Origin of the sequence: Phenylobacterium sp. J367 (genome assembly GCF_024699985.1) — a bacterium.
GTDB lineage: Bacteria > Pseudomonadota > Alphaproteobacteria > Caulobacterales > Caulobacteraceae > Phenylobacterium.
This window is the reverse complement of sequence record NZ_JAJONA010000001.1, coordinates 996,047-1,051,046: the sequence shown is the minus strand read 5'-3', so window position 1 is coordinate 1,051,046 and position 55,000 is coordinate 996,047. Positions and strand designations below refer to the sequence as shown.

The 55,000-nt window shown below is 69.7% G+C and carries 54 protein-coding genes, 1 tRNA gene and 9 pseudogenes (2 of these 64 cut by a window edge); 27 read left to right on the top strand and 37 right to left on the bottom strand.

Annotated elements, in window-relative coordinates; genetic code table 11:
• Positions 1-287, bottom strand: the 5' end (the start) of a protein-coding gene (locus tag LRS04_RS05770) for an AMP-binding protein (RefSeq protein WP_257815552.1). 1,030 nt of this gene lie to the left of the window's left edge; the window shows 287 of its 1,317 coding nt (coding positions 1-287); its start codon is at positions 285-287; its stop codon lies off the left edge, out of view.
• A gap of 62 nt (positions 288-349) precedes the next feature.
• On the opposite strand from LRS04_RS05770, the gene LRS04_RS05765 reads away from it, so the two are divergent.
• The 4 genes from LRS04_RS05765 (at position 350) to LRS04_RS05750 (ending at position 2,757) form a co-directional block, all read left to right on the top strand.
• The gene (locus LRS04_RS05765; protein WP_257815551.1) at positions 350-505 is read left to right on the top strand and encodes a hypothetical protein; all 156 of its coding nucleotides are present in this window, start codon (positions 350-352) and stop codon (positions 503-505) included.
• 69 nt (positions 506-574) lie between these two features.
• Positions 575-2,137, top strand: coding sequence for a class I adenylate-forming enzyme family protein (locus LRS04_RS05760; protein ID WP_257815550.1), 1,563 nt, complete (start codon positions 575-577; stop codon positions 2,135-2,137).
• A gap of 1 nt (position 2,138) precedes the next feature.
• A complete protein-coding gene (locus LRS04_RS05755) occupies positions 2,139-2,561 on the top strand; it encodes a PaaI family thioesterase (protein ID WP_257815549.1) in 423 nt (140 codons plus the stop codon).
• Between the two features lie 106 nt (positions 2,562-2,667).
• Positions 2,668-2,757, top strand: a tRNA-Ser gene (locus LRS04_RS05750).
• A gap of 26 nt (positions 2,758-2,783) precedes the next feature.
• Here LRS04_RS05750 and LRS04_RS05745 read toward each other — a convergent pair.
• Together LRS04_RS05745 and LRS04_RS05740 are read right to left on the bottom strand one after the other, a co-directional pair.
• The gene (locus tag LRS04_RS05745) at positions 2,784-3,071 is read right to left on the bottom strand and encodes a hypothetical protein (protein ID WP_257815548.1); all 288 of its coding nucleotides are present in this window, start codon (positions 3,069-3,071) and stop codon (positions 2,784-2,786) included.
• Positions 3,072-3,145: 74 nt separating this feature from the next.
• Positions 3,146-3,571 (bottom strand): hypothetical protein, encoded by a 426-nt coding sequence (locus LRS04_RS05740; protein WP_257815547.1) that lies wholly within the window; start codon positions 3,569-3,571, stop codon positions 3,146-3,148.
• On the opposite strand from LRS04_RS05740, the gene LRS04_RS05735 reads away from it, so the two are divergent.
• Complete coding sequence (locus LRS04_RS05735) at positions 3,570-3,716, top strand: hypothetical protein (protein WP_257815546.1); 147 nt, start codon at positions 3,570-3,572, stop codon at positions 3,714-3,716. The genes LRS04_RS05740 and LRS04_RS05735 overlap by 2 nt on opposite strands.
• A gap of 52 nt (positions 3,717-3,768) precedes the next feature.
• Here LRS04_RS05735 and LRS04_RS05730 read toward each other — a convergent pair whose 3' ends face one another.
• The gene (locus LRS04_RS05730) at positions 3,769-4,341 is read right to left on the bottom strand and encodes an aspartyl/asparaginyl beta-hydroxylase domain-containing protein (RefSeq protein WP_257818978.1); all 573 of its coding nucleotides are present in this window, start codon (positions 4,339-4,341) and stop codon (positions 3,769-3,771) included.
• Positions 4,342-4,393: 52 nt separating this feature from the next.
• On the opposite strand from LRS04_RS05730, the gene LRS04_RS05725 reads away from it, so the two are divergent.
• Positions 4,394-4,888 carry a hypothetical protein gene (locus LRS04_RS05725; RefSeq protein ID WP_257819261.1) on the top strand — a complete coding sequence of 165 codons (495 nt, stop codon included), beginning with the start codon at positions 4,394-4,396 and terminating at the stop codon, positions 4,886-4,888.
• Between the two features lie 41 nt (positions 4,889-4,929).
• Here the strand turns inward: LRS04_RS05725 and LRS04_RS05720 are convergent, their stop codons facing one another.
• Positions 4,930-6,060 (bottom strand): DUF3089 domain-containing protein, encoded by a 1,131-nt coding sequence (locus LRS04_RS05720; RefSeq protein ID WP_257815545.1) that lies wholly within the window; start codon positions 6,058-6,060, stop codon positions 4,930-4,932.
• Between the two features lie 246 nt (positions 6,061-6,306).
• On the opposite strand from LRS04_RS05720, the gene LRS04_RS05715 reads away from it, so the two are divergent.
• Positions 6,307-6,921, top strand: a complete 615-nt coding sequence (locus LRS04_RS05715) for a DUF6644 family protein (RefSeq protein ID WP_257815544.1) — start codon at positions 6,307-6,309, stop codon at positions 6,919-6,921.
• A complete protein-coding gene (locus tag LRS04_RS05710; RefSeq protein WP_257815543.1) occupies positions 6,918-7,829 on the top strand; it encodes a DUF6644 family protein in 912 nt (303 codons plus the stop codon). Before LRS04_RS05715 ends, LRS04_RS05710 begins: the two co-directional genes overlap by 4 nt.
• On the opposite strand, the gene LRS04_RS05705 is transcribed toward LRS04_RS05710, so the two are convergent.
• Positions 7,795-8,049, bottom strand: coding sequence for a GlsB/YeaQ/YmgE family stress response membrane protein (locus LRS04_RS05705; protein ID WP_257815542.1), 255 nt, complete (start codon positions 8,047-8,049; stop codon positions 7,795-7,797). The two genes, LRS04_RS05710 and LRS04_RS05705, sit on opposite strands and share 35 nt — an antisense overlap.
• Before the next feature lie 162 nt (positions 8,050-8,211).
• Here LRS04_RS05705 and LRS04_RS05700 point away from each other — a divergent pair, with 162 nt between their 5' ends.
• A complete protein-coding gene (locus tag LRS04_RS05700) occupies positions 8,212-8,523 on the top strand; it encodes a glycine zipper 2TM domain-containing protein (RefSeq protein WP_257815541.1) in 312 nt (103 codons plus the stop codon).
• 6 nt (positions 8,524-8,529) lie between these two features.
• Here the strand turns inward: LRS04_RS05700 and LRS04_RS05695 are convergent, their stop codons facing one another.
• The 5 genes from LRS04_RS05695 to LRS04_RS05675 all read right to left on the bottom strand — a co-directional run bounded on the left by LRS04_RS05695 (position 8,530) and on the right by LRS04_RS05675 (position 11,221).
• On the bottom strand, positions 8,530-10,134 hold the full coding sequence (locus LRS04_RS05695) for a peptide ABC transporter substrate-binding protein (RefSeq protein ID WP_257815540.1): 1,605 nt from the start codon (positions 10,132-10,134) through the stop codon (positions 8,530-8,532).
• A gap of 66 nt (positions 10,135-10,200) precedes the next feature.
• Positions 10,201-10,269, bottom strand: coding sequence for a hypothetical protein (locus LRS04_RS27640; protein ID WP_257818975.1), 69 nt, complete (start codon positions 10,267-10,269; stop codon positions 10,201-10,203).
• Complete coding sequence (locus tag LRS04_RS05685; RefSeq protein WP_257815539.1) at positions 10,259-10,474, bottom strand: usg protein; 216 nt, start codon at positions 10,472-10,474, stop codon at positions 10,259-10,261. The genes LRS04_RS27640 and LRS04_RS05685 overlap by 11 nt, the downstream gene beginning before the upstream one ends.
• A 142-nt stretch (positions 10,475-10,616) precedes the next feature.
• Complete coding sequence (locus tag LRS04_RS05680; RefSeq protein WP_257815538.1) at positions 10,617-11,003, bottom strand: hypothetical protein; 387 nt, start codon at positions 11,001-11,003, stop codon at positions 10,617-10,619.
• Between the two features lie 17 nt (positions 11,004-11,020).
• Positions 11,021-11,221, bottom strand: coding sequence for a DUF2061 domain-containing protein (locus LRS04_RS05675; RefSeq protein ID WP_257815537.1), 201 nt, complete (start codon positions 11,219-11,221; stop codon positions 11,021-11,023).
• Between the two features lie 110 nt (positions 11,222-11,331).
• On the opposite strand from LRS04_RS05675, the gene LRS04_RS05670 reads away from it, so the two are divergent.
• From LRS04_RS05670 to LRS04_RS05660, 4 genes are read left to right on the top strand one after another with little or no spacing between them, the layout of a single operon-like run.
• A complete protein-coding gene (locus tag LRS04_RS05670) occupies positions 11,332-11,787 on the top strand; it encodes an alpha-ketoglutarate-dependent dioxygenase AlkB (protein ID WP_257815536.1) in 456 nt (151 codons plus the stop codon).
• The gene (locus tag LRS04_RS27635) at positions 11,706-11,924 is read left to right on the top strand and encodes an alpha-ketoglutarate-dependent dioxygenase AlkB (RefSeq protein WP_374574680.1); all 219 of its coding nucleotides are present in this window, start codon (positions 11,706-11,708) and stop codon (positions 11,922-11,924) included. Before LRS04_RS05670 ends, LRS04_RS27635 begins: the two co-directional genes overlap by 82 nt.
• Before the next feature lie 41 nt (positions 11,925-11,965).
• Positions 11,966-13,177, top strand: coding sequence for a parallel beta-helix domain-containing protein (locus tag LRS04_RS05665; RefSeq protein WP_257815535.1), 1,212 nt, complete (start codon positions 11,966-11,968; stop codon positions 13,175-13,177).
• Positions 13,167-14,219 (top strand): SO2930 family diheme c-type cytochrome, encoded by a 1,053-nt coding sequence (locus LRS04_RS05660; RefSeq protein ID WP_257815534.1) that lies wholly within the window; start codon positions 13,167-13,169, stop codon positions 14,217-14,219. Before LRS04_RS05665 ends, LRS04_RS05660 begins: the two co-directional genes overlap by 11 nt.
• Before the next feature lie 225 nt (positions 14,220-14,444).
• On the opposite strand, the pseudogene LRS04_RS27630 reads toward LRS04_RS05660, so the two are convergent.
• The 5 genes and pseudogenes from LRS04_RS27630 to LRS04_RS05640 form a co-directional block, all read right to left on the bottom strand.
• A pseudogene (locus tag LRS04_RS27630) lies at positions 14,445-15,521 on the bottom strand (L,D-transpeptidase family protein); the annotation flags it as partial.
• Positions 15,522-15,760: 239 nt separating this feature from the next.
• A complete protein-coding gene (locus LRS04_RS05655; protein WP_257818972.1) occupies positions 15,761-17,524 on the bottom strand; it encodes a PQQ-dependent dehydrogenase, methanol/ethanol family in 1,764 nt (587 codons plus the stop codon).
• 295 nt (positions 17,525-17,819) lie between these two features.
• Complete coding sequence (locus tag LRS04_RS05650) at positions 17,820-18,566, bottom strand: hypothetical protein (RefSeq protein ID WP_257815533.1); 747 nt, start codon at positions 18,564-18,566, stop codon at positions 17,820-17,822.
• 234 nt (positions 18,567-18,800) lie between these two features.
• Positions 18,801-20,007: pseudogene (locus LRS04_RS05645) on the bottom strand (acetyl-CoA C-acyltransferase).
• A gap of 88 nt (positions 20,008-20,095) precedes the next feature.
• Complete coding sequence (locus tag LRS04_RS05640; protein ID WP_257815532.1) at positions 20,096-22,174, bottom strand: 3-hydroxyacyl-CoA dehydrogenase NAD-binding domain-containing protein; 2,079 nt, start codon at positions 22,172-22,174, stop codon at positions 20,096-20,098.
• Positions 22,175-22,305: 131 nt separating this feature from the next.
• Between LRS04_RS05640 and LRS04_RS05635 the strand changes: the two genes are divergently transcribed.
• From LRS04_RS05635 to LRS04_RS05620, 4 genes are all read left to right on the top strand, one after another.
• Complete coding sequence (locus LRS04_RS05635) at positions 22,306-23,082, top strand: SDR family oxidoreductase (protein ID WP_257815531.1); 777 nt, start codon at positions 22,306-22,308, stop codon at positions 23,080-23,082.
• A gap of 64 nt (positions 23,083-23,146) precedes the next feature.
• Positions 23,147-26,125 carry a YdbH domain-containing protein gene (locus LRS04_RS05630; protein ID WP_257815530.1) on the top strand — a complete coding sequence of 993 codons (2,979 nt, stop codon included), beginning with the start codon at positions 23,147-23,149 and terminating at the stop codon, positions 26,123-26,125.
• A 37-nt stretch (positions 26,126-26,162) separates the two neighbouring features.
• Entirely contained in the window at positions 26,163-26,360 is a 198-nt protein-coding gene (locus LRS04_RS05625) for a YnbE family lipoprotein (protein WP_257815529.1), read from the top strand.
• 11 nt (positions 26,361-26,371) lie between these two features.
• Positions 26,372-26,734, top strand: coding sequence for a YdbL family protein (locus LRS04_RS05620; protein WP_257815528.1), 363 nt, complete (start codon positions 26,372-26,374; stop codon positions 26,732-26,734).
• Between the two features lie 157 nt (positions 26,735-26,891).
• On the opposite strand, the gene LRS04_RS05615 is transcribed toward LRS04_RS05620, so the two are convergent.
• The 4 genes and pseudogenes from LRS04_RS05615 to LRS04_RS05600 form a co-directional block, all read right to left on the bottom strand.
• Positions 26,892-27,158, bottom strand: coding sequence for a hypothetical protein (locus LRS04_RS05615; protein ID WP_257818971.1), 267 nt, complete (start codon positions 27,156-27,158; stop codon positions 26,892-26,894).
• Between the two features lie 58 nt (positions 27,159-27,216).
• A pseudogene (aceB, locus tag LRS04_RS05610) lies at positions 27,217-28,491 on the bottom strand (malate synthase A); the annotation flags it as partial.
• 221 nt (positions 28,492-28,712) lie between these two features.
• Positions 28,713-28,919 carry a hypothetical protein gene (locus LRS04_RS05605; protein ID WP_257815527.1) on the bottom strand — a complete coding sequence of 69 codons (207 nt, stop codon included), beginning with the start codon at positions 28,917-28,919 and terminating at the stop codon, positions 28,713-28,715.
• A 17-nt stretch (positions 28,920-28,936) separates the two neighbouring features.
• Positions 28,937-30,535 carry an isocitrate lyase gene (locus LRS04_RS05600; protein ID WP_257815526.1) on the bottom strand — a complete coding sequence of 533 codons (1,599 nt, stop codon included), beginning with the start codon at positions 30,533-30,535 and terminating at the stop codon, positions 28,937-28,939.
• A 155-nt stretch (positions 30,536-30,690) separates the two neighbouring features.
• Here LRS04_RS05600 and LRS04_RS05595 point away from each other — a divergent pair, with 155 nt between their 5' ends.
• The 3 genes and pseudogenes from LRS04_RS05595 to LRS04_RS26610 all read left to right on the top strand — a co-directional run bounded on the left by LRS04_RS05595 (position 30,691) and on the right by LRS04_RS26610 (position 33,442).
• Positions 30,691-32,130 carry a short-chain fatty acyl-CoA regulator family protein gene (locus LRS04_RS05595; protein WP_257815525.1) on the top strand — a complete coding sequence of 480 codons (1,440 nt, stop codon included), beginning with the start codon at positions 30,691-30,693 and terminating at the stop codon, positions 32,128-32,130.
• An 81-nt stretch (positions 32,131-32,211) separates the two neighbouring features.
• Positions 32,212-32,349, top strand: a pseudogene (locus LRS04_RS26615) (TetR/AcrR family transcriptional regulator); the annotation flags it as partial.
• Positions 32,350-33,025: 676 nt separating this feature from the next.
• Positions 33,026-33,442, top strand: coding sequence for a hypothetical protein (locus LRS04_RS26610; protein ID WP_308238078.1), 417 nt, complete (start codon positions 33,026-33,028; stop codon positions 33,440-33,442).
• Between the two features lie 15 nt (positions 33,443-33,457).
• Here the strand turns inward: LRS04_RS26610 and LRS04_RS05585 are convergent, their stop codons facing one another.
• The 5 genes and pseudogenes from LRS04_RS05585 to LRS04_RS05565 form a co-directional block, all read right to left on the bottom strand.
• Positions 33,458-34,156: an MFS transporter gene (locus tag LRS04_RS05585; RefSeq protein WP_257818970.1), complete on the bottom strand. Its 699-nt coding sequence runs from the start codon at positions 34,154-34,156 to the stop codon at positions 33,458-33,460.
• A 34-nt stretch (positions 34,157-34,190) separates the two neighbouring features.
• A pseudogene (locus LRS04_RS05580) lies at positions 34,191-34,970 on the bottom strand (MFS transporter); the annotation flags it as partial.
• A 223-nt stretch (positions 34,971-35,193) separates the two neighbouring features.
• Entirely contained in the window at positions 35,194-36,927 is a 1,734-nt protein-coding gene (locus LRS04_RS05575; protein ID WP_257815524.1) for a TonB-dependent receptor, read from the bottom strand.
• 70 nt (positions 36,928-36,997) lie between these two features.
• A complete protein-coding gene (locus LRS04_RS05570; RefSeq protein WP_257815523.1) occupies positions 36,998-37,726 on the bottom strand; it encodes a TonB-dependent receptor plug domain-containing protein in 729 nt (242 codons plus the stop codon).
• A gap of 183 nt (positions 37,727-37,909) precedes the next feature.
• A pseudogene (locus LRS04_RS05565) lies at positions 37,910-38,875 on the bottom strand (NAD(P)H-quinone oxidoreductase).
• 110 nt (positions 38,876-38,985) lie between these two features.
• Between LRS04_RS05565 and LRS04_RS05560 the strand changes: the two are divergent.
• Positions 38,986-39,192 carry a DUF1192 domain-containing protein gene (locus tag LRS04_RS05560; protein ID WP_257815522.1) on the top strand — a complete coding sequence of 69 codons (207 nt, stop codon included), beginning with the start codon at positions 38,986-38,988 and terminating at the stop codon, positions 39,190-39,192.
• Between the two features lie 99 nt (positions 39,193-39,291).
• Entirely contained in the window at positions 39,292-39,801 is a 510-nt protein-coding gene (locus tag LRS04_RS05555) for a DUF1465 family protein (protein WP_257815521.1), read from the top strand.
• A gap of 111 nt (positions 39,802-39,912) precedes the next feature.
• On the opposite strand, the gene rpmE is transcribed toward LRS04_RS05555, so the two are convergent.
• A complete protein-coding gene (gene rpmE / locus LRS04_RS05550) occupies positions 39,913-40,137 on the bottom strand; it encodes a 50S ribosomal protein L31 (RefSeq protein ID WP_257815520.1) in 225 nt (74 codons plus the stop codon).
• A gap of 107 nt (positions 40,138-40,244) precedes the next feature.
• On the opposite strand from rpmE, the pseudogene LRS04_RS05545 reads away from it, so the two are divergent.
• Positions 40,245-42,090 (top strand): annotated as a pseudogene (locus LRS04_RS05545) (ABC transporter transmembrane domain-containing protein).
• Between the two features lie 4 nt (positions 42,091-42,094).
• On the opposite strand, the gene LRS04_RS05540 reads toward LRS04_RS05545, so the two are convergent.
• From LRS04_RS05540 to LRS04_RS05515, 6 genes and pseudogenes are all read right to left on the bottom strand, one after another.
• Positions 42,095-43,147, bottom strand: a complete 1,053-nt coding sequence (locus LRS04_RS05540) for a glycerophosphodiester phosphodiesterase (protein WP_257815518.1) — start codon at positions 43,145-43,147, stop codon at positions 42,095-42,097.
• Positions 43,148-43,180: 33 nt separating this feature from the next.
• Positions 43,181-43,975 (bottom strand): inositol monophosphatase family protein, encoded by a 795-nt coding sequence (locus LRS04_RS05535; RefSeq protein WP_257815517.1) that lies wholly within the window; start codon positions 43,973-43,975, stop codon positions 43,181-43,183.
• 55 nt (positions 43,976-44,030) lie between these two features.
• A pseudogene (thiE, locus tag LRS04_RS05530) lies at positions 44,031-44,688 on the bottom strand (thiamine phosphate synthase).
• 144 nt (positions 44,689-44,832) lie between these two features.
• On the bottom strand, positions 44,833-45,129 hold the full coding sequence (locus LRS04_RS05525) for a cytochrome d ubiquinol oxidase subunit II (protein WP_257815516.1): 297 nt from the start codon (positions 45,127-45,129) through the stop codon (positions 44,833-44,835).
• Positions 45,130-45,140: 11 nt separating this feature from the next.
• A complete protein-coding gene (gene cydB, locus LRS04_RS05520) occupies positions 45,141-45,857 on the bottom strand; it encodes a cytochrome d ubiquinol oxidase subunit II (RefSeq protein ID WP_257815515.1) in 717 nt (238 codons plus the stop codon).
• Positions 45,854-47,269: a cytochrome ubiquinol oxidase subunit I gene (locus LRS04_RS05515; protein ID WP_257815514.1), complete on the bottom strand. Its 1,416-nt coding sequence runs from the start codon at positions 47,267-47,269 to the stop codon at positions 45,854-45,856. Before LRS04_RS05515 ends, cydB begins: the two co-directional genes overlap by 4 nt.
• Before the next feature lie 186 nt (positions 47,270-47,455).
• On the opposite strand from LRS04_RS05515, the gene LRS04_RS05510 reads away from it, so the two are divergent.
• From LRS04_RS05510 to LRS04_RS05495, 4 genes are all read left to right on the top strand, one after another.
• Positions 47,456-47,641 carry a bacterioferritin-associated ferredoxin gene (locus tag LRS04_RS05510; RefSeq protein WP_257815513.1) on the top strand — a complete coding sequence of 62 codons (186 nt, stop codon included), beginning with the start codon at positions 47,456-47,458 and terminating at the stop codon, positions 47,639-47,641.
• A gap of 113 nt (positions 47,642-47,754) precedes the next feature.
• Entirely contained in the window at positions 47,755-48,237 is a 483-nt protein-coding gene (bfr, locus tag LRS04_RS05505) for a bacterioferritin (RefSeq protein WP_257815512.1), read from the top strand.
• Positions 48,238-48,298: 61 nt separating this feature from the next.
• Complete coding sequence (locus LRS04_RS05500; RefSeq protein WP_257815511.1) at positions 48,299-48,805, top strand: tryptophan-rich sensory protein; 507 nt, start codon at positions 48,299-48,301, stop codon at positions 48,803-48,805.
• Positions 48,806-48,898: 93 nt separating this feature from the next.
• Positions 48,899-50,506, top strand: coding sequence for an MFS transporter (locus tag LRS04_RS05495; RefSeq protein ID WP_374577108.1), 1,608 nt, complete (start codon positions 48,899-48,901; stop codon positions 50,504-50,506).
• Here LRS04_RS05495 and LRS04_RS05490 read toward each other — a convergent pair.
• From LRS04_RS05490 to LRS04_RS05470, 5 genes and pseudogenes are all read right to left on the bottom strand, one after another.
• Positions 50,503-50,724 (bottom strand): hypothetical protein, encoded by a 222-nt coding sequence (locus LRS04_RS05490; protein ID WP_257815509.1) that lies wholly within the window; start codon positions 50,722-50,724, stop codon positions 50,503-50,505. The genes LRS04_RS05495 and LRS04_RS05490 overlap by 4 nt on opposite strands.
• Positions 50,725-50,775: 51 nt before the next feature.
• Positions 50,776-51,861, bottom strand: a complete 1,086-nt coding sequence (gene fba, locus LRS04_RS05485) for a class II fructose-bisphosphate aldolase (RefSeq protein ID WP_257815508.1) — start codon at positions 51,859-51,861, stop codon at positions 50,776-50,778.
• A 19-nt stretch (positions 51,862-51,880) separates the two neighbouring features.
• Positions 51,881-53,087, bottom strand: a pseudogene (gene pgk / locus LRS04_RS05480) (phosphoglycerate kinase).
• Between the two features lie 145 nt (positions 53,088-53,232).
• A complete protein-coding gene (gene gap / locus LRS04_RS05475; RefSeq protein ID WP_257815507.1) occupies positions 53,233-54,243 on the bottom strand; it encodes a type I glyceraldehyde-3-phosphate dehydrogenase in 1,011 nt (336 codons plus the stop codon).
• Between the two features lie 196 nt (positions 54,244-54,439).
• On the bottom strand, positions 54,440-55,000 hold the 3' end of the coding sequence (locus tag LRS04_RS05470) for a S9 family peptidase (RefSeq protein WP_257815506.1). Its footprint extends 1,473 nt past the window's final position; the window shows 561 of its 2,034 coding nt (coding positions 1,474-2,034); the start codon falls outside the window, past its right edge; it ends in the stop codon at positions 54,440-54,442.

The following is a 55,000-nucleotide window of genomic DNA, read 5'->3' as shown; positions in this document are numbered from 1 at the left end:
CTGGTCGGGGCCTTGGAGATCGGCGGGATCGCGTCGGGCAGGTCGCTGTCGTCGTCGCTGGAAGCCAGCAGGGCGTCGGCGCTGACGATCGGGCGTCCGATCTGGTGGGTGAATTCGGCGATCACCAGAGGGGTCTCGGCGAGGTCGGCGATGGCCGCGAGTTCGCCCTGCGGCAGTCGGAACGAGATCGGCTGCGGCGTGGCCCCCAGCTTCCAGATGGCGTGCGCCGCCGCCACGAAGCCGACGCCGTTCTGCATGCCGAGGGTCACCAGGTCCCCCGGCTTCACCCCCGTATCCCTTGAGCGCGTGGGCGATGCGGTTGGAGCGGCGGTTCAGCTCGGCGTAGGTGATGGTCACGTCGCCACAGCTCACCGCCGGCTTGTCGCCCTGGGTGCGGGCGTGGCGGCGCAGCTTCTCCCCGAAGGAGATCATCTCCGGCGTCGCGTCCATCTTTCCTGCTCCTCCCACCGGCGGGTATTCCCGCTCGTGCTTCTCCTTCTACTGAACGCCCCTGACGTAGCGTCCGCAAGGCGCTATGAGGTGAATTGAAACGATTGTTTGAGGAGGCGCGCCCATGTCCGCACAACCGTCCGCCGAGGCGCTGCTGGCCGAGGACTTCGGGACCATCGCCGACGTGATCCGCGCCCAGGCGGCCGAGCTGAAGGCCAAGCCGGCCCTCGTGGACGCCAAGCGGACGATCTCCTACGCCGAGCTCGACGCCCTGATGGACCGGATTGCTGCCGCCCTCCAGCGGGACGGCGTCGGCAAGGCTGACGTTGCGGCGATCTGCGCCTCGTCGAGCGTGGAGTACGGCGCGACCTTCCTGGGCATCCTGCGCGCGGCGGCGACCGTCGCGCCGCTCGCGCCCTCGTCGACGCCCGAGAGCCTGATCGTCCAGCTCAACGACTCGGGCGCGAAGGTCTTCTTCCTGGATGCGCAGCTCGCCGAGCACATGGCCGGCGTCCTGGATCAGGTGACGGCCAAGCGCGTGAGCCTCGATGGTTCCGACGTGGGCGTCCCCTTCGAGCAGTGGCTCGCGCCCGAAGGCGCGAAGCCCGTGCTGCACGAGGTCGATCCCGACCAGGGCTTCAACATCATCTATTCGTCCGGGACGACCGGCGCGCCCAAGGGCATCGTCCAGCCGCACCGGATGCGCTGGGGCCAGATCCGCCGGGGTGTCTATCCGCCCGAGGCGGTGACCATGGTCTCCACCCCGCTCTATTCGAACACCACGCTCGTTTCCTTCCTGCCGACGCTGTCGAACGGCGGGACGGCGGTGCTGATGCCGAAGTTCGACGTGAAGGGCTTCCTGGACCTCGCGGAGAAGTATCGCGCCACCCACGCCATGCTGGTGCCGGTGCAGTACCGCCGGCTGATGGAATATCCGGACTTCGACCGCTACGACCTGTCGTCGTTCCAGATGAAGTTCTCCACCTCGGCGCCGTTCTCGGCGGAGCTGAAGCGCCAGGTGCTCGACCGCTGGCCCGGCGGGCTCGTGGAGTACTACGGCATGACCGAGGGCGGCGGCTCCTGCGGGCTGCAGGCCCACGAGTTCCCGGACAAGCTGCACACCGTCGGCCGGCCGCTGCCGGGGCACGACATCCGGCTGATCGACGAGGACGGCAAGGAGGTCCCGCAGGGCGAGATCGGCGAGGTCGTCGGCCGCTCGGGCGCGATGATGGTCGGCTACCACAACCAGCCGGGGAAGACCTCGGAGGCCGAATGGTGGAGCCCGGAGGGCCTGCGCTACATCCGGACCGGCGACGTGGGCCGGTTCGACGAGGACGGCTTCCTCACGCTCATGGACCGCAAGAAGGACATGATCATCTCGGGCGGCTTCAACATCTACCCGAGCGACCTGGAGGCCGAGCTCGTGCAGCATCCGGCGGTGCTGGAGGCCGCGGTGGTCGGCGTGCCGTCGAAGGCCTGGGGCGAGACGCCGGTGGGCTATGTGGCCCTGAAGCCGGGCCAGACGGCATCCGCCGACGAGCTCAGGACCTGGATGAACGGCCGGGTCGGCAAGACCCAGCGGCTGGCCGACCTGCAGTTCGTCGACGCCCTGCCCCGCAGCCACATCGGCAAGATCCTGAAGCGCGAGCTGCGCGACGCCTACGACGGCCCGGCGAAGGACGCCTGACATGACGGAAGGCAACCTGGCCGAGGCGTTCAACGCGCGGCAGAAGGGCACGCTGCCGGGCAATCTCGGCATCGACTGGGATGTGGTCGCCACGGGCGAAGCCAAGGCGCGCTTCACGGTCACCCAGGGCCACATGGCGCCCAACGGCTTCGTCCACGCCGCCTCGGTGGTCTGCCTGGTGGACAGCGCCTGCGGCTACGGCTGCATCGCCTCGCTTCCCGAGGGCGCCAGCGGCTTCACGACCGTCGAACTCAAGACCAACTTCCTGGCCACCGCCAAGGTCGGCGAGGTGGTCGCCTGCCGCGCCTGGCTGGTGCACGGCGGCCGCTCGACCCAGGTGTGGGACGCCGAGGCGGTCAATGAGACGACCGGCAAGACCATGGCGGTCTTCCGCTGCACCCAGATGATCCTGTGGCCCCGCTGACAGGGCCGCATGCGCGGCGCCACATCGCAGTTGCGTGACAGCGCCGGGATGAGTAGAACGCCCGCTCGCTCAGCGGGCCCTCTACGGGGCGGCCCGCGCCGGCTCTGGAGAGGTGGCAGAGTGGTTGAATGTACCGCACTCGAAATGCGGCGTACTCGAAAGGGTATCGTGGGTTCGAATCCCACCCTCTCCGCCATAACCCCCGTCTTGTAGAGCCCCCCGTCAGGCGCCGGAGCGCCGGCGGCCGACGTTGCTGAGCAGATCGCCGAAGATCGCGAGCAGCGCGCCGACGATGCCGCCGGAGATGATCGCCCAGCCGACCCCGGCGACGCCCTGCGCCGGCGTGATCATGCCGCCGACCCCGAAGAAGGCGAGCACCGCGCGGGTGGGCGGGGTCCCGGCGACAGCCTCCGTCGCCCAGCACAGCAGGAAGACGACGGCGAGGACCATGGCGCCCAGCAGGCTGGCGTGGGCGACCTTATGCGGCGTCGGCGCGGGGGATGAGATCATGGCGGGGTCTCCCTGACGCCCGCATTCTGCGCGCTTCGGCGAGGGCGGCTTTGACCCGGGTCAAGCGCGAGCGGTCAGCGCCGCCGCCGCCCGTATCCGCCTTCGCTCTTGCTGACGCCGACGGTGACCGAGCCGCATTCGCCGATCGGCTGGGTGACCACGCCGCCGACCGAGCGGTAGCCGCCCGTCCCGACCGAGCCCCACACCTCGCCATGCGGCTTGCCGTCGTTGGGCGGGCAGCGGGACCGCGGAGCGCCCTCGGCGTCGGCGGCCTCGGCCGGCCGGCCGTCGAGAACGCCCTGCGCCCAGGCCCCGATCTCGCGGGGCCGGCGCTCGTCGCCCGGGCTCGACGTGGTGGCCACCGCGATCGGCGCCGTCGCCGGTGCGGCGGCCGGCAGGGGCTGGCTCGCGCCGGCAGTGGTCAGCACTTCCCCATCCTCCGCGTGGGCGGCCAGAGGAAAGCCGGCGAGAACGGCGAGGGCGGCGAGGCGAAGGAACATGGGCGACACTCCGGACCTGCAAAGCCTCGCCGTCAACCGGGGCGACATGATGGTGCAATTTGGCCCGGAGCCGAGCTCGTGCATTGAAGCGCCATGGCGAGCTTCCGAGATCAGCAAGATGGCGGCGCCGGTCTGGGCGATCTAGAGGCCCAGGTTCTCGTAGAGCTGCAGAATCGGGCGCCTGGAAAGCTGAGGCCTCAGATCCCCGCCGCGTGACCCGGGAGGTCGCCATAGTATTCGCCGACGCCGGCGGTGAGCGCCGTGATCATCTCGCGCTCGGCGGGCGTCAGGTCGGGGTTCCAGCAGTCGAGGATCAGCACCGCCCGCGGCTGGTCGCTGTCGTTCCAGGCTTCGTGCTCTATGGTGTCGTCGAAGACGAAGGCGCGGCCGGGCTCCCAGACCCTCGTCTCGGCCCCGACGCGGAAGCCGCAGCCCGGCGGCACGATCAGCGGCAGGTGGCAGATCAGGCGGGCATTGTTGACGCCGACGTGCGGCGGGATCCTGGTCCTGGCGTCGAGGATCGAGAACACGGCCGTGGGCCCGGTCCCCATCAGGTCGCACTGCGGCCAGGCCTTCAGCGCCTCGGCGGTCTTCGGGCACCGGGCGAGGTTCTCGGCCACCGGCTCGCCCGCCTTCCAGAGGTAGAAGACGCCCCAGCGCCGCGAGTTGTTGAGCTCGCGCCAGCGATCCTGCGGTACGCCGTCCACCGAGACGTAGGGTTCGAGCGCGCCCGGACCGTCCGCCAGCACCTGCACCAGCTCCCGGCGGATGTCGGCGGTCGCCGCCTCCAGAGCGTCGAGCCAGGGGGAAGCGGGCCCGGTCGTGGAACTCGAGGGCCGGCAGCTGAGGGAAATACATGAAGGATGGGGCAGGCCGGTAGACGCGGCGCTTGCGCAGCAGGATGTCCCGGCAGGCGTCGAACCGGTCGAGCGGCTGGTTGCCGTGCCGTGCGCGCAGCCCCGCGAGGCGCTCCTCGAGAAACGCCTCCAGTTCGCTGTCGTTGGCCTCGGCCACGGCCTTGGCATGCTCCAGCAGCGGACGCAGGGTGGGCGGCAGGAAGCGTGGAATTATCTGGAGGGCGTTGCGATAGGTCGCCGCGGCGGCGCGCACCTCGCCGGCCGCCGCATGGCCGAGCGCCGCCTCCATCAGGGTCCGGAACGGGCCGGGCTCAAGTCCGGCGGCCAGCCGACGGAGGTGCTCGCCGTCGGCCGAAACTACGCTGTGCACCGTCATGACCGGCAAGGTCCGGCGCCGCCCCGCGCCGCGCATGGCCAATGCGGCGAGCGACCGCGCAGCCGCGACGAATGGCGCAGATAGGCGGTAGGCGGACGATTATCCGCCGCGGGCGGCCGATCTGCTCAGCGCTTCGCCTTCCAGGAGCGGGCCTGGTCGCCGGCCAGTTCGATCAGGCTGCCCATGGCGACGGGCACATCGAGGGAGTGCAGGCCCCAGTCGGGCTGGACGACCCCGTTCGCCAGGTGATCGCCGCTGATCTCGTCGGTGCGCGGGTCGCGCGGGTCGCCGTCCACGCGGATCGCCAGGTAGCCGCCGTTGGCGTCGCTGACGCACTGGCCGCTGATCAGGCCGGGGACCTTCACGAAGGCGGTGTCGATCGGCTGATTCGGCGTGGTCCACGGTTTCGGCGGCGCGGCAGTGGGATGCATGCTGTTCGCGCCGAAGACGGAGGCCATCACCGCCCGGCCGCCGCCCAGGGCGGCGGGGTTGGTGCAGGCGACTTCCATGCCCTCGGCGGTGGTGCGGCCGAACCGGCTGTTGACCGGCGGCGGGGCGGCCTCCCGGAAGGTCACGTAGCTGACGACACAGCCCGTCTGGTCCCGGCTGCGGCAGAGCGGCATGACCTTGAAGTCGCCGCCGACGTCCTTGCCCTTCGGCACGAGGACGTTGGTGCCGATCAGGTAGGCGGCGACCACGCGGGCCTGAGCGGGCTTGCCCTCGACCTCCTCCTGGACCAGCCGCTTCAGCACGCTGGCGCCCTGGCTGTGGCCGAACAGGATTACGCCCCGGCCGCCGTTGTCGCGGGCGAGGTAGTCGCGCCAGGCGTCCCGGACGTCGCCGTAGGCCAGGTCGCGGTCGACGGCGACCTGTTCCCCGGCGGTCATGCGGCGCAGCGCCGGGATGGTGATCTGGCGGTAGATCGGCGCGAAGATCCTGCACACCTGGCCGAACCGGGCGAGCTGGCGGGCCACCACCGCCCGCTCCTCGGGGCCGACGGTCATGTCGCTGTTGGGCGTCGGGTCGGCCGAGGCGGTGGGATAGACGTAGAAGCAGTCGACCTCCGGGGCCGGATTGCGCGTCCAGGCCTCGCGCTTCAGGGTCCCGTTCGCCTCGACGATCGTCGCCGTCAGGTCGATGTCGCAGGCGTCGCCGCTGCGACCCGGCCGGCAGAGCCAGGTCTCGTCCTTCGCGTAGTCGTTGGCGGCCGGGGCCGGCGCCCTGGCCCCCGGCCGGGCCGCCGGTGAGCAGGCCAAGGGCCAGCCCCACGATCAGAACGCCGCGCATCGCCAATCCTCCCCGCCGCTCGCATGGGCCTTCGCCGATCGGAACACCCGCCGGCCCCTGCGCAAGCCGGCGGCTTGCGTAACCGTTCAGTTCGGTTTCAGGTCACGGAATAGTCTGGCGAAACATCTGCGCAATAGGCTAGACATTTTTCGCAAGAACGGTACGGCGGCCGCGCCAAGACGGCCACGATCGGCTCCGGGGGAGGGCTAGAGGCCTTGTTACGCGATTTCCTGGTCTGGCTGCAGACCGAGCTGGGCAAGGGCCCCGGCGAGTACCCGATGTCGTGGAGCGAGGCGCTTCTCGGCTCGCTGAACTTCTGGGGCCTGCTGGAAGGCACTCACCTCCTGGCGCTGATGCTGTTCGCCGGCACCATCTTCGTGGTCGACCTGCGCCTGCTGGGCGTCACCTTCAGGCGCACGCCGGTGTCGGTGCTCAGCCAGAAGGTTCTGCCGCTGACCGTCTTCGGCTTCGCCATCGTGATCATCACCGGCCTGGCGCTCTTCTATGCCAAGCCGTTGGTTTATTACCACAATATCTGGTTTCGGGCGAAGCTGGTGTTCATCGCGATCGCCCTGTTGAACATCCTCCTCTTCCACGGGCGGGTGCAGCGGAACATCGCCGCCTGGGACACGCTGGCGAAGCCGCCGACGGCCGCACGGATCTCGGCGGTCGCCTCGCTGTCGGCCTGGATCATCGTCATCACCCTCGGCCGGTTCATTGCCTACGACTGGTACGAGTGCGGCAAGCCGATCCCGGCCTGGGCCAATGTGCTGCAGGAATGCGCCGCGTCCGAGCATGGCGCAGCCAGCCTGGCGGAGGTCGCCCAATGAAACCGTCGGACATCTTCCCCACCATCCGTCCCTGGGTTGAGGGCCTGGTCGACGTCTGGCCGGCCTACATCATCAAGCCGCAGTTCGCCTCCTGGCAGGTGCTGCACATCCTGTCGTTGGTGGTCCTCGGCGGCGTCAGCATCCTGATCAACCTGCGCCTGATCGGCGTGGGGGTGACGAACGAGAGCCCCTCGGAGGTTCAGCGAAACCTGCGCCCCTGGATGCACGTGGGGGTGATCGGCATCATCGTCTCCGGCGTGCTGATCGGCATGGCCAACGCCGAGCGGCTCTACGACTCGGTGGCCTTCACGGTGAAGATGCTGGCGCTGGTGGCCGGGGTGATCCTGACCTACGGCGCGAGCCTGCCGACCGCCCGGGCCGACGGCCGGGTCAGCGCCGGCGTCCGCGTGTGGTTCCTCGTGGGCCTCGCCGTCTTCGGCCTGGCGCTGTTCGTGTTCGCCGGCGGCGAGCTGGTGAACCCCGGCGTCTGGCACATGATCCTGGCCGCCGCGCTGATCGTCCTGATCGCGGCCCAGGGGGCGGCTCCGGTGGATCTATCTGGCGGGCCTGCTGGCGCTGGTCGCGGTCCAGTTCGTGGCCACCCATTTCATCGTCAAGCCGGACGACTACGAGCGGCTCGACCCGGTAAACATCGCCTTTGCCTGGGTGTTCCTGGCGTGGATCTTCGGCCTGGGGGCCTGGCAGCTGTTCACCGCGCGCGATCCGGAGAGCGGCAAGCTGGCCAAGGCCATCGGCTACGCCACCATCCTCGTCTGGGTCGTGGCCGGCGCCGCCGGGCGATGGATCGCCTTCGCCTGACGCACGAAGAAGGGCCCCGCGGCGTGGGGCCCTCCACCACGCCTGGCCGCGGCGTCAGGTCCGTCGGCCGGCCAGGGCGTGGTAGATGAACAGCACGATCACGGCGCCGATCGTGGCCACCAGGATCGAGTAGATATCGAACCCGGTGACGCCCGCGGCGCCGAAGCGGGTGAACAGGAAGCCGCCGACGAACGCGCCGACGACGCCCAGCACGAGATCGAGCACGAGGCTGCCGCCGGTCCGGTTCACCAGCTTCGAGGCGATGAACCCGGCGATCAGGCCCAGCACGATCCAAGCAAGAATCGACATGGGTGTCTCCTAGCGCCGGCCATGAAGCGCCGCCGGCCGGCGCCGCGAAAAAGCCCGGAAGCACCGCTCAGGTTCCGTCTCGACGGCGGCCGCCGCGCAACCTGGCGCGGGCCCCGGGGGTTTAGCTGTCCGCGTGTCGCCGAACGACCGAAGGAGAAACCGTTGCGCAACAAGCTTTTCGCCGTCGCCGTCATGGGCGCCTCGGCCCTCAGCCTGGCCGCTACGCCGCTGACCGCGGAGGCCCAGAGCACCAAGCGCGTGCTGGTCTGCGACAAGGACGTGAAGAAGAAGGCCAACACCGGCACCGCCATCGGCGCCGTCACCGGCGGCGTGCTCGGCAATGTGGTGGCCGGCAATGGCGCCAAGACCGAAGGGACCCTGCTGGGCGCCGGCGTCGGCGCTGTGGTGGGTCACTCGGTGGCCAAGAAGAAGGCCAAGAAGAAGAACTGCCACTACGAGTACGTGCGCAGGTAGGCCGCCTTACTCTTTCACGCACAGCCACCGGGCGCGGTGGAAGTTCAGCGCGTTGTCGGCCCAGCCGGTGACGCGCGGATTCACCAGCGCCCGGGTCACCTGGTAGAAGAGCGGGGCCGTCCCTTCCTCGCCGAGCATCAGCTGCTCGGCGCGTGAGAGCAGCGCCGCGCGCCTGACGAGGTCCGGCTCCTGGTCGGCCTGCGCCAGCAGGGCGTCGTAGGCGGGGTTCTTGTAGTCCCCGTAGTTCTGGGCGCCCGTCGTCGACTGCATCAGGGCCAGGAAGCTCACCGGGTCATTGAAGTCGGCGTACCAGCTCATCGAGCCCACCTGGAAATCCCGCTCGCGGTAGGCGGCGAAGGCGATCTGGCCCTCGTTCTGCTGCAGGCTGACGTCCACGCCGATCGCCCGCCAGTCGGCCTGCACCGCCTCCATGAGCAGCAGGGAGTCGGTGTTGTTGGCGGTCTTGATCTCGATCTTCAGCGGCCTCTGCGGCGTGTAGCCGGCCTGCGCGAGCAGGGCCCGGGCCTCGGCCTGCCGCTCGGCGAAGGTCTTGCCGGCCCAGACAGTCTTCGGGCCTGGCGCGTAGCCGGCGGTGATCGGCGGCACGAAGCTGTAGGCCGGCTGCTGGCCGGCGCGGAGCAGCTTGCGGGTGATGAAGTCGCGGTCGACGCTCTCGGAAAGCGCGCGCCGCACGCGGACGTCCTTCAGGGCGGCCACGTCGCGGGTGTTGAACGACAGGTAGGACGTGCCCAGGGCCACGTGGGTGCGGGCGTAGCCCGGCAGGGTCCGCTTCAGCCGCTCGTAGCGGTTGGACTGGAACGAGGTGTTGATGTCGAGCTCGTCGCGCTCGATGCGCCGCTCGGCGGCCACCGCGTCGGGCGTCGGATAGTAGTTGATCCGGTCGACGCAGATCTTCTCGGCTTCGAAGAAGTGCGGGTTCTTCACCGCCTGGATGCGGTCGCCGAGCCGCCAGGAGGTGAGCATATAGGGACCGTTGGAGACGTACTTGCCGGCCTGCACCCAGGCGTCGCCGTGGCGCTCCACCACGTGCTTCGGGGCGGGATAGAAACTCTGGTGCATCAGGAGCTGCGGCAGGTAGGGCGCCGGGTGCTCGAGGGTCAGGATCAGGGTCTTCGGATCGACCGCCCTCGCCCCGATGCTGCCGAGCGGCGCCTTGCCCTCGTTGGCCTCCTTCCCCCCTTTGATGATGTAGGCCAGGTAGGCGTAGATCGAGGCGGTCTTCGGATCGAGGATCCGCTGCAGGCCGAACACGAAGTCGTCGGCGGTGACCGGCCGGCCGTCCGACCACTTGGCGTCGCGCAGCCGGAAGGTCCAGGTCAGGCCGTCGGGCGAGGTGGTCCAGCTCTCGGCCATGCCCGGCATGGGCTCCGCCTCGGGCGTCTCCGTGGTCAGCCCCATCATCAGGTCGCCGATCACCCGGCTTTCGGAGACCAGGTTGGCCTTCTGCGGATCGAGCGTCAGGGGCTCGATCTCGATGCCGTACTCGAGGCAGGTCTGCCCCGTCGGACAGGACGGCCGGGTCGCGCCGCCCTGGCAGGCCGTGAGCGCGAGCGCCGTGGCGGCGAGGAGCGGAAGGAACGGCGGCTTCAACGGCGACTCCGGATCATGACCGCCGCATCACGCACGCCGCCCGTGGCCTTGTCGAGGCAGGCCGCCTCAGTGCAGGCGGAACTCGGCGCCGATGGCCTTCAGCTCGGCAGGCCGGATCAGCCGGTCATGGCCGATGGTGACCTTGAACAGCGGGCCGTCGAGCGTGCGCTCCCCAGAAATCCAGGAACTTCTTCAGCACCGGGAATTCCGGGAAGAGGTCATAGTCCTGCCAGATGTAGCTCTGCAGCAGGGCGGGGTGGTCGGGCATGCGGTAGAGGATTTCCGCCGTGGTCAGGCCGTAGCCTTCCAACTGCTTGCGGAACTCGGGTGACGGCAGCACGTGCGCTCTCCAGGCCTGTTGGTCCAGGCGCGGGCCGGCGCACGGCCGACACCGCGCACATGGAGCTTGCGCGCGATTCGTGTGAATGTTCTATGAATACAATAGATTAGCACTCGTGCCGCTGGGTTGCTGCCAAGCTTTCTCAGGACCGCGCGTAGTGCTTGGGCTCCAGGCGTATCGGGATCGGCTCCGGAAACTTCCGCCAGCCTAGTTTCGCGATCACGTCGTTGCTCTCCCGCGCCTGGCGGCCGGGCGCCAGCGACCAGGTGATGTGATAGGTCGAGCCGTCCGGGCGATCGGTGGTCCCGCCGATCCTCACCACCATGGCCTGCACGCCCTCGCCGTCGTCCGCCTCGCCGACGATCTCGCCAGACCGCTCGGTGGGCAGGCGCACCTCGTCGGGCGCGAACTTCAGGGTGACGTGGTCGGCCACGGCCTCGGCATACCGGGCCGGGAAGCGGGCCAGCAGGTGGCGGCGATCCTCGCGGTCGAGCGACCAGCCGGTGAAGCCCGTCTCGGCGTCCGCCATCCAAAGCCTCCTCGACGTCAGGCGGCCTGAGCAGCGCTCCGCCGGCCGATCCGTTCCCAGACCCGCTCATGGACCATGAACGCCAGGGTCTGGAAGACCGGCTCGATCATCCCGATGGCGAGCGCCGCGCGCCAGTCGCGGGTGAGGGCATAGGCCACGGCAATGGCCACGAAGAGGTGCATGATCGAATAGCTGACGGTCTTCTTGGCGGTGCGCATGGCTGACCTCTTGCGAACGATTCTTAATATAGGAAGAGGCGATCCAAATCGCAAGATCGATTGACATCGTCTTTCTGGCGCCGTCGGGTTGGCCGCCCCATCTCCCGGCCATGCCCCTCACCCAACCCGGCCTCTTCGCGGACGTCCCGCCCGGCCTGCCGCCGGGCTTCGCCTATCGTCCGGACTTCCTCTCGGCGGACGAGGAGACGGCGCTCCTGGCCGAGCTGGCCGACCTCCCGTTCGAGCCCTTCCAGTTCCGCGGTTTCGAGGCGCGGCGCCGGGTCTGCTCCTTCGGCTATCGCTACGATCCCGCCCGGGGCGCGGTGGCCGGCGCGAAGCCCATTCCGACCTGGCTGCAGTCCGTCCGCACCCGCGCCGAGGCCTTCGCCGGAGTCGCGCCCGGCGGCCTGTCGCAGTTGCTGATCAACGAATACCTCCCCGGGCGCCGATCGGCTGGCACCGCGACCGCGCGCAGTTCGAGAAGGTGGTTGGCGTCTCCCTGGGCGCGCCGTGCGCCTTCCGCCTGCGCCGCCGCACGGGCGGCGGCTTCGAGCGCCGGACCCTGACGCTCGCGCCCCGTTCGGCCTACCTGATCGCCGGGGAGGCCCGCGACGCCTGGGAACACTCCATCCCGCCGGTCGGGCAGCACCGCTATTCGCTGACCTTCCGCAGCTTCCGCGAGGGACGGTTGCCTCCCGCCTGAACAGCGTTCACCCTGGCTGCAATACGGGGAGGAACAACCAGATGACGAGGCTCGCCCTCATGGCGACCGTGGCGCTCTGCGTCGCCGGCGCCGCCCAGGCCAAGACCCTTGCCGTCGCGCCCGGCGCCGACGCTCAGGAGCGGCTGCAGACTGCCCTGCTCGACGCCAAGCCGGGCGACGTGGTGGAGATCGCCGCCGGCCGCTACGAGCTCACCGACGGCCTGTCGCTGGATGTAGACGACGTCACCGTGAAGGGCGCAGGCCCGGACCGGACGGTGCTCTCCTTCAAGGGCCAGAAGGGCGCGGGCGAGGGCCTGCTGATCACCTCCGACAAGGTCACGGTCCGCGACCTGGCGGTGGAGGACACCCGCGGCGACGGCCTGAAGTCCAAGGGCTCGGACGAGATCAGCTTCATCAACGTTCGCGTCGAGTGGACCGGCGGGCCGAAGGAGACCAACGGCGCCTACGGGGTCTATCCCGTCTCCTCGTCCAACGTGCTGATCGACAAGGTGGTGGTGCGCGGGGCCTCCGACGCCGGCATCTACGTCGGCCAGTCGAAGAACATCGTGGTCAAGCGCAGCCGCGCCGAGTTCAACGTCGCCGGCATCGAGATCGAGAACTCGTACAACGCCGACGTCTTCGACAACGACGCCACCCGCAACACCGGCGGAATCCTGGTTTTCGACCTGCCGAACCTGCCGCAGATGGGCGGCCATTCGCACCGGATCTACAACAACCGGATCGTCCGGAACGACACGCCAAACTTCGCGCCGAAGGGCAACATCGTGGCCAGCGTGCCGGTCGGCACCGGCGTCATGGTGATGGCCAACAAGAACGTCCACGTGTTCGGCAACGAGATCGACGGCAACCAGTCCACGGGCGTGATGCTGGTCAGCTACACCCAGAAGTTCGACGACAAGACCTACAACCCCCTGCCGCGCGACGTGGTCGTGCGCGACAACCGGATCGGCAAGAACGGCTACGACCCGAAGTTCGCCGGGGCCGAGATCCTCGCCAAGGCGGTGGGCGGAACCATCCCGCCGGTGATGTGGGACGGCGTGACCGCGCATCCCCAGAACCCGGACGTGGTGCGGGTGAACCTGAAGGACGGGCCGGTGCTGAACCTGCGGCTGAAGGGGCCGGGCCAGCTGATGACCGCCGACCCCACCGTGACCCCGACCTCGGGCGACGCGGTGATCGCCGAGCCCGAGAAGGTCGTGCTGCCCAAGCGACAGGCCGACCTTGCCGACTAGATGGCTCGCCCGGCTCGCGGTTGCCGCCGCGGGCCTCCTGAACCTGTCGGCGGCGCCGGCGGGGCCGGACCTCGGCGTGATCCTCGCCGCGACGCCGGCGCCGAAGCTCTCGGATTACCGGCTGTTCCACGCCGGCGCGGCCGACCCGGCCCTGACGCCCTATGCGCTGAACACGCCGCTGTTCAGCGACTACGCCGAGAAGCTCCGCTACGTCTGGCTGCCGCCGAAGACGAAGGCGTCGTACCGGGCCGACGGGGTTTTCGACTTCCCGGTCGGCGCGACCCTGGTGAAGACCTTCGCCTTCCCCGCCGACTTCCGGCGGCCGGACCAGGACGTCCGCTGGATCGAGACCCGGCTGCTGATCCGCAAGGCCGATGGCTGGACCGCCTTCGCCTACGTCTGGGACGCGGAGCGCAAGGACGCGGTGCTGAAGCGGGCCGGGGCGCGGGTGGACGTGAGCTTCGTCGACCTCAAGGGGCAGACGCGCCGGGTGGACTACGCCGTCCCCAACCAGAACCAGTGCAAGGAATGCCATCAGCTCGACAAGACGCTGACCCCCATCGGGCCCAAGGCGCGTAACCTGAACGGCGACTTCGCCTACGCCACGGGAGCGCGGAACCAGCTCGCCCACTGGACGAAGGCCGGCCTGCTGGCCGGCGCGCCGGCGCCGTCGGCCGCGCCGCGCACCGCCCGCTGGGACGACGCCAGGGAACCTCTGGAAGCCCGCGCCCGGGCCTATCTCGACGCCAACTGCGCCCACTGCCACCAGCCGCGCGCCATCGCCTCCAACTCGGGCCTGTTCCTGAATTCGGAGGAGCCGCCGGGCCCCAACCTCGGGATCGGCAAGTCGCCGGTGGCGGCCGGCCGCGGCTCGGGCGGGCTGCTGGTCTCCATCGATCCCGGCCATCCCGAGCGGTCGATCCTCGTCCACCGCATGGCCTCGTCGGAGCCGGGCGTCATGATGCCCGAACTCGGCCGCAGCCTGGTGCACGACGAGGGCGTCGAGCTCATCCGGCAGTATGTGGCGAGCCTGAAGCCCTAGGGGGCCGCCACGGCCGCGAGGGTCTGGGCGCCGCCGAGCTCGGCCAGGAGGGGGCGCGTCGCGGCCATAGATGTCCTCGCGGCGGACGAGGCCGGCAGGGCCGGGCATGGCCGTGAAATAGGTGATGTAGACGGGGATCGGCCGGTCGAAGTCGACCTTCTGCTCGATGGCCTCCGGATCGGCGACCACCTCCGCCGGCAGCCCGAACAGCAGGCCCGCCAGCGCCAGCGCGTCGGCCAGCCGCACGCAGCCCGAGCTGACATACCGGGCGTCGTCGTCGAACACCGCCTTGTTCGGCGTGTCGTGCAGGTAGATGCCGAGCGGATTGGGCAGCATCAGCTTGACCTTGCCCATCATGTTCCGCGGGCCCGGCTTCTGCCGGACCCGCACGTCGAGGTCGCCGCGCCGGACGGCCGCCCAGTCGACCGTCGCCGGATCGAGTTCGGCCGCGTCGTCCGCGTAGCCGTCGAAGACGACCATGCCGGCATCCGCGAGGTAGCTCAGGCCCTTGGCCAGAACGTTGCCGGCGACCGAGGTCCGCACCAGGTCCCCCGGCACGTTCCAGTAGGGGTTGAAGATCGCGTGGCGGATCAGGCCGGCCATGATCGGCGTGGGCTGCGCCGGCTTGCCGACGGCGACCCTCATGACCGTCAGCAGTTCCTCGTCGCGGTAGAGCCAGAGCTGGCGCGCGGCCACGTCGACCAGGATGAAGCGGTCGCCGAACCGGGGCGGGAGCGCCCGGGCGCGTTCCAGGTTGGCGCGGATCAGGCCTTCCTCGGCCGGATCGCCGCCGTTCCGGCGGTGCGCCTCCAGCAACCGGCGGAAGTTGAGATAGACCGGGTTCATGCGGGTGAGCCCGGGAAGGTCGAGGCCGGATCCGGCTGCTTCGAGGATGCTCTCGGCGGTGGCCGGGGGCGGGCCGAGCTCAGGGTCGACGAACTCCGGCGCCGCGGCGCCCCGCGCGCCCCTCAGGTCGAGCACGAACCGCACCAGGGCCCGGGAGAGCGCGCGGTCGGCCTCGGCGCGTACGCTGGGGTCGTGAGCGGCGGAGAGCGCGAGGGCCGCCAGCGCGTCGGGATCGTGGGCCGCAGGATCGAGGCCGTCGGCGCCGGCTTCGGCCAGCCGCACCAGCAGGCGGTGGGCCTCGGGACGGAGGTCCGCGCCGTCGAACCAGACCGGAGCCCCTCTGCGCGCGGCGTAGAAGGCGTCGAGCGCGGCCTCGGCGGCGGGGTCGACCTCCGGCGCGGCGGCGGCCGGCGCCGCTTCCGTTCGCGCGTCCGCCTGGGGCGGCGCGGTGGCGATGGGCCCCTGCCGACGGCCCGTCGTTGGCGCCGTCCGGTGGAAGCTGGGCCCGGACGGGCAGGGCCAGCAGCACCGCGCCCAGAAGGGCGGCGAGGACCGTGCGAAGCCCGGCTTGGCTCGGCATGGGCGTCTCCCCGGGTCGCGGAGGCGACGAGGCGCCCGGAGCTTACTGCGCGTGGGCGGCGGCCGTCACCTGAGGCGCCGGGGTTTCCAACCCGGCCCGCCACAGGAGATAGGCCCTAAGGTCCTCGGCGCCCGCCTCGTCGAAATAGCGGCGGAAGCCGGCCATGCCTGTCGCCTTGAGGGCCCCGTCCAGCACGATCGCCTGGAAGCCCTCGGGGGTCGAGGATGGCGGGCGAGCGGGCGAGGTTCGGCAGGAACGGTCCGGCCCGGTGGCAGGCGCCGCAGAACTGGTCGTAGATCACCCCGCCCCGGTCCGCGTCGCCGGCGGACGGCGTGGCCGCGGCAAGGTCGAGGACGTCCGGCTGCACCACCTCCGGGAAGGCCGTGGGCTGGACGGTCCCGCCGAGCCGGAAGACCAGCAGCCGCCCGCGCCGCCTGGGCTCGTTCCCGCCGCCAGCCCCGCCGTTGCCGACCATCAGGGCCACGTACTGCTCGCCCTTCACCGCATAGGTCATGGCCGGCGCGATGGTCCTCGCGCCTGTGTCGTAGCGCCAGAGCGGCTTGCCATCGGCGGCGTCGTAGGCGGCGAAGGTCCGCCCCGCGGCGTGGAACACGAGGCCGCCGTCGGTGGCCAGCACCCCGCTGGTGCCCGGCCGCTCGAAGGGGATCGACCAGCGGGCCTTCTGGGCCACGGGATCCCAGGCCAGCAGGACCCCGCGCGGCGGGTTGGGCTTGCCGGGCGGCGGCGCGGGTTTGGTGTTCGGCCCATCGACGGTGCGCCGCAGGCCGGTGTTCCAGGCGCCGGGCACAAAGGTGAAGCCCTGGGGATCGGCATAGACGCCCTGGTTGGTCTGGGCCGGGATGTAGACGAGGCCGGTCTTCGGCGAGAAGGCCATGGGCTGCCAGTTGTGGGCGCCCAGCGCGCCCACCGTCTGGGTGCTGACGCCGCCGCCCTGGTAGCGGGCGAAGGGCGCCTCCACCGGCCGGCCGGTGGCGAGGTCGACCCGCTCGGCCCAGTCCACGGGCACGAACTTCTCGGCCGAGAGCAGCGCGCCGGTCGCGGCGTCGAGTACATAGAAGAAGCCGTTCTTCGGGGCCTGCATGACGACCCGTCGGGTCGCCCCGCCGATGGGCAGGTCGGCGACCATGATGTGCTGGGTCGCGGTGTAGTCCCAGCTCTCGCCGGGGGTCGTCTGGTAGTGCCAGACGTACTCGCCGGTCTCCGGCCGAAGCGCCACGATGGACGCCAGGAACAGGTTGTCGCCCTTGCCGCCCGAGCGGAGCTTGTGGTTCCAGGGATTGCCGTTGCCGACGCCCACGAACACGAGGCCGGTCTTCGGGTCGTAGGTGATCGCGTCCCACACCGTTCCGCCGCCGCCGCTCTGCTTCCAGATCCCGTCGCTCCAGGTGGCCGCCGCCCTCTCGGCGAACACCTTGTCGGATGCCGCGCCGTCCTTGGCGCCCGTCGGATTGGGGGTGGTGTAGAACCGCCAGGCGAGCTTGCCGCTCTCGGCGTCATAGGCCGAGACGTAGCCGCGCACGCCGTACTCGGCGCCGCCGTTGCCGATCAGGACGAGGCCCTTCACCACCCGGGGCGCGCCGGTGATCGTGTAGGGCTTGGAGGTGTCCGTCGTCTGCACCGACCAGGCGGGCTTGCCGGTCCTGGCGTCGAGCGCCACCAGCCGGCCGTCCAGGGTTCCGACGTAGAGCTTGCCCCGCCAGAGCGCGGCCCCGCGGTTGACCACGTCGCAGCAGGCGTTGAACCCGGCCTCGCCCGGCACCTGCGGATCGTAGCTCCAGAGCGCCTCGCCGGTGGCGGCGTCGAAGGCGCGGACCTTCGACCATGCGGTGGTGGTGTACAGCACGCCGTCGTGGACCAGCGGCGTCGCCTCCTGGCCGCGGTCGGTGTCGAACTCCGCCCACCAGGCGCCCCCAGCCGGCCGACCGTCTCGCGGTTGACCTGCGTCAGCGGGCTGAAGCGCTGCTCGTCATAGGTCCGGCCATAGGTGAGCCAGCTTCCGGCGTCGGCCGCCTCGATGGCCCGGCCGTCTACACCCTTCTGGCACGCCGCCAGCGCCAGCACTGCCGCCAGCGCGGCCGCCAGCTTGCCCAGCCGACCCATGCGTCTTCCCCCGTCGTACTGCGGCGGAGCTTCGCAGAGGATTCGGGGCGGGGCTACTCGCCGTAGGGCGCCTTGGTGGTGATCGGCGCGTCAGGGTCCGAAGGCGGCGGCGTGGCCGGGCGCGGCGGCGGCTCGACGATCACCGGGGCCGGCGCGGCGGCGGCCGGCGGCGGAATGGGCGGGACCTCGAGGGTCGGCGCGACCGGCTCGGCCGGCCGCGTGGGCGGCGCGGCGCGTTGCGGAGAGACCGCCGCGGCGCGGACCGGCGCGCGGTCGACCGTGCCGCGGAGCGCCGGCGCGGCCTCGGCCGGTGCGGCGACGCTCTCCGCGGGCGCGGCCTGCGGGGCGGGCGGGGGCGAGGTCGGCGTGGGGCGGGTCGCCGCCAGCACCTCGGCCGGGACCTGCGGCGGGGGCGGTTCGCGCAGCAGGACCGCGACGGTGACCGCGGCGCCGACCGCGCAGGCGCCCAGGCTGACGATCAGCGGCAGGCGCGAGGGCCGCCTCGTGGCCTCGCGCCGGATCGGCGGCGCGGCCATCGCGACCGCTTCGGGCGCGGGCTCGACGCCTCGCGGCGGCGCGGGCGCCTCGGCGACCGGCTCCGGGGCTGGGGCGGGCTCAGGCGCACGGACCGCCGGCCCGGCTGCGGCCGGGAAGGCCATGGGCACGGCGGAGCCCGAGAAGATCGAGGTCGCCCGGCTCGACGGCGCCCGGGGCGGGGGGCGGCCACGGCCGGTCTGGCCGGAGGGTCCGCCTTCGGCAGCGGGCCCAGGCGGAACGGCTGCTGCGGCATGGAGGGCCACGCGCTCGGCCGGGCGTAGGGGTTGCTCGGGGCGTTCCGTTCCGACATTCGCGGGGACTCCAGCACTGGCTCTGACCTTGCCAAGGAGTTCGGCGCCAATGTGACGCCGATGCGAAAAGGGCCGCCCATCGGGGCGGCCCTCTAGACGGTAGACTGATCCGCCCGATCCCAGAAGCTTCACTGTGACCGGCGGCACAGCCGGAGCCGCCGAAGCGGCCCCGGCTTGCCTTCAGGCCTAGAAGATCTCGAAGAGACCTGCGGCGCCCATGCCGCCGCCGACGCACATGGTGACGACGCCGTACTTCGCGCCGCGGCGCTTGCCCCTCGTACATCAGGTGGGCGGTGCAGCGGGCGCCGGTCATGCCATAGGGGTGGCCGATGGAGATCGAGCCGCCCGAGACGTTGTACTTGGCCGGGTCGATGCCCAGCTTGTCGCGGCAGTAGAGCACCTGCGAGGCGAAGGCCTCGTTGAGCTCCCAGATGTCGATGTCGTCGACGGTCAGGCCGTTGCGCTCGAGCAGCTTCGGGATCGCGAAGACCGGGCCGATGCCCATCTCCTCGGGGCCGCAGCCGGCGACCGCCATGCCGCGGTAGGCGCCCAGCGCCTCGATGCCGCGCTTCTCGGCTTCCTTGCGCTCCATCAGCACGATGGCGGCCGAGCCGTCCGACAGCTGCGAGGCGTTGCCGGCGGTGACGTACTTGCCTTCCTGGATGTAGCGGCCGCCCTTGAACACCGGCTGCAGCTTCTGGAGGTCGGCCAGCGTCGTCTGCGGGCGGTTGCCCTCGTCGGCGCTGATGGTGACTTCCTTGTCCGCGGTCTCGCCGGTCTCCTTGTTGACCAGCGCCTTCATGACGGTGGTGACCGGCACGATCTCGTTGTCGAAGCGGCCTTCGGCCTGGGCCTGGGCGGTGCGCTGCTGCGACTGCAGGGCGTACTCGTCCTGGGCCTCGCGGGAGACGCCGTAGCGCTCGGCGACGATCTCGGCGGTCTCGATCATCGAGGTCCAGATCTCCGGCACATGCTCGGTCAGCCACGGATCGGTGCGGTAGTAGCCGTTCATGTGGCCGTTCTGGACGAGGCTGATGCTCTCGATGCCCGCGCCGATGGCGATCTGGGCGCCGTCGCCGGTGATGTACTTGGCGGCCGCCGCCACGCCCATCAGGCCCGAGGAGCACTGGCGGTCGATGGTCTGGCCGGAGACGGTGTTGGGCAGGCCGGCGCGAAGCGCGGCCTGGCGGGCGATGTTGTTGCCCGTGGTGCCCTGCTGCAGGGCCGAGCCCATGCAGATGTCGTCGATCTCGCCGGGGTCGATCCCGGCCTGGGCGACGGCGGCGCGGATGGATCTGGCGCCGAGCGTCGCGCCGTAGGTGTTGTTGAACGCGCCGCGGTAGGCCTTGCCGATGGGGGTCCGCTTGGCGGCGACGATGACGGCTTCACGCATGAGGTGGGATCCTTGACGTAACGGTAGGTCGGGGGTTGAGAAAAACGGCGGGGGCCGTTCAGCCGCCCGCCGTTCGAGGGGTTGGTGATCAGCCCTGCTTGAAGTCCGAGAACTTCTTGCCGTCGGCTGCGAGCTTCTCCAGCAGGGCGGACGGCTTGAAGTCGTCGCCCATGGCGCCCTGGAATTCCTTCATCTTGGCGAGCACCTTGGCCGTGCCGATCTGGTCGCCGTAATACATGGGGCCGCCGCGGTAGACCGGCCAGCCGTAGCCGTTGACCCAGACCACGTCGATGTCGCTGGAACGGATGGCCTTGCCCTCCTCCAGGATCTTCGCGCCCTCGTTGATCATCGGATAGACGCAGCGCTCCAGGATCTCCTCGTCGGAGATCTTCCGCGGATTGCGGCCGGACTTGGCGATGAAGTCGTTGATGATCTTCTCGGTGACCGGCGACGGCTTGGCGGTCCGGTTCTCGTCGTAGTCGTAGTAGCCCGCGCCGGTCTTCTGGCCGCGGCGGTCCATCTCGCAGAGCACGTCGCGGATGCTCTCGCCCTTGGAGTTCTCCTTCACCCAGCCGATGTCGAGGCCGGCCAGGTCGCTCATGGCGAACGGACCCATGGGGAAGCCGAAGTCGTAGAGCACGCGGTCGATGTCCCAGGGCATGGCCCCTTCCATCACCAGCTTCTGGGCCTCGCGCTGGCGCTGGGAGAGCATGCGGTTGCCGATGAAGCCCGGGCACACGCCGGCCAGGACGGCGATCTTGCCGATCTGCTTGGCGAGCTTCATGGACGTGGCGATCACGTCCTTGGCGGTCTTCTCGCCACGGATCACCTCCAGCAGCTTCATGACGTTGGCCGGCGAGAAGAAGTGCAGGCCGATCACGTCCTGCGGCCGGCTCGTCACCGAGGCGATCTCGTCGACGTTCAGATAGCTGGTGTTGGAGGCCAGGATCGCGCCCGGCTTGGCGATCTTGTCGAGGGCGGCGAAGACCTCCTTCTTGATGTCCATCCGCTCGAACACCGCCTCGATGATCAGGTCGCAGTCGGCGAGGTCGGCGCGGTCGAGGCTGCCGGTCAGCATCGACATGCGCTTTTCGGTCTGGGCGGGATCGGCGCCGCGCGAGCGCTCGTAGTTCTTGCGGATCGTCGAGAGGCCGCGGTCGAGCGCGTCCTGCTTCAGCTCGACGATGGTCACCGGGATGCCGACGTTGGCGAAGTTCATCGCGATGCCGCCGCCCATGGTGCCGGCGCCCAGCACGCCGACCTTCTTGATCGGCCGCGTGGGCGTGTCGTCCGGCACGTCGGGGATCTTCTGCGCCTGCCGCTCGGCGAAGAAGTAGTAGCGCTGGGCCGCCGACTGCGGGCCCATCATCAGCTCCATGAACAGCTTGCGCTCTTCGGCGATGCCCTCGTCGAAGGAGCCGGTGGTCACGGCGGCCTCGACGGCCTTGATGTTGTTCTCAGGCGCCTGGAAGCCGCGGAACTTGCGGGCGTTGGCCTTGCGGAACTCGGCGAAGATCTCGGGCTTGCCCTTGGCTTCCTCGAGCTTGGCGTTGTTCTCGCGGACCTTCACCAGCGGCTTGTTCTCGGCCAGCGCCTTGTTGGCGAAGGCGATGGCGCCCTCGCGCAGCTTGCCCTCTTCCACCACCTCGTCGACCAGGCCCATGGCCAGCGCCTGCTGGGCCGGCACGTGCTGGCCCGAGGTGACCATCTCCAGCGCCTTCTGGACGCCGACGATGCGCGGCAGGCGCTGGGTGCCGCCGGCGCCCGGCAGCAGGCCGATGTTCACTTCCGGCAGGCCCACCTTCGCGGACGGCACGGCCACGCGGTAGTGGGCGCAGAGCGCCACTTCCAGGCCGCCGCCCAGCGCCGTGCCGTGGATCGCGGCGATCACCGGCTTGGGAGAATTCTCCATGGTCGCCTGCACGTCCTGCAGGGACGGGCCGGCCATCTGGCCGCCGAACTCGGTGATGTCGGCGCCGGCGATGAAGGTGCGGCCGTCGCAGATCAGGACGATGGCCTCGGCGTCGCTCTCGATGGCCTGCTTGAAGCCCAGGTCCAGGCCCTCGCGGACCTTGGCGGAGAGGGCGTTCACCGGCGGCGAGTTCAGCGTCAGGACGGCGACGTCGCCTTCCTGAACCAGCGTGGTCACCGAATTGATCTCGGTCATGAAGCGTTCCCTCGGAAATGGCTGACAGGCCGCTCTTGGCAGCGGCGGCCGCGGAATTCAAACGCTTGTTATAGGCCTCGCCCGGCCCTACCAAGTCAACCGGCGCCCTAGGGAGAGCGTGGGAGGAAATGATGGCTTCGGACCTGTTCTCACTGGAGGGCAAGATCGCCCTCGTCACCGGCGGCTCGCGCGGCATCGGCAAGATGATCGCCAAGGGCTTCCTCGAGGCCGGCTGCGCGAAGGTCTACATCACCGCGCGCAAGGCCCTCGCCTGCGACGAGACCGCCAAGGAGCTCGGCGACCGCTGCATCTCGCTGCCGCAGGACCTGTCGACCGTCGAGGGCATCCAGAGCTTCGTCGCCCGCTACCTGACCCACGAGGACCGGCTGGACATCCTGGTGAACAACGCCGGCGCCGCCTGGGGCGCGGAGTTCGAGGAGTTCCCGGAGAGCGGCTGGGACAAGGTGATGAACCTGAACCTCAAGTCGCCCTTCTTCCTGACCCAGGCCCTGCACGAGACCCTCAAGAAGAGCGGTACGCACGAGCGGCCGGCGAAGGTGATCAACATCACCTCCATCGACGGTCTCCGGCTCAATCCGCAGGAGACCTATTCCTACCATGCCTCCAAGGCCGGCCTGATCTACCTGACCCGCCGCATGGCGGCGCGGCTGATCCAGGACAACATCGTCATGAGCTCGATCGCGCCCGGCGCCTTCGCGTCCGAGATGAACCGGGTGGCCCGCGACCACGGCGACGAGATCGCCCGCCGCATCCCGTCGCGCCGGATCGGCGCGGACGAGGACATGCAGGGCGTGGCCATCTACCTGGCCAGCCGGGCCGGCGACTATGTGGTGGGCGAGACCATCGCCGTCGACGGCGGCGTGGCCCTGGCGACCCCCGGGAACTAGGCCGGTTCCCGGCTTGGGTCGGTTTTGCGCTATCAAGCGTTGAGACCGTCAAGCCGAGCCGCCCTTGACCGACCCGCAACCTCCCGTTCCCGTCCGACGCCTGCGTCCGATCCTCGCTGCCGTCGGGGTGGCGCTCGTGGTGCTGCTGGTGCTCCTGTACGCCTCGCGGCGGGTGATCCTGCGGGAGTCGCTCACCGGATGGCTGGAGTCCAAGGGCATTCCGTCCGAGGCCGAGGTCGAGGCCTTCGGCCTGACGAGCGCCACCGCCCGGATCCGCATCGGCGACCCGGCCAACCCGGACTTCACCGCCGAGCGGGCGGTGGTGGGCTACAGCCTCCGCGGCCTGCGGTTCGAGGTGACCTCGGTGCGCCTGACGAAGCCTGTCCTGCGGGCTCGCCTCCATAACGGCAAGCTGAGCGTCGGCTCGCTCGATCCCCTGATCGAGGAGTTTCGCCAGCGCCCGCCCAGGCCCGACGCCGCCAAGCCGCGGATCGAGATCGACGACGGCGTCGTGGCGCTCGCCACCGACTACGGACCGGTCCGCCTGACCGCCGATGCGCGGGTGGAGGACAACAAGCTCCTGCACCTCGTGGCGACGTCCGCGCCGGCCCGCCTGCAGGGCGACGGCTTCGAGGTGGTCTCGGGTCGGGGCGCCGTCGACCTCGTCACCCGCGGGGCGCGCACGGCGCTGAGGCTGGACCTCCCCGTCACCTCGGCGAAGGCCGGCGAGGCGGCGATCGACGCCGGCCGGCTGCGGCTGACCGCCGATGTCCCCTATCCCGACCTGCAGACGCAGCGGAACGACGGCCGGGTGGTGATCCGCGCCGAGCTGGACGGCCGCCGTCTGCAGCTCGCCGACCAGAGCCTGACGGATGCGCAGGCCTCGGCCGCCTTCACGGGCGAGAGCCGCGGCTGGATCAGCGACCTGATCCTGCGCGGGCGGGGAAGCGCCGACGTCCGCGCTGGCGGCGCGACGCTGGCCGGCGGCCGCTCCGGGGTGATCCGCGCCTCCGTCACCGCCCCCGACCTTACCTGGACCCGCAAGGGCGGCGACGCCCTGGCCGCCCGGTTCGAGTCGCGCACCGCCGTGGAGAACCTGTCGGTCGCCGAGCTTCGCCTGGCCACGGCGACGGCCACGGCGCGCGGGACCGTAGGCTGGCAGGCCGGCAAGCTCGATCTTCGGGCCGGCGGCGGCCTGAACGCCCGCGGCGGCTGGATGGGCCTCGGCCTGCCGACCGCGCAGGACTCGCGCGACATGGCGGCGGTGAAGCGCGCGGCGCGCAGCTTCCAGCTTGCCGCCCCGGCCGTGGAGCTGGCCGTGAACGCCGACGGGTTCGACGCGACGCTGGCGGCGCCGGTGCGCCTGATCCCGGCCGCCGGCGGCGAGGTCCGGCTGGCGCCGCAAGGGTCCGGCTGGCGGCTGACCGCGGCCGGCGGCGGCCTGCCGAAGGTCACCGCCGACGTGCGCCGCTTCCAGCTCACCGACGACGGCGCCCGGGCGGATGGGCGCGTGCAGGCGGCTCTTGGCATCGGGCCGGTGGAAGGCGGAGTGTTCGACGCCACGGGCACGCTCAGGATGGGGGCGGGCGGCCTGCGGTTCTCGGCCGATCGCTGCGCGAACGTCCAGCTGGCGAAGCTCGAACTCGGGGAGAACGACGTCGAGGCGCTCGCCGGCCGGTTCTGCCCGGCGGGCGAGCCGCTGCTGACCCTGAACGGCGGCGACTGGCGGCTTGCGGGCCGGGGCGAGGCGATCTCCGCCCGGGTGCCGTTCCTGCAGGTCCGGGCGTCGGACGTGGCCGGCCGGGCGGTGCTGGGCCTGCGCGGCGGCCGGCTCTATGCCGACGCGACGATCGCCGGAGCCACCGTCGCCGACACGGCTGCGGAGACCCGCTTCAACCCCGTGCGGCTGACGGGCAAGGCGGCGCTGGCGCGCGATGTCTGGGACGCCGACCTCGTGATCTCGACGCCCGCCGGCCAGCGCGTGGCGACCGCCGACCTGTTCCACAGCATGGTCACCGGCCAGGGCGGGGTCGACATCGAGACCGGGGAGCTCGCGTTCGCCGACGGCGGGCTGCAGCCCGACCAGCTGTCGCCCCTGGCGGCGAACCTCGCCGCGGCCGACGGGACGGCCCGGTTCACCGGCGGCTTCCGCTGGACCATCGCGGTCGCCACCAGCGGCGGAAGCCTGACGATCCCGCGCCTCGACTTCACCAGCCCGGCGGGCCGGGTGACGGGCCTCTCGGGCAAGATCGACTTCGCCAGCCTCGCCCCGCTCGTCGCCCTGCCGGGGCAGGAGCTGCGGGTGGAGGCGGTGGCCGGGCCGTTCCCGCTGACCGGGGTCACGGCGACCTTCGGCCTGGCCGAGGACGGCATCGAGATCTCGGGCGGCGAGGCGGCGGTCGGCGGCGGCAAGGCGACAATCGAGAGCGTCCACATCCCCCTGCTGCCCGGTCAGGCGACGCGCGGCGTGCTGAACTTCGAAGGTGTCCAGCTCCACGACATCGTCGAGGCCTCGCCGTTCGGCGACAAGGTGGACCTCGACGCCAAGGTCTCCGGCCGCATCCCCTTCGAGATGCAGGCCGAGCGGGTGCGGATCCTCGGCGGCTCGCTCAGGGCCATCCAGCCCGGCCGGCTGTCGATCCAGCGCAGCGCGATCACCGGCGTCTCGGCCTCCACCGCCATCGAGACCCCGGCCGGCGCGCCCGACGTCCCGCCGCCGCCGCCCGACACCTTCACCGACTTCGCCTACCAGGCCATGGAGAACCTGGCCTTCGACACCCTGGAGGCGACCGTCGCCAGCCGGGAGGACGGACGCCTGGGCGTGCTCTTCCACATCGTGGGCCGTCACGACCCGCCGCAGAAGCAGGAGATCCGGCTGGGCCTCATGGACCTGATCCGCCGGAACTTCCTGAACCGCCAGCTTCCCCTGCCGTCCGGCACCGGGGTGAACCTGACGCTGGACACCACCCTGAACCTGGACGATCTGCTGAAGGACTACGCCGACTACCAGCGGCTTCGCAGTTCACCCCCGGTTCAGCCCTGAACCCCAACAAGGAGGCTGTAGCGTTGGAGACGACCACATGATCTCAAAGCCACGGTCACTGGCCGTCGCCGCCGGGGCGATCGTCCTGGGCGGCCTGGGCCTCGCCGCCTGCACGCCGACTGTTCGGGTGCAGGTCGAGCCCATCACCATCTATGCCAAGCTGGACGCCGACGTCCGCTTGCGTCTGGACGAGGAAGTGAAAGCCTTGATCCAGAAGAACCCGAACCTCTTCTAAGGACGGGACACATGCAGGGACGAGAACTCATCGGGATCGGCGCGGCCGTGATGGCGGCGCTGGCCCTTACCCCGGCCGCCGTGGCGCAGACCGCGGAGGCCAAGGCCATCGTCGACCAGGCCAAGGCCGCCGGCATCGTCGGCGAGCAGGCCGACGGCTTCCTCGGCTTCGTCACCGGCGCCGCCGACCCGGCGGTCCGCCAGGCTGTCGAGGAGATCAACGCCGGCCGCGCCCAGGTCTATCGCGAGGCGGCCGCCAGGACCGGCACCACACCGGCCGCGGCCGGCGCGTCGGCCTTTACCCAGGTCGTCCAGGCCAGGATCAAGCCGGGCGAATTCTACAAGCCGGCCGGCGGCGGCTGGATCCGGAAGTGAGCCGGCGCTAGGGCCGGACATTCATTCCCCGCGAAGGCGGGGATCCAGGCCTGGAAAGATGGGGTGGAGTGCGGCGACGGCACTCCACCCCGCTCTGGACCGGTCCGCCCATCCTCCCCTCAGACGGTGGGCGGTGGTCGGCTCAGAGAAACCCGTCCTAGAGGACCCGATACGCCGGCAGGGTCAGGAACTCCTCGAAGGAGTCCGCGAGGCTCATGTCGGCGAAGATGCGGATGGCCTCGGCGAACCGGCCATTGTCGTAGGCGCCGGCCGGCAGGGTCTGGCGCAGCGCCGCCATCTCCTCGTCCAGCACCTGGCGGAATAGCTCCGGCGTCACCTCGCGGCCGTCGTCCAGCGTCGCCTTGTGGCGGATCCACTGCCAGATCTGCGCGCGGCTGATCTCGGCGGTCGCGGCGTCCTCCATCAGGTTGTAGAGCGGCACGGCGCCCCTTACCCCGGAGCCAGGCTTCGATGTACTGGACGCCGACGCGGATGTTCTCGCGCAGGCCGTGCTCGGTGCGCTGGCCCTCGTGGACGCGCAGCAGGTCCTCGCGGGTGACCGCGACGTCCTCGCGCAGCTTGCCGAGCTGGTTCGGCGTCGGCATCAGCCGGTCGAACACCTCCATGGCGACGGGGACCAGGTCCGGGTGCGCCACCCAGGTGCCGTCGTGGCCGTTGCCGGCCTCCCGCTCCTTGTCGGCCCGGACCTTGGCGAAGGCGGCCTCGTTGGCGGCCGGATCGCCCTTCACCGGAATCTGGGCCGCCATCCCGCCCATGGCGAAGGCGCCGCGGCGGTGGCAGGTCTGGATGAGCTTCAGCGAGTAGGCGTTGAGGAACGCCTGGCCCATGGTCATCACCGCCCGGTCGGGCGTCAGTGCGTCGGGCTGGGCCTTCAGGCGCTTGATGAACGAGAAGATGTAGTCCCAGCGGCCGCAGTTCAGGCCGGCCATGTGGTCGCGCAGCTCGTAGAGGATCTCGTCCATCTCGAACGCGGCCGGCAGGGTCTCGATCAGCACGGTGACCTTGATGGTCCCGTTCGGCACGCCCAGCGCCTGCTGCGCATAGACGAAGACCTCGTTCCACAGCCGCGCCTCGAGGTGGCTCTCCATCTTCGGCAGATAGAAGTAGGGGCCCGACCCGGCGGCGATCTGGGCCTTGGCGTTGTGGAAGAAGTAGAGGCCGAAGTCGAACAGCGAGCCCGACATCTCCTCGCCGTCGACCGTGGCGTGGGCCTCGGGCAGGTGCCAGCCGCGCGGGCGGACGATCAGGGTCGCGACCTTGTCCTTCAGCGCATAGCTCTTGCCGGAGGTCGCGTCGGTGAAGCCGAGCTGGCCGGCCCAGCGGTCCTTCAGGTTGACCTGGCCCTCCAGCATGTTGACCCAGGTGGGCGAGGAGGCGTCCTCGAAGTCGGCCATGAACACCCGGGCGCCGGAGTTGAGCGCGTTGATGATCATCTTGCGGTCGACCGGGCCGGTGATCTCCACCCGGCGGTCCAGCAGATCGGCGGGGATCGGCGCGACCTTCCAGTCGCCTTCGCGGACGGCCTTGGTCTCGGCCAGGAAGTCGGGCTTCTCGCCGGCGTCGAAGCGGGTCTGGCGCTCTTCGCGCAGGGCCAGCAGCTCGAGGCGGCGGTCGTTGAAGCGGCGGTGCAGCTCGGCCAGGAAGGCCAGGGCCTCGTCGGTCAGCACCTCGGCGGCGCGACCTTCCACGGGACCCTTCAGCTGGACGGCGGGGCGGGCGGCGACATCGAGGGACATGGGAAAACTCCAGAGCCGGGAGGGCGCTATGCGGTGCGCCCCGAGTGAGATCCGTTGGGATCTCACTCAAGATACTTGGAACCTAGAGCCTTTTCTTCGCCGAACCGGCGTCCACTTCGGCGGAAAAGGCTCCGGCTACGAAAAACAACCCCCCGCCAAGGGTCACGGAGAAAACGCGGCGGGGGGCTCTACAGGTTCTGCTGTCGGCCTGAGGGCCGGGATCAGTTCGGCAGGGTGAGCTGCTCGGACGCGATGGCGTAGCGGGCCGTGGCGCAGGCGCGGTTCTCGTCCGACACCCGCTTCCAGGCGGCCTTGGCCTCGTCGCGGCTCTCGTAGGGACCCAGCACCTGCGGGGCCCCGTTCTTGAGCGACTTGAAGGCGAGGCAGCTGTACTCGCCGCCGACGACCCAGAACCGTTCCATGGTCATGGCAATTCCTCCCAGCGTCAGACGTTGGCGAACTGGTTCATGGTGTTGTGGACGCCGCCGGCCTTCAGGGCGGCTTCGCCCGCGAAGTATTCCTTGTGGTCGTCGCCGATGTCCGAGCCCGACATGTTCTGGTGCTTCACCGCCGGCAGGCCCTTGCGGATCTCCTGCCGCTGGACGCCCAGCACGTAGCCCAGCATGCCCTGCTCGCCGAAGTACTCCTTGGCCAGGTTGTCGGTGGACAGCGCCGCGGTGTGGTAGGTCGGCAGGGTGATCAGGTGGTGGAAGATGCCCGCGCGCCGAGCGCCGTCCGCCTGGAAGCTCTTGATCTTCTGGTCCGCCTCGACGCCCAGCGGCGACTGGTCGTAGTCGGCGCTCATCAGCTTGGCCTTGTCGTAGGCCGAGACGTCCTTGCCTTCCTTCTGCCAGGCCTCGAAGACCTGCTCGCGGAACTTCAGCGTCCAGTTGAAGGACGGGCTGTTGTTGTAGGCGAGCTTGGCGTTCGGCACGACCTCGCGGATGCGGTCGACCATGCCGGCGATCTGCTCGACGTGCGGCTTCTCGGTCTCGATCCACAGCAGGTCGGCGCCGTTCTGCAGCGAGGTGATGCAGTCGAGGACGCAGCGGTCCTCGCCGGTGCCGGCGCGGAACTGGAAGAGGTTCGAGGGCAGGCGCTTCGGGCGCATCAGCTTGCCGTTCCGCGTGATCACCACATCGCCGTTGGTGACGTCGGCCGGGGTGATCTCTTCGCAGTCGAGGAAGCTGTTGTACTGGTCGCCCAGGTCGCCCGGCTCCTTGGAGAAGGCGATCTGCTTGGTGAGGCCCGCGCCGAGCGAGTCGGTGCGCGCGACGATGATGCCGTTGTCGACGCCGAGCTCCAGGAAGGCGTAGCGGACGGCCCGCAGCTTGGCGTTGAAGTCCTCGTGCGGGACGGTGACCTTGCCGTCCTGGTGGCCGCATTGCTTCTCGTCGGAGACCTGGTTCTCGATCTGGATGGCGCAGGCGCCGGCCTCGATCATCTTCTTGGCCAGCAGGTAGGTGGCCTCGGCGTTGCCGAAGCCCGCGTCGATGTCGGCGATGATCGGGACCACGTGGGTCTCGAAGTTGTCGATCCGGTCCTGGATCTGCTGCGCCTTGGCCTCGTCGCCGGCCTCGCGGGCGGCGTCCAGCTCGCGGAACAGGCCGCCCAGCTCGCGGGCATCGGCCTGCTTCAGGAAGGTGTAGATCTCCTCGATCAGCGCCGGCACCGAGGTCTTCTCGTGCATCGATTGGTCGGGCAGCGGGCCGAACTCGGAGCGCAGGGCCGCGATCATCCAGCCGGAGAGGTAGATGTAGCGGCGCTTGGTGGTGCCGAAGTGGCGCTTCACCGCGATCATCTTCTGTTGGGCGACGAAGCCGTGCCAGCAGCCCAGCGACTGGGTGTATTGCGACGGGTCGGCGTCATAGGCCGCCATGTCCTCGCGCATGATGCCGGCGGTGTAGCGGGCGATCTCCAGGCCGGTCTTGAACCGGTTCTGCAGCCGCATCCGGGCCACGCCCTCGGCGTCGATGCCATCCCACGTGCCGTTCTTCGACTGGATGAGCTGGCTCATCTCGATGATGTGGTCCTGGTACGCCATGGGTCTCTTCCGTTCCGACAGATGCGCTGTGACAAGCGTTGGGACCCCTCTAACGCTTGAATTCAAAGGGGTGGAAGAGCCACGGCCAAGGCAAAAGGCGTGGGTGTCACAGTCAATCGTTGTCAATAATGTAAATCTGTGACAATCACACAGGCATGGCGCTCTCGCCCACCGACCGCAAGCTATTCCTCGGCGCCCGGGTCAAGCGGCTGCGCCGGGAGCTGGGCGTCACCCAGACGCGCATGGCCGAGGACCTCGGGGTCTCGCCGAGCTACCTGAACCTCATCGAGCGCAACCAGCGGCCGGTCACCGCCCAGGTGCTGCTGCGCCTGGCGGAAGCCTACGACCTTGACCTCAAGACGCTCGCCTCCGACCCGGAGTCGGCCAGCGCCACGGGTCTCTCCGAGGTTTTCTCGGACCAGATGTTCCGCGACCTGGCGGTCGCCCGCCACGAGATCGCCGAGGTGGCCGACAGCGCGCCGGGCGTCTCCGAGGCGATCGTCCGGCTCTACCGCGCCTATCTCGACCAGCGGCGGATGGCCGACCTGGGCGGCGTCGGCCGACCCGAGGACGGGACGCTGGTCCAGCCGGTGGTGACGCCGTCCGACTGGGTGCGCGACTACATCCAGGCCCAGAAGAACCACTTCGCCGACCTGGAGGACGCCGCCGCGTCGCTGGCCGGCGAGCTGGCCGCCGACGCCGAGGATTTCCCGGGCGCGGCGCGGGCCCGGCTGGCGCAGAAGTTCGGCATCCAGGTCCGCGTGGTGCCGGTAGAGGTGCTGCCCGAGAGCGTCCGGCGCTTCGACCATCACCGGAAGCGGCTGTTCCTGTCCGAGGTCCTCACCGGCGCCGGCCGCAGCTTCAGCCTCGCCTACCAGCTCGCGCTCCTGGAGCACCGCGACCTCCTGGAGGCGCTGGCCGACCGCGCCGGCCCGCCCGACCGGCCGACCCGCAACCTCTTGAAGGTCAGCCTGACCAACTACCTGGCCGCCGCCATCCTCATGCCCTACGGCGCCTTCTACGAGGCGGCGGAGCGGACGGCCTACGACATCGAGCTGGTCCGCGCCCGCTTCGGCGTCTCCTTCGAGCAGGCCTGCCACCGGCTGACCACCCTGGCCCGCCCCGGCCAGCGGGGCGTGCCCTTCTTCATGGTCCGCGTGGACAGCGCCGGGAACATCTCCAAACGCTTCGCGGGCTCGGCCTTCCCGTTCTCGCGGTTCGGCGGCGCCTGTCCGCGCTGGAACATCCACTCGAGCTTCCGCACGCCCGGGCGGATCATCCCGCAGATCATCGAGACGCCGGACGGCCAGCGCTACTTCACCATCGCCCGCACCGTCGCCCGGGTCGCCCGGCCCTTCGCCTCCGACGAGAGCGACCTCGCCATCGGCATGGGCTGCGAGCTGAAGTACGCCGAGCGCCTGGTCTATTCCCGCGGCCTCGACCTGCGCGATCCCGTCGCCACCGGCATAGGCCCGGCCTGCCGGATCTGCGAACGCCCCGCCTGTCCGCAAAGGGCGGCCGAACCGATCAGCCGCACGCTCACCGTCGACGACTTTACGAAGTCCATCACGCCCTATCCCTTCGCCTCGACCTGACCTCGGGTCCGCCGCCTAGGTGTTCCCTCTGGCGCCGGCGTGTTTCACGTGCGCAAACTGTCACGTTGCCGAGGAGGGCGAATGGTTCAGCGCAACGCGGTCCGCGCGACCGACCGTTTCGAGCGCAAGCGCGAGGCGATCCTCGACGCCGCCACGGAGATCCTGAACCGCAAGGGCGTGAAGGGACTGACGCTGGGCGTCGCCGCCGCCGCCGTCGACCTCTCGACCACCAGCGTCACCTACTACTTCAAGCGCAAGGACGACCTCGCCGCCGCCTGCCTGATGCGCGGCATCGAGAGCCTGCAGTGGATGATGGAGCAGGCGCTCTCCGAGCCGACCCGCGAGGGCCGGCTGAAGAAGCTGCTGACCCTGCACCTGGAACGCCTGCACATGACCGCGATGGGCCAGGCGCCGCCGCTGCCGGTGCTGTCGGACGTCCGGGCGCTGAACGAGCCCCGCCGCACCGAGGTCCGCCGGGCCTACGGCCGGATGTGGCGCAAGCTGCGCGAGATCTTCGAGACCCCGGACCTCGAGTGGCTGTCGCGCGGCCGCCGCTCGGCGCGGGCCCACATGCTGCTGGAGCAGCTCCTCTGGGCGCCGGGCTGGATCGGCAAGTACGACCCGGAAGACTATGGCCGCGTGCGCGACCGGATGTACGACATCCTGGTCCACGGCCTGGCCGGGGAGAATTCAGGCTGGGCGCCGGCGGCGATCCCTGTCTCCGAGCTCGCGCCGCGCAGCCGCCAGGAAATGAGCCGCGAGACCTTCCTGCTCGCCGCCACCCGGCTGATCAATTCGCGGGGCTACAAGGGCGCCCTCGGTCGACAAGATCTCGGCCGAGCTGAACGTCACCAAGGGCAGCTTCTACCACCACAACGAGGCCAAGGACGACCTGGTGGTCGCCTGCTTCGAGCGGACGTTCGAGGTGATGACCCGGGTCCAGCGGCTGGCCATGGCCCTGCCCGGCGACCAGTGGACGAGGCTCTCCAGCGCGGCCGCCGCGCTCGCCGAGTACCAGCTCTCCGAGCACGGGCCCCTGCTGCGCATCGCGGCGCTCACCGCCCTGCCGGAGCCGATCCGGCGGCAGATGGTGCAGCACTCGGATCGGGTGTCCGACCGCTTCGCCTCGATGATCTCGGACGGCATCGCCGAAGGCTCGATCCGGCCGGTGGACCCGTTCATCGCCGCCCAGATGCTGAACGCCACCCTGAATGCCGGCGCCGAGCTGGGCTACTGGGTGCCGGGCGTCGGCCAGAAGGCCGCGCCGGCGGTCTTCGCCCGTCCGCTGCTCATGGGCATTTTCGGCAAGTAGGCGTCAGCCGCCGCCTCAGGGCTTCAGCGGCAGCGGCGCGCCCGGCTCGGCGGCCGGCGGGGCGGCGTCGTCCACCGGCAGCGCCTCGGCCCGCCGCAGCGCGTCGAGCTTGGCCAGGTTCTCCTCATGGCGCTTGCGGCCGATGTTGTAGGCCAGCAGGCAGAGGATCGCCGTGCCGTACAGCGCCAGGATGGTCGGGATGTAGGCGAGGCCGAGGCTGCGGAGCACCTCGGGCGCGACGCTCGTCCGCTCGGCCTTCTCCGGGAAGTCGATGAAGGTCAGCACGCCCGTGGCGATGAAGATGCCCAGGCCCGAGATCGCCTTGCGGAACAGGTTCTGCGCCGACATCAGCAGGCCCTCGGACCGCCGGCCGGTCTTCACCTCGGCGTCCTCCACGACGTCAGCCAGGATGGCGAACAGCAGGACGCCGGTGGCGGCGGCCAGGGTCGCGTTGATGATCTCCTCGCCATAGAGCAGGGCCAGCAGCTCCGGCGTGCCGTTCTCGGGCGCGAGGCCGAGCAGGCGCAGGGACACCGGCGTCACATGGACGAGCACGGCGGAGCCGAAGACGGCGATCACGCCCCACTTCTTGCCCATGGTGCGGCCGACGATGGGGGCGAGCGCGACGCCGGCGAATCCGCCGATCACGCTGGTGGTGGCCAGCATGGCGAGCTGGGCCTGGGTGAGCTGCCAGAAATAGAGGCCGAAGTAGATCTCGAGCCCGTTGCGGGCCCCCCACGGCCACGGCGATCAGCAGGGCGGCCAGCGTCGAGACCAGGAAGGCCCGGTTGTTCAGGGTGGCGGCCATCTCCTTGACCATGGTCCACACCGTCACCCGGCGCTGCGGGACCTGGTGGAGGTAGGGCACGGCCTTCAGGGTGCCCAGCGTCGAGATCAGGATCGCGCCCAGGATGATCAGGGCGCCGGTCAGCGAATAGGCGAAGTAGCCGTCGCGGGCGAGCACGCCGCCCGATCCGTCCGGCTGCTCCTTCAGGAAGACCTGGTAGGCCAGCACCGTCATGCCGAGGCCGCCGGCCACCATGAAGAAGTGCCGCATGGAGAGCAGGTTGGTCCGCTCGTCGTAGCCGCGCGCCATTTCCGGCGCCAGCGCCTGGTGCGGCAGCTCGAAGAAGGTGTCGAACACCCGGACCGCGATGACGCAGACCGCCAGATAGACCGCCAGCGCGCTGTCGCTCCAGCCGGTGGGCGGGTTCCACAGCGCGAAGAAGGCGATGGCATAGGGCAGGGCGGACGCCAGCATGAACGGGTGGCGGCGTCCCCAGCGAGAGCGGAAGTTGTCGGAGATCTGGCCGACGATCGGGTCGAGCACCGCATCGACCACCAGGGCGATCATCAGGATGGCGCCGACCGTCTTCGGCGGCAGGCCGATCACCTGGTTGTAGAAGATCACCAGGAAGGTTGAGAGCGCGCGCAGCTTGAGGTTCGTCGCCGTCGCCCCCACGGCGTAGAGCAGCTTGACGCCAAGCCCCAGCCGCCGCCCTTCCGCGGCGCTCGCGGTTGCGGTCATCGGTCTCCTCCCGCCGCGGATGGCGCGGCAAATGTCCTGGTCGGCGGCTTCTGTCGGCCGCTCGGAAATAATGGAAGATACGGTGCGGTGGGGCCCCGCGGGCGTCAAACTGAATCGGTTTTCAGGCCAGACACAAAGAAGCCGGCACAAAGAAGCCGGACACAAAGAAGAAGGGCGCGTCCTTGCGGACGCGCCCCGAGAGAGAGGACCGGTTCTGGACGGTCTAGAAGCGGTACTGCACCTCGACCCCGTAGGTGCGCGGCGGCACGTAGGAGATGGTGCGGTTCACGTAGCCGGTATTCGGGCCGGTGTTGATCCGGCTGCCGTCGGCGCCGGAGACGCCTTCCTGCTCGAAGATGTTCTTCACGTAGCCGATGACCGTGAACCGGTCGTCGGCGTCGTTCCACAGCAGGCGGGCGTCGGTCTGGTTCCAGGCCTTCGCCTGATTGTAGTAGCGGTTGAAGATCGAATAGTAGGTCTCGTCCTTCCAGACGTGGGTCACCGAGCCGACCAGCGAGCCGGCGTCGAACACCCAGGTATAGTTGGCGTTCACCGTGAACCGGTGGGGTGTGGAGGACGGCAGCTTGGCGCCCTTCAGGTCCTGGTTCAGCGCCGTGGCCGGGTTGGCGATCGCCGCCGGCGTGTTGCCGGCCAGCACGACGCCGTCCTGGATGCCGCGCGGATCTTCCGGATCCTGGAAGCAGCAGGCCTCCTTCAGCTCGGCGCTCAGGTAGGAGTAGTTCGCCAGCAGCTGGAGGTTGTCGATCGGCTGCCAGATGGTCTCCAGCTCGAAGCCCAGGACCTCCGCCTTCGGCATGTTGAAGAAGCGGGTGACGTTCAGGTCGGTCACCGGATCGCGGCCGGTGATCGGGATCTGGATGTCCTGGTAGTCGTAGAAGAAGGCCGAGGCGTTGGCCTGCAGGCGGCCGCCGAAGGTCTTCTTCACGCCGACCTCGTAGGCGTCGATGGTCTCTTCCTTGGTGGTGACGTTCGGCGTGAGCGTGGTCGTCCCCGAGTTGAAGCCGCCGGCCTTGTAGCCGCGCGTGTACTTAGCATAGGCCAGCGTGTCCGGGTCGGGCTGCCAGTCGAGGCCCAGCGTGCCGGTCACGCCGCTCCAGCTGTTCTTCAGCCCGCGGTGGCGGAGGCCCGTGGTGGGGTCCGTGTAGGCGGGCAGGTAGATCGACGGATCGGTGCTGGTACCCGGCGACGCCACGGCGGTCACGTCCACCGGCCGGCCGGTGACCCGGCTGATCGGGCAGGTGGCCGTGTAGAGGCAGAACAGCCGCGCGCTCTCGAACGACTTCTTCTCGTCGTGGGTGTAGCGCAGGCCGGCGGTGGCCTTCAGCTCATCGGTGAACTGCCAGTCCACCTGACCGAAGGCCGCGTAGGATTCGCTGACGTTCGAGGAGGAGCCGTAGGCGTAGCGGCGCTCGGGGTTCGGCGCGGCCGCGATCAGCTGGGTCGCCGGGTTCAGCGAGAACAGCGTCGGGTTCTCGAACCGCGGGTCGTCCGGATGGCGCGCGTCGGAGAGCGTGTAGTTCGAGCCTTCGCGGAACTGGTAGAGGCCGATCAGCCACTGCACCGGTCCGTCATAGGTCGAGGCGAAGTTGAGCTCGTTCGAGAACCACCAGACCTCTTCCTGGTACTGGTTGTTCCGCCGCGGATAATAGAGCGGCGTGGAGGTCGCCGAGAGCGGCAGGTTGAACGCCGCCTGGCGCGACGTGCCGTCCAGGTCGGTCTGCAGCCGGTAGTCGTAGTAGGTGTAGCCGCCGAGGTACTTCACATCGATGTTGTCGAGGTGCAGCGTGGCCTGGAAGTTGTAGCCGTTGTTCTCCAGGTTGATGTAGTTGCCGTCGTCGGTGTCGAAGCACATCTGGCACTGCATCGCGGCGGTGCCGAGCGGCAGGCCCAGGGTGGCCGAGTTCGGGGTCAGCGCCGCCTGCAGCGGCGAGGTCACGTCCCGGATGCCGTAGAGGGCGGTGGTCCGCCCGCCCGGGCCGCGGCCCAGATTGTGCCACTCGGCGGTGTCAACCTTCAGCCACCACTCGAGCTTGCCGTCGCCGAGGCTGCCGTCGAGCTGGCCTTCGATCTGGAACTGGTCGCCGATGGCGCCCCTCGTCCTTGCCGTTGGGATTGAGGTTCTTGAAGTAGCCCTCGCCCTGCGAGCTGTAGGATCCCGCGAGCCGGCCGCGGATGTTGCCGAACAGCGGGCCGGAGACGGCCGCTTCGGTCATCCAGGCGTCGTAGTTGGCGAGGCCGGCCCGGGCCTCGGCATAGAAGTCGTCGGTCGGGCGCTTGGAGATGATGTTCATCGCGCCGCCGATCGAGTTGCGGCCGTAAAGCGTGCCCTGCGGGCCGCGCAGCACCTCGGTCCGGTCGATGAACAGGGTGGACCGGGCGAACGCCGTCACCGAGGAGGTGTAGACGCCGTCGTTGTACATCGCCACGCCGCCCTCGGAGGAGCGGTTGTTGGTGAAGCGGCCGATGCCCCGCATGTTGATGCGGTCGTTGTTCGTGGAATAGGTCAGGCCCGGCGTGAAGTTGGTCAGGTCCTGCACCGAGTTGATGCCGATCGTCTCGCGGCGCTCGTCGGTGAAGGCCGAGACCGCGACCGGCACGTCCTGCAGCGACTGCTCGCGCTTTTCGGCCGTGACGACCAGTTCCTCGATAGTGGTGCTTTGCGCAAAGGCGCTGGTGGCCATGAGCGACGCGCCGACAAGCGCGCTCGCCGCCAGAAGCTGGCGTTTCAGTCGCATGGTTTCCTCCCCCGGAGACAAACTGTGGAACAGCGCTATTGCCTGCGCTCAGGGCCGACCGTGGGGTTTAAGCGCCGTAACGTCAACACATTGCGGCCAATTTTTCGTACCCCGTGTTCGAACGGGGAGTCCGAGGGGGATCCGTAGCGCCGCCGATTCATCGAAACGGTATGCCGGCGGCCCCTAGGGCACGGTGAGAACGATCTTGCCCACATGGCCGCCCGTTTCGAGATAGGCGTGCGCGGCGGCAGCCTCGGCCAGGGGGAAGGTGCGGTCGACAGAGGGCCGGATCCGCCCCTCGGCGACCCACGGCCAGACCCCTTTCTCAATCTCGGCGGCGAGCCGCGCCTTCTCGTCGGCGTCGCGGGGGGCGGAGCGTCGAGCCGGTGACCACGGCGCGCTTCTGCATCAGGCGGAAGATCGGCAGGGCGACCTCGCCGCCGCCCTGGGCGGCGATGAATACGATGCGGCCGCCGGTGCGGAGCGCGTCCAGGTCCTTGGCGAAATAGTCGCCGCCGACCATGTCGAGGATCACGTCGGCGCCGCCCTCGAGCTTGGCGATCTGGGCGAAGTCCTCGGCGGTGGCGTCCACGGCGACGTCGGCGCCCAGTTCCAGGGCGGTCTTGGCCTTCTCCGCGCCACGGGCGGTGGCGATCACCTTGGCGCCCGCCGCCTTGCCCATCTGGATGGCGGTGACGCCGATGCCGGAGGTGGCGCCGTGCACCATGAGGGTCTCCCGCGGCTTGAGCGCGCCGTGCTCGAAGACGTTGGCGAACACCGTGAAGACCGTCTCCGGCAGGCTGGCGGCCTGCACGAAGTCCAGGTCGCCCGGGATCGGCAGGGCGTGGCGGGCGTCGACCACGGCGTATTCCGCATAGCCGCCGCCGCCGAGCAGGGCGGTGACCCGGTCGCCGGCCTTCCAGCGCCCCGCGCCCTCGACCACCTCGCCGGCGACCTCGAGGCCCAGCGTCTCCGGCGCGCCGGGCGGCGGGGGTAGGCGCCCAGGCGCTGGACGATGTCGGGCCGGTTCACCCCGGCCGCCCGCACCCGGATCAGGATCTGGCCCGGACCGGCTTCGGGCCTTGGAATCGTGACGGGTTTCAGCGCTTCCGCCGGGCCGCGGCCGCCCTCGATGGCGATGGCGGTCATGGTCTGGCCGGTCGATTGTGACATGGGTGTGTCTCCCGCGAGCTTGCGCATACGCCTGTTGCACGGTTGGATAGCGCCCATGCGGGGGCCGGCATAGGGAGCTCGCGACGATGGACGAACCGGCTGAAGTTCGGGTGGGGCGGGGCCAGCGCCTCGCAGAGGCGGTCCGGGAGGACCTGGATCTGTACGGCTTCGTGGAGCTGGAGGAGCGTATCGAGGTCCTCCAGTCCGAGATCGCTCGCGTGCAGGCCCACCTCGACCGCAAGCGGGCCGGGCGCGAGGCCGCCGATGCGCTCTTTTCGTCGCGGCCCGCATGAGCCTCATTTGCGCTAGGAGGCATGGCACGGCGGTTGCACGCCGGCCGGAAATCCGCCGGGGAGTCCAGCGGCGGGAATGCTGAGGGCGAGAAGGACAAGATGAACGAGATTTCCGCCCCCTGGCGCGCCGACGTGATCCAGGACTTCGCCCGCTCGGAACTCTTCGAGCGGACCTTCCAGGAAGGGATGGACCTGGTGGAGGAGACCGCCGCCTATCTCGACGGGGCCGGTCGCCAGGAATCCAAGCTGCTGTCCCGAAATGCGGCGCTGGCCTATGCCTCGGAGAGCATGCGGCTGACCACACGCCTGATGCAGGTGGCCTCCTGGCTACTGGTCCAGCGAGCCGTGCGCGAAGGCGACATGGCCGCCGACGCGGCCTGCGACGACCGCTATCGCCTGGCGGCGGAAGAGGTCTGCCGGGGCGGGGAAGAAAATGCCGCCGGGGACCTTCCGGCCGGGCTGCAGGCGCTCCTCGAGCGGTCCGAGCGCCTCTACGAGCGCGTCCGCCACCTGGACCGCCGGATGTACGTCGAGGCCGACGTGGAGCAGGCCCCGAACCCGGTGATCTCCCAGCTCGACCGGCTGAAGACGGCGCTCGGCGCGTTCTAGGCGCAAACCGGACGACAGACACAACGAAGCCCGCGGAGAGTCCTCCGCGGGCTTCTTGATTCCTGGCCCTGGATCCCCGCCTGCGCGGGGATGAGTCCGACTAAAGTCGGCTCACTTCCGGGTGAAGGCGCCGAACTTGGCGTTGAAGCGCGAGACGCGGCCGCCGCGGTCGAGCATCTGGTGACCGCCGCCGGTCCACGCCGGGTGGGTCTTCGGGTCGATGTCGAGGTTCAGCGTGGCGCCTTCCTTCCCGTAGGTGGAACGGGTCTGGTAGGTGGTGCCGTCGGTCATCACCACGGTGATGAAGTGATAGTCCGGGTGAGTGTCTTGTTTCATCGCACGGGCGCCTGACGTAAAGGAGCGCGGCCGCTTGGCGGCGGCCGTAAAAATTGAAGCCGGGCCTATACCCGAAAGCCGGCGCCGATTGCAAGGTGTGAACGCGTATGAGCGACCAGACGTCCGAGGCCCCGGCTGAGGGCCGGCCCAGCGTCGGCGCCGAACTGGTCCAGAGCCTCGCGACGGAAGGCCAGAAGCGCGACCGGAGCAAGAACGTGCGCGCGCTCCGCCGGCTGCTGCCTTTCGCTCGGGCCCACATGGGCGATGCGGCGCTGGCAGGCGTCTTCCTGGTCTTCACCGCGGCGACCACGCTGGGCATCTCCGGCGCCCTTCGCCTGCTCATCGACCACCTGACCGCCCACCAGCCGACGCCGGCCTCGGTAACGCCCTGGTTCCTGCTGCTGGGCGCGGTGGCCCTGGCGCTCGCGGTGGGCAGCGCGCTCCGCTATTTCTTCGTCACCAAGCTCGGCGAGCGGATCGTCGCCGACCTTAGGAAGGCGGTCTACGGCCACATCCTGACCCTCGACCCTGCGTTCTTCCTGCAGACCCGGGTGGGCGAGGTGCTGTCCCGCCTGACCACTGACATCCAGATCGTCGAGAGCCTGCTCGGCACCTCGATCTCCTTCGCGCTGCGCAACCTGCTGACCCTGGCCGGCGCCCTCGTCCTGCTGGTCATCGTCAGCCCGCAGCTCACCGGTCTCGTGCTGCTGGTCTTCCCCGTTGTGCTGGCCCCGCTGTTCCTGTTCGGCCGCCGGGTGCGGAAGCTGACCACCTCCACCCAGGACAAGTTCGCCTCCGCCGTCGGCTACGCCGGCGAGAGCCTGGATGCGCTGGAGACCGTGCAGGCCTTCGGACGCGAGGCGACGGCGGCCCGCCGGTTCGGCGACGCGGTGGAGGACAGCTTCGCCACCTCGCTGATCCGCATGAAGGCCCGCGCCCTGATGACCGCCCTGGTCATCGGCCTGATCTTCGGCGGCATCGTCTTCATCTTCTGGCTGGCGGTGCGCGCCGGCCTGCGCGGCGAGATGAGCTGGGGCCAGCTCTTCCAGTTCGCCTTCCTCGCGGTGACGGCGGGCAGCTCGGTGGGCGCGCTGGGCGAGGTCTGGGGCGAGGTGCAGAAGGCCGCCGGGGCCATGGAGCGGATCGCCGGCCTGCTGGACGCCCGGCCCGGCATCGCCCCGCCCGCCAAGCCGGTCGCCCTGCCCAGGCCGCGGGGGGAGGTCGCCTTCGAGGCGGTGACCTTCGCCTATCCCGGCCGCCCGGACCTGCCGGCGCTCAGGGGCTTCTCCCTGGCCGTGAAGCCCGGCGAGCGGGTGGCCCTGGTCGGACCCTCCGGGGCGGGCAAGAGCACGGTCTTCCGCCTCCTGCTGCGCTTCTACGATCCGCAACACGGCCGCGTGCTGCTGGACGGGGTCGACCTCGCCGACGCCGATCCGGCGGAGGTGCGCAGCCGGTTCGCCCTGGTGGCCCAGGATTCCGCGCTGTTCTCGGGCTCCGCGGCGGAGAACGTGCGCTTCGGCCGCGAGGATGCGAGCCCGGAGCAGATCCTCGCCGCCGTGCGCGCCGCCCAGGCTGAAGGGTTCCTCGATGCCCTCCCCGCAGGGGCTGGAGACGCCGGTCGGCGAGCGGGCCCGCAGCCTTTCCGGCGGTCAGCGCCAGCGCCTCGCCATCGCCCGGGCCCTGGTCCGCGAGGCGCCGGTCCTGCTGCTCGACGAGGCGACCAGCGCGCTCGACGCCGAGAACGAGCGGCTGGTCCAGGAGGCGCTCGACCGCGCCATGGAGGGCCGCACGACCCTGGTCATCGCCCATCGGCTGGCCACCGTGCTGAAGGCCGACCGCATCGTGGTGATGGACGAGGGCCGCGTGGTCGAGGAGGGGACCCACCACGACCTGGTGGCCAGGGGCGGCCTCTACGCCCGGCTGGCGGCCCTGCAGTTCGGCGAGGCGGCGTAGCCCGCTAGGCGGTCTCGCCGATCGGGACGCAATAGTATTCCTGCGGCCTCGCCAGCCCCGGGAAGTCGGTGAACAGACCGTCGACCCCGGCGCAGTAGAGGGCGGCCAGCACCGACTGGACGTCGCCGTGATCGGCCATGGCCGTCCCCTGGCGCAGCCTCGGGGGCAGGAAGGCGTTCTCGGCCCGCACCGTCCAGGGATGCACCTGCAGGCCCGCCGCATGGGCGTCCTTCACCAGGGCCGAGGGCGCGCCGAGGCCGCCATCGACGATCGGGACGACCAGCGGCCATTCCGGGCCCAGGCCGTCGGCGAAAGCGGCGATGGCCTTCAGGCCTTCCGGCGTCCTCACGTCCACCGACGCGGCCTCCTGGCCCACCAGCATCACCCGGCGCGCCTTCGAGAGCGTCATGAACCGCTTCAGCGGCTCCACCTCGAAGCACTGGACGAAGACCGGCGCGGTGCGGCTGTCGAGGCCGTTCTTCCGGAGCGCGGCGGCCAGCCGCTCCTCCAGCGGGAGGTTCAGCCCCCGGAAGTAGGTCGGATGCTTCATCTCGGGATAGGTGCCGATGGTGCGGCCCGTCCGCCGGCTCTCGGCCTTCGCCAGGTCGACGACCTCCTGGTAGGTCGGGATGGTCTCCTGGCCGTCGAACTTCGCGCTCTCCGGGCGCAGGTGCGGCAGGCGCTCGCGGGCGCGGAGCGTCTTCAACTCGGCGAGGGTGAAGTCCTCGGTGAACCAGCCGGTGACCGACTGCCCGTCGATGGTCCGGGTCGCCTTCCGCGCGGCGAACTCGGGCCGGGCGGCGACGTCGGTGGTGCCGCCGATCTCGTTCTCGTGCCGGGCGACGAGATGGCCGTCCTTCGTGGGGACGAGGTCCGGCTCGATGAAGTCTGCCCCCTCGGCGATCGCCAGGCGGTAGGCGGCGAGCGTGTGCTCGGGCCGCTCGCCGCTCGCCCCGCGGTGGGCGATGACGATCGCGCCGGGTTTCGGCTGGGCGGCCGCGGGGAAGGCGGCTGCGGCGGCGGCGGTGGCGGCGAATCCGCGGCGGGTGAGCTTCATCCCGCCAGCTTAGTCAGGCTTGTGACGGTTTGACTATTTCGCCGCCTGCAGGCGGTCCAGCAGCAGCGGGTGGATGTCGAGGTTGCCGCAGCAGATCGAGCCCTTGGTCAGCATCTCGTCGCCGCCGTCGGCGTCGGTGACCTTGCCGCCCGCCTCGGTGACCATGAGGATCCCGGCCGCCAGGTCCCAGGGCTTCAGGTCGCGCTCCCAGTAGCCGTCGTAGCGGCCGGCGGCGACCCAGGCGAGGTCCAGCGAGGCCGCGCCGAAGCGGCGGACGCCCGCCACCCGCTGGCTGACCTGGTGCAGCTCCTTCAGGAACTTGGCGTGCTGGCCGTGGCCGAGGAACGGGATGCCGGTGGCCAGCACCGCCTCGTCCAGCCGCTGGCGTGCGGCGACCCGGAGGCGGTGGTCGTTGACGTAGCAGCCCTTGCCCTTCTCGGCCCAGAAGGTCTCGTTGGTCACCGGATTGTGGGTGAGCGCCGCGACGACCACGCCCTCGCGCTGCAGCGCGATGTTGATGGCGAAGTGCGGGATGGCGTGCAGGAAGTTGGTGGTGCCGTCGAGCGGATCGACGATCCAGGTGTGGGTCTTGTCCGAGCCCTCGATCATCCCACGCTCTTCGCCGAGGAAGCCGTAGCCGGGGCGCGCCTTGGTGAGGGCTTCGAACAGGATCTGCTCGGCCTTGATGTCGGCGGCGGACACGAAGTCGGCGGGCGCCTTCTTGGCGACCTGGAGCTCCGCCAGTTCGCCGAAGTCGCGGTTCAGGCCACGGGCCGCCTTGCGCGCGGCGTCGCTCATGACCTTCAGAAGGGCCGATTGGGAAATCACGGTGTGAAAGATCTCGGAGGCGGTAGAGGGCGCGGAAACTAGGCGTCCCACCCCTCTAAGGCAAGGCGCGCTCCGCCAAACCGGCCGCGATGGCGGCGTTCAGCGCCTTCACGGCCGCGGCTGGGCCGTCGCCATGGCTCCAGACGCCGGACGAGACCGCCAGGAAGTCGGCGCCGGCGGCGGCCAGCCCTTGCGCGTTCTGCGGCGTGATCCCGCCGATGGCGACGCAAGGGATCTCCATGGTCTCCTGCCAGATGGTCAGGATCTCGGGCTCCGGATGGCCGATCGCCTCCTTGGTCGTCGTCGGGAAGAAGGCGCCGAAGGCCACATAGTCGGCCCCGGCCTCGGCCGCCTCCATGGCGAGGTGGCGGCTGTCGTGGCAGGTGACGCCGACCATCCGGTCCTTGCCGACTGCCCGCCGGGCCTCGGCGCAGGACGCATCCTCCTGACCCACATGCACCCCGTCGCAGCCGAACCGGGCGGCGAGGTCCGGCCGGTCGTTGAGGATCACCGCCACGCCGCGGGCGTGCGCGATGGGAATGAGCGCGTCGCAGGCCGCGCCGATCACCTCCTCCGGCTGGTCCTTCAGCCGGATCTGCAGGAGCCGCCACGTCGCCGGCGTCCAGCGCATGCGCCAGCGCGCGGCCGAAGCCCGCCAGGTCGTCGATCCGGGGCGGCGTGATCAGATAGAGGCGGCAGAGCGGCGGGGCCATCCTGCCCTATGAGCCTATTTCAGCAGCGCCCTCAAGCCGTAGGCCACGATCAGGGTCGCGCCGGACGCCGCCACGGCGAGGCCGACGAACCAGGCGAGCCGCTTCCAGAGCGGCGGCAAAGGCTCCTGCGGCCCTGGCGGGGGCTCAATGATAGCCGGCATCGGCGCTGACCTTGCCGCGGAACACCCAATAGACCCAGGCCGTGTAGCCGAGGATGGCCGGCAGCAGGATCACCACGCCCCAGAGCATGAAGGCCAACGCATTGTCGGCAGAGGCGGCCTGCCGGAAGGTCATGTCGTAGGGGACGATGTTGGGGAAGAAGCCCACGGCCAAGCCCAGATAGCCGGAGAAGAACACCAGGAAGGCGCCGAGGAACGGCCAGCCGTGCGAGCGCTGCCTGAGGCCGAGGACGACGAGCGCCAGTCCGGCCAGGCCGACCAACGGGATCGGCGTCAGGGGAGAAGTCGTTCGAAATCGAACGATCCGTCCCCGAACCCCCATCGGGTGGCGATCCGCGGATGGACGAAGAGGGTCGCGAGGCTGACCGCCGCGAGCAGGATCGCCGTCGCGGCCGCGGTGATCCAGGCCCAGCGCCGGGCCCGGCCGTGCAGCTCGTCCGCCGTCTTCCAGATGAGCCAGGTCGCCCCGAGAAGCGCATAGCCGGCGAGGAGGCCGAGGGTGACCAGCAGGGTGTAGGGCGTCAGCCAGTCGAGAGGCCCGCCGGCGAAACGGCCGTCCTCCAGCGTCACGCCCTGGATGAAGCCGCCCAGGACGAACCCCTGGGCGATCGTCGCCAGGAACGAGCCGCCGGCGAAGGCGGCGGTCCAGAACCGCTTGCCCCGTCGCCGTCCCCGCAGCCGGAACTCGAAGGCGACGCCCCGGAGGATCAGGGCCAGCAGCATGATCAGGATGGGGATGTAGAGCGCCGGCATGATCGCGGCGTAGGCGAACGGGAAGGCGGCGAAGAGCCCGCCGCCGCCCAGGACCAGCCAGGTCTCGTTTCCGTCCCAGACCGGGGCGACCGAGTCCATCATCACGTCGCGGTCCTGGGACGAGCCCGCAAAGGGGAAGAGCAGGCCGACGCCCAGGTCGAAGCCGTCCAGCAGGACATACATCAGGACGGCGACCGCGATGATCCCGGCCCAGATCAGCGGCAGGTCGAGGGTCATCGCGGGCCTCCCTCAGGATCGTCCGGGGCGGCGCCCAGGGCATAGCCGGGCGGCCGGGGTTTCAGAGGCGGTTCGGTGTCCTGGGCCGGGACCGGCCTCGGTCCCTCGGCGATCAGCCGCAGGATGTAGAGCACGCCCACGCTGAACACGATGGCATAGACCACCATGAAGGCGAGGAGCGAGGCGGAGACCTCGCCGGCGCCGATCGGCGAGACGGCGTCGCGGGTCCTGAGCACGCCGGTGATCACCCATGGCTGGCGGCCGACCTCGGCGACGATCCAGCCGGCAATCACCGCCACGAAGCCCATGGGCGACATGAGGATCGCGGCCCGCAGGTACAGCGGATGGCGCTCGGGGCCGCCGCTGCGCCAGATGAGCCAGACGCCCCACGCGCCCAGCCCGATCATCGCCACGCCCAGGCCCACCATGACCCGGAACGCCCAGAAGACGATCGCCACCGGCGGCCGGTCCTCCGGCGGGAAATCCTTCAGACCCTTCACCTCGGCCTGGGCGTCGCCGGCGGTGATCCAGCTCCCGAGCCGGGGGATCGACAGCTCCCAGCGGTTGCCCTCGATGGCGCGGTCGGGCCAGGCGGCCACGTGGAACGGCTGCTCGGTGCGGGTCTCCCAGAAGGCCTCGATGGCGGCGAGCTTGGCCGGCTGGACCTCCATCACCTCCTTGCCGGACAGGTCGCCGACGAAGAGTTGCAGAGGAGCGACGATAGCGAACATGCCGATCGCCATGCGTAGCGCGATGCGGGACTCCGGGTCTGCGGCGTTCCTCAGCAGGCGCCAGGCCGAGGCCCCGCCCACTTCCAGGGCGGTGGTCAGATAGGCGGCCAGCAGCATGTGGGTCAGCCGCTCGGGGAAGGTGCGGGTGAACACCACCTGCCAGAAGTCGGTGGCGCGCAGCGTGCCGTCGGCGAGCGTGGTGAAGCCCTCCGGGTACTGCATCCAGCTGTTGGCCGCGATGATCCAGAAGGCCGAGATGACGGTGCCGACGGCGACCAGGGTCGTGGCCGCGAAATGCAGGCCCGGGCCCACCTTCTTCCAGCCGAACAGCATCACCCCCAGGAAGCTCGCCTCCAGGAAGAAGGCGGTCAGCACCTCGTAGGCGAACAGCGGCCCGATGACCGGCGAGGCGACGGCGGAGAAGACGCTCCAGTTGGTGCCGAGCTGGTAGCTCATCACCACGCCCGACACGACGCCCATGCCGAAGCTGAGCGCGAAGATCTTGATCCAGAACAGGTAGAGGGTCTTGAAGGCCTCGTTCCGCGTGGTCAGCCACAGGCCTTCCAGCACCGCCAGATAGCTCGCCAGCCCGATGGTGAAGCTCGGGAATATGATGTGGAAGGCGATGGTGAAGGCGAACTGCAGGCGCGACAGCAGGAGCGCGTCGAAGTCCATGGTCATGGCCTCTCACCCGGCGTCCGGGCCGGCCCGGCCGTGCCCCGGAGCCTCGACTTATAACCGCGCTTTCCGGTGGGGGCGACAGGCCGCCGCGGCCCGCGACTCCCGCCAGAGATGCGAATGACTTGCAAACGCGTTCGCAATTGGGTTTAAGTCGTCAGGTCGAGAATTCGGAGCCGCCGGCCCTCCATGTATGTGTGCAACTGCAATGGCATCCGCGAGCGCGAGGTCCGCGCGGCCATCGCGGCGGGCGCGTCCCGGCCGGTGGAAATCTTCAAGGCGTGCGACGGCAAGGTGCAGTGCGCGCGCTGTGTCTGCGACATGCGCCAGATGCTCGACGAAGAACGCGAAGTCCTGAAATACGCGGCCGAATAGAGCCCCCTCGGCGCTTGCGAATACGAGCGCAAATCACTCGCAAACATAGGCTTTGACTTCGTTCCGTCGGGGGACGAGGTTCCGCGCGTTCACGACTTCAGCGGAGGCTTCCCGTGCAGGGCGACAAGGCGATCATCCGGCTCCTGAACCAGGTTCTGACCAACGAGCTGACCGCGGTGAACCAGTACTTCCTGCATGCGCGGATCTACGAAAACTGGGGCCTCGTCCGGCTGGGCAAGATCACCTACGAGGAATCGATCGGCGAGATGAAGCACGCCGACAAGCTCATCAAGCGCATCCTTTTCCTCGACGGCCTGCCGAACCTGCAGGACCTGCACAAGCTGAAGATCGGCGAGACGATCGGCGAGACGCTCGCCGCGGACCTCGCCGTGGAGACCGGCGGCCGGACCCTGCTGGTCGAGGGTGTGAAGCAGTGCGAGCTGGCCCAGGACTACGTCTCGCGCGAGCTGCTGACCGAGATCCTGTCCGACACCGAGGAGCACATCGACTTCCTCGAAACCCAGCTGACCCTCTTGAAGAACCTGGGCGAGCAGAACTACCTGCAGAGCGCCATGGGCGAGCTCCCGGAAGCCTGACCTCAGGAACCAACCGGGCGGCCTGCGGTTTCGATCTGTGGGAAGTCAGGGAGGCCCGCGTATGCATCGTGACGCCAGTGCGACGGCTCAACGGCCGATCACGCACGACGTGCTGACGGGGCTGGCCGTGGCCGGCGGCGTGGTCGCGGTCTCCGCCCTGCTCGCCAAGGCTTTCGAGCCCCGCGCGGAACTCCCCGAGACCTATTCCGACTACGAAGACCCCAACGCGCCCGCGCCGCCCAAGCCGCCGCCGAAGCGGCTCTTCGCCGTCCTGTGGCCGCCCCTGTTCCTGGGCCTCACCATGTCGGGCCTCAGGATCTGGGCCCTGCCGCGCGGCCCGGCCCGCACCCAGGCGCTCGCGCTGTGGGGCGTGGCCCAGGCGCTCAATACGGTCTGGATGGCCTTCGGGCCCAAGCGGCTCGGCGGCGAGGTGGCCAGCACCGTCGCCTCGGTCGGCCGCCGGCGCCTACGCCTGGCGCGCGCGGCGCGCCCAGCTTGCCCGGGCGATCAGCAACACCCTGCACTGACCCTTCGCGGTCGCTTGTCAGACCTCTCGCCGCCAGCCTAGGCTCGATCCCAAGAACGAAGGGTCGGGAGGCTGGGGATGGCGGCGTCGGACGGGGCGGCGGATCAGGTCGACGTGCGCCAGGGCAACCACCGGATGGTGATCGCCGGCGCCTCGGCCGGCACGGTCTTCGAGTGGTATGACTTCTACCTCTACGGCTCGCTCGCCGGCTTCATCACCCAGCACTTCTTCTCGGGCGTCAACGAGACCACCGGCTACATCTTCGCGCTCGCGGCGTTCGCGGCCGGCTTCGCGGTCCGGCCGTTCGGAGCCCTGGTGTTCGGCCGCCTGGGCGACCTCTGGGGGCGCAAGAACACCTTCCTCGTCACCATGATCCTGATGGGGCTGTCGACCTTCGTGGTCGGCTTGCTGCCCGGCTATGCCCAGATCGGGGTGGCGGCCCCGATCCTGCTGGTGGTCATGCGGCTGATCCAGGGCCTGGCGCTCGGCGGCGAGTACGGCGGGGCGGCCACCTACGTCGCCGAGCACGCGCCGCCGGGCAAGCGAGGGCTCTACACGAGCTGGATCCAGACGACGGCGACGCTCGGCCTGTTCCTCAGCCTGATCGTCATCCTGGCGGTGCGCACCGTTCAGGGCGAGGAGGCTTTCGGGGACTGGGGCTGGCGCATCCCCTTCCTGGCCTCGTCGGTGCTGCTGCTGGTCTCGCTGTGGATCCGCCTGAAGCTCGGCGAGAGTCCGGTGTTCCAGCAGATGGTCAAGGAGGGGAAGACTGCCGCCAAGCCGCTCGCCGAGAGCTTCGGCCAGTGGCCGAACCTGAAGCTCGTCCTGCTGGCGCTGGTGGGGCTGACCGCCGGCCAGGCGGTGGTCTGGTACACCGGCCAGTTCTACGCGCTGTTCTTCCTGGAGAAGACGCTGAAGGTCGACGGACCCACCACCAACACCCTGGTGGCGATCTCGCTATTGCTGGCGACGCCGTTCTTCATCGTCTTCGGCTGGCTGTCGGACAAGATCGGACGAAAGCCGATCATCCTGCTGGGCTGCCTGCTGGCGGTGCTCACCTACTTCCCTCTCTTCAAGGCGCTGACCGCCGCCGCCAATCCCCAGCTCGCCGCCGCCACGGCCAGCGCGCCGGTGACGGTGGTGGCCGACCCAGCCGACTGCTCGCTGCAGTTCGATCCCGTGGGCAAGACGGCGTTCACCTCGTCGTGCGACGTCGCCAAGTCAGCGTTGGCCAATGCGGGGGTTTCCTACGGGAACCAGGCCGCGCCGGCCGGCAGCATCGCCCAGGTGCGCGTGGGCGAGGCGCTGATCGAGAGCTTCGACGGCCGGGCGCTCCCCAAGGCCGAGTTCGACGCGGCGAAGGCGGCCTGGACGAAGGCGCTAGGCGCCTTGCTCGCCAGCCACGGCTATCCGGCCAAGGCCGAGCCCGCCAAGGTCAACAAGCCCATGGTGGTGGCTATCCTTTGGTTGCTGGTCCTCTATGTGACCATGGTCTACGGCCCGATCGCCGCGGCGCTGGTGGAGATGTTCCCGGCCCGGATCCGCTACACCTCGATGAGCCTGCCCTACCACATCGGCAACGGCTGGTTCGGCGGCTTCCTGCCGACCACGGCGTTCGCCATGGTCGCGGCCACGGGCAACATCTACTACGGCCTCTGGTACCCGATCGTCGTGGCGGCCGTGACCCTGGTGGTCGGCCTGCTGTTTGTCCGCGAGATGAAGGGCAATCCGATCGAGGCCTAGCCCTCGCGCTTGCGTCTCCTGGGATCGGCGGCCGCGGCCGCCGCCAGCCAGATCAGGCCGCAGACGAGGCCGGCCAGCAGCACGACGCCGGCGGCCAGGAAGCCCAGGCTCTGGCCGCCCAGTCTGTCGGCGAGCGCAAATGAGGCCCAGCCGGCGGCGACCGCGAAAGCGGCGAAGGCGACGAACACCAGGCCAAGGACGAGGACATGCTTACCCATGGCCCGTCAATCGGCGGGCCGGCGCCCTTGTTCCGCTTGGGTCGCCCTGGCCTATTCGGCGGCGACGCGGGTGATGCCGACCTGAGGCGCCAGCTCGCCGGCGGCATAGCGCTTGGCCATGGCCGAGAGCGGGATCGGCTTGATCTTGTCGGCGTGGCCCGCCGTGCCGAACTCCTCGAAGCGCTGGATGCACACCTTCCGCATCGCCTCCTTGGCGGGCTTCAGGTAGCTGCGCGGGTCGAACTCCGCAGGCTTCTCGGCGAACACCTGCCGGATGGCGGCGGTGATGGCCATGCGGTTGTCGGTGTCGATGTTGATCTTGCGCACGCCGTGCTTGATGCCGCGCTGGATCTCCTCTACCGGCACGCCCCAGGTCTGGGGCATCTCGCCGCCGTACTTGTTGATCAGGTCCTGCAGGTCCTGCGGCACCGAAGACGAGCCGTGCATGACGAGGTGGGTGTTCGGCAGCCGGCGATGGATCTCCTCGATCACGTTCATGGCCAGGACGTCGCCGTCCGGCTTGCGCGTAAACTTGTAGGCGCCATGGCTGGTGCCCATGGCGATGGCGAGCGCGTCGACCTCCGTGGCCTTCACGAACTCGACGGCCTGGTCGGGATCGGTCAGGAGCTGGTCGTGGCCGAGCTTGCCCTCGAAGCCGTGGCCGTCCTCCTTCTCGCCCATGCCGGTCTCCAGAGACCCCAGCACGCCCAGCTCGCCCTCCACCGAGGCGCCGACCCAGTGGGCCATGTCCACCACGTTGCGGGTGACCTTGACGTTGTAGTCGTAGTCGGCCGGCGTCTTGCCGTCGGCCTTCAGCGAGCCGTCCATCATCACCGAGGTGAAGCCGTACTGGATCGCCGTGGCGCAGGTGGCTTCGTTGTTGCCGTGGTCCTGGTGCATGCAGATCGGAATGTGCGGATACATCTCCGCCATGGCGTCGATCAGGTGCTTCAGCACGATGTCGTTGGCGTAGGACCGCGCGCCGCGCGAGGCCTGCATGATCACCGGCGAATTGGTGGCCTCCGCGGCCTCCATGATCGCCAGCGCCTGTTCCATGTTGTTGATGTTGAAGGCGGGGACGCCATAGCCGTGCTCGGCCGCGTGGTCGAGAAGCTGTCGAAGGGTAATCCGGGCCATCGAAAAATGCCTTTGTCTCTTATCGGGACAGGGCCGCCACCCCGGGCAGCTCCTTGCCTTCCATCCATTCCAAGAACGCGCCACCGGCGGTGGAGACGAAGGTGAAATCGTCCGCCACGCCGGCCGCGTTGAGGGCTGCTACCGTATCACCCCCCGCCGGCCACCGCCACAAGCTGACCTGACGTCACCAGGCGAGCGGCTTCCTGCGCCGCTTGAACGGTCGCCTTGTCAAAGGGTTGCACCTCGAACACGCCAAGCGGGCCGTTCCAGATCAGGGTCTTGGACTGGCGCATGGCGTCGAGGATCTCGGCGACCGTCTGCGGGCCTGCGTCGAAGATCTTGCGCGTGTCGCCGAGCGGCGTGTCCTTGGACAGCGACAGGGTGTCGGTGGCGACGCCCGGCTTCAGGTCCTCGGCCACCACCACGTCGACCGGGAGGATGATCCGGCAGCCCGCGGCCTCGGCCTTCTTCAGGATCTCGCGCGCGGTGTCGGCCATGTCCTTCTCGCAGAGCGAGCCGCCGACATCGTAGCCTTGAGCGTACTGGAAGGTGTTGGCCATGCCGCCGCCGATGGCCAGGAAGTCCAGCTTGCCGACCAGGTTGTTCAGCAGGTCGAGCTTCGTCGACACCTTGGCCCCGCCGACGATGCCCATCACGGGCCGCTTCGGGTTGCCGAGCGCAGCGTCCAGCGCCTCCAGCTCGCGCCGCATCTGCTCGCCCGCATAGGCCGGCAGCAGGCGGGCCAGGCCCTCGGTGGAGGCGTGCGCCCGGTGCGCGGCGGAGAAGGCGTCGTTGACGAAGAGGTCGCCGTTGGCCGCGAGCGCCGTCGCGAACTCCGGGTCGTTGGCCTCCTCGCCCGCGTGGTAGCGGACGTTCTCCAGCAGCAGGACATCGCCGTCCTTCATGGCGGCGACAGCCCTGGCCGCGTCCTCGCCGATGCAGTCGTCGGCGAAGGCCACCGGCGCGCTGAGCAGCTTCGAGAGCGGCTCGACCACCGGCTTCAGGCTCATCGCCGGCACGCGCTTGCCCTTCGGCCGGTCGAAGTGGGCGAGCAGGATGACCTTCGCCCCGCCCTTGCGCAGCTTCTCGATGGTCGGCAGGGCGGCGCGCAGGCGAGTGTCGTCCGACACCTGCCCGTCGGCCATCGGCACGTTGAAGTCCACACGGACCAGGGCGCGCTTTCCCTGGAGTTCGGCGTCGTCGAGGGTCTTGAAGGTCTGGCTCACCGGGACAATTCCAACTGCGTCATCCCGGACGGCCGAAGGCCGATCCGGGACCCAGGGCGAGCGCCCTGCGGCGGCTCCTGGGTCCCGGCTCTCCGCTGCGCTCCGGCCGGGATGACGGCAGGGGGAGGCGCATCGGCGGGCCGTCTCAGATCAGCTTGCCCATGGCGACGGCGGTGTCGCTCATGCGGGTCGAGAAGCCCCACTCGTTGTCGTACCAGGTGAGCACGCGGCCGAGCTGGCCCTCGATGACCTGGGTCTGCGGCAGGGCCGCGCACGACGAGTAGGCGATGTGGTTAAAGTCCGCGGAGACTAGCGGCTCCTCGGTGACGCCGAGGATGTTGCGCAGCGGGCCGGAGGCCGCGGCGGCCTTCAGGGCTTCGTTGATCTCGGCGACCGTCACCGTGCGGCCCGGCACGAACTTCAGGTCGACGACCGAGACGTTGGGGGTCGGCACGCGGATCGAGGAGCCGTCCAGCTTGCCGGCCAGCGCCGGGATCACCAGGCCCAGGGCCTTGGCGGCGCCGGTGGAGGTCGGGATCATCGACATGGCCGCGGCGCGGGCGCGGTAGAGGTCCTTGTGCATGGTGTCCAACGTTGGCTGGTCACCCGTGTAGGAGTGGATCGTGGTCATATACCCACGCTCGATGCCGCAGAGCTCCTGCAGCACCTTGGCCACCGGGGCCAGGCAGTTCGTGGTGCACGAGGCGTTGGAGATGATCAGATCATCCTTGGTCAGCGTGTCGTGGTTCACGCCGTAGACGATGGTCTTGTCGACGCCGTCGCCGGGGGCCGAGATGATCACCCGCTTGGCGCCGGCTTCCAGGTGGGCGGCGGCCTTGTCCTTGGCGGTGAAGAGGCCGGTGCACTCGAGCGCGATATCGACGCCCAGGTCCTTGTGCGGCAGCTCGGCCGGATTGCGGATCGCCGTGACCTTGATCTTGCCGCGGCCGACGTCGATCGAGTCGCCGTCGACGGTCACCGGCTGCGGGAAGCGGCCGTGCACGCTGTCGTAGCGCAGCAGGTGAGCGTTGGTCTCCACCGGGCCCAGGTCGTTGATGGCCACGACCTCGATGTCCGTGCGCGCATGCTCGATGATCGAACGCAGGACCAGGCGGCCGATGCGACCGAAACCGTTGATGGCGACGCGAACGGGCATGCGGAGACCTCCTAGACAGCGGACAGATTTGGCTTTGCGGCGCGTTCTTCGAAGGCGGGGGAGCGCAAGTCAACCCCTGCAAAGCTCAACTGTGGCAATGGATTGTGACGGGCCGACCGTCGGCCGACCCGTCTGTCTGGGCCTCAATCCATGAACCGCCAGGAAGTGCCCTGACCCGGCGATTACATTGACAGCGCTATCGGCTGGCTGACCCCTGGCCGTCCACCGCGGCCTTCAGCCCCGGCGAGAATTCCGCCCCATAGACCACCTGCAAAGAGGAGCCCTTCAGCGCGTCGCCGAACGGCTCGGCCCGGCCGCCCAGGCAGCGCTCCAGGAAGTGTTCGCTGGTGGCCCAGAAGGCGAGGCTGTTCTCAGGCCGCGCGAAGCCGTGGCCCTCGTCCGGGAACAGGACATAGGTCACCGGGATCCCCTTGGCCTTCAGGGCGTCCACGATCTGGTCGCTCTCGGCCTTGTTCACCCGGGGATCGTTGGCGCCCTGGCCGATCAGCAGGGGCCTCCGGATCTGGTCGGCCTTGTAGAGCGGCGAGCGTTCCTTCAGCAGCGCCTGGCCCTCGGCCGTCGTCGGGTTGCCGATCGCCCGGTGGAACTGCGCCTTGCCGGCCTCCCAATAGGGCGGGATGGTCTTCAGCAGGGTGGCGAGGTTCGAGGGGCCGACGATGTCCACGCCGCAGGCGAACTCGTCCGGCGTGAAGGCGAGGCCCACGAGCGTGGCGTAGCCACCATAGGACCCGCCGAG

Coding starts and splice junctions, on each gene's coding strand:
- LRS04_RS05600 (WP_257815526.1), bottom strand. CDS start 30,535: ATGGCGTACCAGGACCACATCATCGAGATGAGCCAGCTCATCCAGTCG.
- cydB (WP_257815515.1), bottom strand. CDS start 45,857: ATGACCCTCGACCTGCCGCTGATCTGGGCCGGGATCATCGCGGTCGCC.
- LRS04_RS05500 (WP_257815511.1), top strand. CDS start 48,299: ATGCATCGTGACGCCAGTGCGACGGCTCAACGGCCGATCACGCACGAC.
- LRS04_RS05540 (WP_257815518.1), bottom strand. CDS start 43,147: ATGAAGCTCACCCGCCGCGGATTCGCCGCCACCGCCGCCGCCGCAGCC.
- LRS04_RS05495 (WP_374577108.1), top strand. CDS start 48,899: ATGGTGATCGCCGGCGCCTCGGCCGGCACGGTCTTCGAGTGGTATGAC.
- LRS04_RS05570 (WP_257815523.1), bottom strand. CDS start 37,726: ATGCGACTGAAACGCCAGCTTCTGGCGGCGAGCGCGCTTGTCGGCGCG.
- LRS04_RS05605 (WP_257815527.1), bottom strand. CDS start 28,919: ATGACCATGGAACGGTTCTGGGTCGTCGGCGGCGAGTACAGCTGCCTC.
- LRS04_RS05745 (WP_257815548.1), bottom strand. CDS start 3,071: ATGATCTCATCCCCCGCGCCGACGCCGCATAAGGTCGCCCACGCCAGC.
- LRS04_RS05615 (WP_257818971.1), bottom strand. CDS start 27,158: ATGGAGGACGCCGCGACCGCCGAGATCAGCCGCGCGCAGATCTGGCAG.
- LRS04_RS05680 (WP_257815538.1), bottom strand. CDS start 11,003: ATGGCGGACGCCGAGACGGGCTTCACCGGCTGGTCGCTCGACCGCGAG.
- LRS04_RS05670 (WP_257815536.1), top strand. CDS start 11,332: ATGCCCCTCACCCAACCCGGCCTCTTCGCGGACGTCCCGCCCGGCCTG.
- LRS04_RS05765 (WP_257815551.1), top strand. CDS start 350: ATGGTCACGTCGCCACAGCTCACCGCCGGCTTGTCGCCCTGGGTGCGG.
- LRS04_RS05705 (WP_257815542.1), bottom strand. CDS start 8,049: ATGTCGATTCTTGCTTGGATCGTGCTGGGCCTGATCGCCGGGTTCATC.
- LRS04_RS05740 (WP_257815547.1), bottom strand. CDS start 3,571: ATGTTCCTTCGCCTCGCCGCCCTCGCCGTTCTCGCCGGCTTTCCTCTG.
- LRS04_RS05625 (WP_257815529.1), top strand. CDS start 26,163: ATGATCTCAAAGCCACGGTCACTGGCCGTCGCCGCCGGGGCGATCGTC.
- LRS04_RS05665 (WP_257815535.1), top strand. CDS start 11,966: ATGACGAGGCTCGCCCTCATGGCGACCGTGGCGCTCTGCGTCGCCGGC.
- LRS04_RS05515 (WP_257815514.1), bottom strand. CDS start 47,269: ATGACCATGGACTTCGACGCGCTCCTGCTGTCGCGCCTGCAGTTCGCC.
- LRS04_RS05490 (WP_257815509.1), bottom strand. CDS start 50,724: ATGGGTAAGCATGTCCTCGTCCTTGGCCTGGTGTTCGTCGCCTTCGCC.
- rpmE (WP_257815520.1), bottom strand. CDS start 40,137: ATGAAACAAGACACTCACCCGGACTATCACTTCATCACCGTGGTGATG.
- LRS04_RS05555 (WP_257815521.1), top strand. CDS start 39,292: ATGAACGAGATTTCCGCCCCCTGGCGCGCCGACGTGATCCAGGACTTC.
- LRS04_RS05675 (WP_257815537.1), bottom strand. CDS start 11,221: ATGCGCACCGCCAAGAAGACCGTCAGCTATTCGATCATGCACCTCTTC.
- LRS04_RS05560 (WP_257815522.1), top strand. CDS start 38,986: ATGGACGAACCGGCTGAAGTTCGGGTGGGGCGGGGCCAGCGCCTCGCA.
- LRS04_RS05760 (WP_257815550.1), top strand. CDS start 575: ATGTCCGCACAACCGTCCGCCGAGGCGCTGCTGGCCGAGGACTTCGGG.
- gap (WP_257815507.1), bottom strand. CDS start 54,243: ATGCCCGTTCGCGTCGCCATCAACGGTTTCGGTCGCATCGGCCGCCTG.
- LRS04_RS05640 (WP_257815532.1), bottom strand. CDS start 22,174: ATGACCGAGATCAATTCGGTGACCACGCTGGTTCAGGAAGGCGACGTC.
- LRS04_RS05735 (WP_257815546.1), top strand. CDS start 3,570: ATGGGCGACACTCCGGACCTGCAAAGCCTCGCCGTCAACCGGGGCGAC.
- LRS04_RS05510 (WP_257815513.1), top strand. CDS start 47,456: ATGTATGTGTGCAACTGCAATGGCATCCGCGAGCGCGAGGTCCGCGCG.
- fba (WP_257815508.1), bottom strand. CDS start 51,861: ATGGCCCGGATTACCCTTCGACAGCTTCTCGACCACGCGGCCGAGCAC.
- LRS04_RS05635 (WP_257815531.1), top strand. CDS start 22,306: ATGGCTTCGGACCTGTTCTCACTGGAGGGCAAGATCGCCCTCGTCACC.
- LRS04_RS05710 (WP_257815543.1), top strand. CDS start 6,918: ATGAAACCGTCGGACATCTTCCCCACCATCCGTCCCTGGGTTGAGGGC.
- LRS04_RS05620 (WP_257815528.1), top strand. CDS start 26,372: ATGCAGGGACGAGAACTCATCGGGATCGGCGCGGCCGTGATGGCGGCG.
- LRS04_RS05595 (WP_257815525.1), top strand. CDS start 30,691: ATGGCGCTCTCGCCCACCGACCGCAAGCTATTCCTCGGCGCCCGGGTC.
- LRS04_RS05755 (WP_257815549.1), top strand. CDS start 2,139: ATGACGGAAGGCAACCTGGCCGAGGCGTTCAACGCGCGGCAGAAGGGC.